Raw genomic sequence first — 54,913 nt, 5'->3', positions numbered from 1 at the left:
GAGGTCGTCCTCCCGCCGCGGGCCCGCGTCGGCGTGCCGCTGCTCTCGAAGGTGTCGCCGGGCGAGTCGACGACGAAGGTCCTCGAGGGCTCAGACCGGATGATCGTCCGCTGGGAGTCGGCCGAGCGCGGTCCGATCCTCGTCCGGTACTACCTCGCGCGGGACCTGCTCCTGTTCGGCGGCATCGGCGGGGTCCTGACGCTGGTCGGTATCGGCGGCGCGCTGTACTACCTGCGGCAGATCCGGGTGCTCGAACGCAGGCGCGAGGAGATCGGTCTGGACGTGGAGACCGAAACCGACGAGTTCGACGACGACGACCCGCCGCCGGGAATGCGGTAGGCCCGAACTCCGGAGCGTCGCGCCTCCGGGCGTCGCGGCGGGACGGTCCCCCCGACGCCGGCTCCGGCGTTCGGTCGCCGTGACGGGACGGCCCGAATCTGACCGGAAGCAGGCGACCTTTTACGGGTCGGGTCCCTACGGCGGGTATGCGCGTGGCTATCGTCACGGTGGGCGACGAACTGCTCGCCGGGGACACCGTGAACACGAACGCCGCCTGGCTGGGGGAGCGACTGACCGAGCGGGGCGTCGACGTGGAGCGCGTGGTCACGCTCCCGGACCGGGTCGCCGACATCGCCCGCGTGGTCAACGAGTACCGCGCCGAGTACGACGCCGTGCTCGTCACCGGGGGGCTCGGCCCCACGCACGACGACCTGACGATGGACGGCGTCGCCGCCGCGTTCGGCCGCGAGGTGGTCGAGAGCCGGGAAGCGCTCGACTGGCTCGCCGAGGAGGGCGGCTACACCGCGGACGACCTCGCCGAGGGCACCGCGGACATCCCGCGGGGTGCCCGGATGCTGAAAAATCCCGAGGGCGTCGCCCCGGGCTGTGTCATCGGGAGCGTCTACGTCCTGCCGGGCGTCCCGGCGGAGATGAAGGCGATGTTCGAGACGGTCGCCGACGAGTTCTCCGGCGAGGTCGAACACGTCGCGTCGGTGGTCGCGGACGAACCGGAGAGCGCGCTGCTGGACCGGATCGACGGGCTACGCGACCGCTTCGACGTGACGGTCGGGAGCTACCCGGGCGACTCGGTGCGGGTGAAGATCCAGGGGAGCGAGGCGGAGGTCGAGGCGGCGGCCGAGTGGCTACGCGAGCGGGTCGACCTGAAGGAGACCGGCGAGTGACTATCGGTAGAGGACCTTCCACCACAGCGCGGTCAACACCAACCCGCCCAGCAGCAACACGAACCCCGCGACGTTGATGAGCCCGCCCTGCACGGCCTCGGCGCTCTCTTGCAGCGGTATGAACATACCCGGTTCTTCCGCGTCGTCCGATGTAAAACCGCCCGATCCCCGCCGCGCTCGCGGATGAACGACGGGTCGAGTCGTCGGGGACCGCGGCATCGCGGCGGGTCCGGTACCCAGTCGCTTTTGTCGGGTCCTCTCCTACGGTCTCCGATGCGACGGATCGGCGTGGTCGTCAACCCGATCGCCGGCATGGGCGGGCGGGTCGGCCTGAAGGGGACCGACGGGAAGGTCGAGGAGGCGCGCGAACGGGGCGCCGAACAGCGGGCGCCCGAGCGGGCGCGGGCGGCGCTGGACGCGCTGGCGGAGACGGACGCGAGCGTCGAAATCTACGCCTTCGGCGGGCCGATGGGCGAGGACGCCGCGCGGGCGGCGGGCTTCGACCCCGCGGTCGTCGGGGAGCCCGACTCGGATGCCGACGCGAACGGGGAGATCGAGACGACGGCGGCCGACACCCGCGAGGCGGTCCGGGCGTTCGTCGAGCGCGGCGTCGACCTGATCCTCTTCGTCGGCGGCGACGGGACAGCCGTGGACGTGGCCGAGACGCTCGACGACCTCGACAGCGAGACGCCGATCCTCGGGGTGCCGGCGGGCGTGAAGATTTACTCGTCCGTGTTCGCGGTGCGACCCCGCGAGGCCGGGATCGTCGCCGCGTCGTTCGACGAGGTGGAGACGGGCGAAGTCAACGACGTGGACGAGGACGAGTACCGCGCTCAGGAGGTGTCGACGGAGTTGCGGGCCATCGCGAAGACGCCGGTCGCCGAACAGCGGCAGGCGAGCAAGCAGACCGGGGGCGGCTCCGTCGCGACGCTGGCCGAGGGGGTCGCCGAGGAGGTCGAGCCCGGCGTGACCTACGTCCTCGGCCCCGGCGGAACCGTCGGCGCGATCAAGGCGGAACTCGGCTTCGAGGGGACGCCGCTCGGCGTCGACGTGTGGCGGGCGAGCGCTGACGGCGAGGGCGGTGATGACACAACTTCAAGGGGCGAGGTCGTCGTCCGCGACGGCGGCGCCGCCGAGATCGAGGCGGCGCTGGGCGAGCGCAACGTCGTCGTCGTCTCGCCGATCGGCGGCCAGGGGTTCGTCTTCGGCCGCGGCAACCAGCAGATATCCCCCCAAGTGATCCGCCGCTCGACGGTCGAGATCGTCGCGACCCGCGCGAAACTCGACGGGCTGGACGCGCTCCGGGTCGATACGGGTGACCCCGAACTCGACGAGTCGCTGCGCGGCTGGCACCGTGTCAGGGTCGGCCGCTACGAGCGCCGTCTCGTCAGAATCGAGTGACTGCGGCCGCCCGTCCGGCGGCGTTCCCCTCGTCCTCTCTGCCCTAGTATGTGAACCGTTCAGAACATCCGGGTCGAATTTTGGACGCGCGTCCACATTATGTAATAGTATTCGACGGCATATTATACCGTGTATGAATACGTTTAAGGTCAACAGCGGATAAGCAAGGGTATGGAAACGCGGAAAGTCCAGCGGTTGGGTCCGTCGACGCTGGCGATGACCCTGCCTGCGAAGTGGGCAAAGGAGCACAACGTCGAGAAGGGCGACGAGGTGTCGCTGCGGATGGGCGGCAAGGGGACGCTGACGGTGATGCCCGAGTCCGTCCAGGGCGAGGAGTCCGAGGCGATCATCCACACGGAGGACCTCGACGCCGACGCCCTGGAGCGGGCGATCCTCTCGCAGTACGTCCTCGGCCGGCGCATCATCCACGTCGACGCCGGCGAGAGCGGGACCCTCGAGAGCGCCCACATCAACGCCGTCTACAACGCCGAGACCCAGCTGATGGGCCTCGGCGTCGTCGAGGAGACCCCCGAGCGGATCGCCATCCGCTGTTCGGTCGACCCGGAGGACTTCACCCTCGACAACCTCCTCGAACGCCTCGAAAGTACCGGCTCGACGATGCGAAACGAGGCGGTCAAGGCGCTGGCCCACGGCAACCCCGACCTCGCCCAGCGCGCCCTCAACCGGGAGCGGCAGGCCAACAAGATCTTCGTCCTGCTACTGCGACTGATCTTCACCTCCTACCAGAACCCCAACCTCGCGCGGGCGGTGGGACTGAACGACGGCTTCCCGCTGATCGGCTACCGCTCGATCGCCAAGAACCTCGAACTGACCGCGGACAACGCCGAGGACATCGCGGAGATCGCCCTGGAGACGGAGGGCCACTCGCTGAACGTCGACTCCTCGACGATGCGCCGCATCCGGGAGTTCACCGACCAGGTCAACGAGATCACCGAACTCGCCGTCGAGGCGGCGGTCGAACGGGACTACGACATCGCCATCGAGGTCCGCGAGCTGTTCGCCGAGATCGGCGACCGCGAGGCGGAGATCCTGGACGACCTCGACGAGATGTCCAACGACGACGTGCTCCGCGTGCGCGAGGTGCTCGTGAGCCTTCAGCAGACCGCCCAGTACGCGGTCCGAAACGCGGAGATCGCGACGAACCTCGCGCTCAACGAGGAGTCGGAACACACGACCATCCAGTCGACCTCCGAGGAGTGAGCGCGCCCTTCGGGGGCGAGCGCGGCCGTTTCGCCGCGCCGACCCCGAATGAATTAAGTGCGGAGTGACGGAACCGGAGGGTATGAGCGAGGTCACCGCGGGCTCGGACATGAGCATCGGACTGGGACTGGCGTTCGGCGTGCTCGCGGTCGCGGGCGCCGTCGGAATGCTCGTCGCGTACGACAACCAGGTCGTCGCGGGCTGGAGCTTCGCGCTGGCGGTGGTCGCGGGGATCTGCTCGATCGCCGGCATCCACCTCTACGGCGCCCGAGACGCGTAAGGAATTCTTAAGGGTATTCGCGACCAATCGCGGGTATGAGCGAACTCGGCGAGGAGGACAGGGAGATCCTGGAGTACCTGCGCGACAGCGTCTCGCGCGGGCAGAGCTACTTCAGAGCGAAGAACATCGCGGAGCAGATCGGCCTCTCCTCGAAGCAGGTCGGCGCGCGCCTGCCGAAACTCGACGAGGAGTCAGAGGACGTGGACATCGAGAAGTGGGGCCGCGCCCGCTCGACGACCTGGCGCGTCACGCTCAGTTAACGGGCTCTTTTAGGGGACGCGGTTCGAAGCACCGCCATGACTGTTCGGGTGGAGCGGTCGTTCGAACTGCCGGTCGACCGCGAGCGCGTCTGGGAGTTCATCGCCGACCCGGGCCGACGTGCGGGTGCGATCAGCGTCGTCAAAGACTACGAGGTCCACGACGACGGGAGCGCCACGTGGCACATCGCGCTCCCGATCCCCGTCGTCGACCGGACCGTCGCCGTCGAGACCGAGGACGAGGAACGCAGAGAACCGGAGTACGTCCGGTTCGTCGGCCGCTCGAAGGTGATGAAGGTCGTCGGCGAGCACGAGCTCGCCGAGACCGACGAGGGCACGCGCGTCACCAACCGGTTCGTCGTCGACGGCTCGCTGCCCGGCGTCGAGCGGTTCTTCAAGCGCAACCTCGACGAGGAGCTGAAAAATCTGGAGGAGACCCTCGCCGAGGACTTCGGGGTCGAGGTGTGAAGCTCGCGCTCGCCCAGACCCGGATCGAGAGCGGGGACGTGGACGGCAACGTCGATCGCGCACGGACGGCCGTCGCCGAGGCCGCCGCCGACGGCGCCGACCTCGTCGCGCTGCCGGAGATCTTCAACGTCGGCTACTTCGCGTTCGAGAGCTACGGGCGGGCGGCCGAGAGCGTCGCCGGCCCGACCGTCTCGGCGCTCGCCGAGAGCGCGCGCGAACACGACGTAGGGGTCCTCGCCGGCAGCATCGTCGAGGACCTGGCGGAATCGCGATCCGACGGGATCGACACCCCCGCCGCGGAGGGGCTGGCCAACGCCGCGGTGTTCCTCGACCGGGCGGGCGAGCGGCGGGCGGTGTACCGCAAACACCACCTGTTCGGCTACGGCTCCGCCGAGCAGGAGCTACTGACGCCCGGGGAGGCCGTGCCGACCGTCGAGTTCGGGGACCACACCGTCGGCGTGACGACCTGCTACGACCTGCGGTTCCCGTCGCTGTACCGCGAGCTGGTCGACGCCGGGGCGACGATGGTACTGGTCCCGAGCGCCTGGCCGTACCCGCGCGTCGAGCACTGGCGGCTGTTCCCGCGGACGCGCGCCGTCGAGAACCTGCTGTACGTCGGCGCGGTCAACGGCGTCGGGACCTTCGAGGACGCCGAGTTGCTGGGCCGCTCCGCGATATACGACCCCTGGGGAACGACCCTGGCGAGCGCCGGCGACGAGGCCGCCCTCGTGACCGCCGAGGTGGACGCCGACCGCGTCGCCGCGGTCCGCTCGGAGTTCCCCGCGCTCGAAGACCGCCGTCGATAGCTCAAGCGCCCGTTTGATGCCACGGTACCCCTTTTGTGACGCGGACGGATCCCCTGGGTATGGTTCGCAAAGCGACGCTGCTGGTGGCGGTCCTGGTGGTCCTCGCGGGCTGTGCGGGCATGGGGGGCGACTCGGCGGACGGTGCCGCGCCGGAACGGCAGGCAGCTGGCGGCGACGGGGGAGACGGCGGCGACGGAAGCGGTGGCGCCGCCGGCGGTGATGGCGGTGACGGAGGGAGTGGCGGCGACGCGGCGGACGCCGAGTTCAGCGCGAGCGACGGGGGCGGCGACGGACAGGCGAGCGCGGCCCGGGTGGATCGGGCGCTGATCAAGACCGGCGAGGTGACCCTCGAAGTGGAGAACTACTCGGTCGCCGAACGCGCGGTGCGGTCGCGTGCGGCGGAACTCGACGGCTACGTCTCCGGGTCGAACGTGGAACTCCACCACCGGGCGAACGAGACCTGGCGGACCGGCTACGTCGAGGTGCGGGTCCCCTCGGGGAACTTCACGGCGCTGTACGAGGCCACCCAGGGCCAGGGGACCGTGCTGTCGGCCGACTCGAACACGAAGGACGTGACCGACCAGCTGGTCGACCTGACGGCTCGGCTGGAGAACCTCCGGGCACAGCGGGATCGGTTGCGCTCGCTGTACGACTCGGCCAACACGACCGAGGACCTGCTCGAAGTCGGCGAACAGCTCTCCGAGGTCCAGGGGGAGATCGAGCGCCTCGAAGCCCAGGAGCGGTCGCTGCGCGACAGGGTCGCGTTCTCGACGGTGCGCGTCGAACTCCGCGAGCCCGAACCCGACCCGGTCGCGCCCGCGGAGCCGACGCCGTTCCACGAGCAGTCGGCCGTCGCGGTGTTCACGTCGTCGGTCCAGGGATTCGTGACGTTCGCTCGCACCGTCTTCGTCGCCGGCGTCGCCGCGGTCCCGTGGGTCGTCGGCCTCGGCGTGCCCGCCCTCCTCGTCGTCGGCGCGGGTCGACGAATCGGTGTCCCCTCGTGGGTGCCGTTCGTCGGGACCCGATCGCGTTCGGGGGATCCGTTCGGCGACAACGGCGACGCGGGTGAGGGGCTGACCGGATTCGGGGGCGACTCCGGGGACGGTCCTGACTCGGGGAGCGGTTCCGGCGGATCGGCCGGAGCCTCGGAGACCGACGACGGCGCCTCGAAGGACGAGCCGACCGACGAGTGACCGCGGGGGCGGACTCGATCCCTCCGAGCGTGACGACCGCACGGGACTGCCGTCGGGTGTCGGTCACAGACACGAGATTTATAACGGAGGGCGCGTTATCGACTGGTGCCGGCGAGACGCTTTTCACGTCGTAACCGGCAATCCGACCGCGCTCGGCCAGGCCCACGTCGACCACACGCCGCGGCACCTGTCCGGACAGGCCGCCGCGGCCCGCCTCCTCGTCCACGGCCCGCCTCTCACCTTTCGACGCGTCGATACTACCAGCGGCGGGTGCCGCGACCGATCACGGCTCCAGCGACGCCGCGACCGACTCGAGGTCGGCCGGGTCGCTCGCTCGGACGAGGACGACGACCGGCTCCGCTTCGCGGACGGCAGAAGCGCCCGCGACGGGGCCGACGGCGGACTCACCGCCCGCGAACCTGACCGTCTCGCCGTCGACGGACGCCCGAAACTCGACGTCCGTCCCGAGGCCGAGCGTCCCGTCGAGCATGGCCGCGAACCGCTCGGCGCCGTCCCTTGACGCGGCCTCGAACAGGAACGCGTCGCCGCTTGCGCTCGGCTCCACGTCGACCGCCGAGAGAACGTCGTCGTCGACGGTGACGGACCGAGCGGTCGTGGCGAACGAAACGTCGCCGTACGAGGGGTCGTCGAGTTCGGACTGGAGCCGCCGACCCCAGTCGCTCGGACCCTCGGCGGGCGCGTCTTCGGGACCTGTCCCGCCCCCGACGAGCGACTCGGTCCGCTCCGGATAGAGCACCGCCGCGCCGCCCGCAGACCCCGCGCCGAGGAGCGCGAGGAGCGTGCGTCGCTTCATCGCGAAACCCCCACCTGCGTCGGGCTCCCGTGAACCGACCGATTGAGTGACTCGCGGGTCCACTCGAGGGCGGTCCCCAGCCTGTCGCCGTAGTCGTGGTGGGCGGCAGCACCGCCCCACTGGTAGCTGTCGGCCCGATCGGCGAGGACGGATGCGACCTCGTCGACGTTGACCAGCGTGTCCCACACACCGCCGAGCGCGCTCTGTTCGATGGCGTGTGCGTGTCTGTACATTCCGTGGTTGGCGAACGCGCCCATGTAGTGGTGATTCATGGTGAGATAGGCCAGTTCCCACGCCTCACAGGGTGAGAGCGTGTTATCCGTCCGCTTCGCTTCGAGGTCGATGATCCGCCGGATGACCGGGATCCGGGTCGTGCTGTACGCGTGACCGATCGCGGAGAGCTTCGCGTTCTGCTCCATCCCCGTCGTGACGCTGTCGACCGCGCGCGAGACGAGTTCCCCCAGTGCCATGTAGAAGACGACGCCGGAGGCCGCGCTCGCGGCGCTCGAGAGCGACGTGGTCACCGACCCGGACGCGCTGTACGCCGCGCGTGCGGCCGCACCGATACTGTACCCGTCCCGAGCGTTGGACCTGATGTCGATGCCGGTCTGTGCCAGTTCGAACATGTAATCGTTCATCTCGACGAGGCTGTCGGCCGCTCGAACCTCGTCTCTGATCTCGTCGTACGTGTACGTCCACTGGGTCTGTTTGCTCATCGCCTCCATGTACGGGTCCGTGATCTCCTGGACCGCCCACGCCGCCGAGTCCTGCAGTGCTTCCATCACCGGCCCGACGGCCGCGGCGGGGTTCACCTGCGCCATCGCGTAGGCGGCGAGCGCTTCCCACCCGATGGAGGCCGCCCGGTTCAACACCTCCGAAACGTTGTGTTTGCCGCGGATCCGCCGTGCGTACTCCAGTTCCTCGCGCCAGTCGAACCCCGTGGTCGCCCGCCCGAACGCGTGCGTGACGAAGGCGTCCCTCGCCGTGTCCGGGTCGACCAGCCGGTAGTCGGTCGTCGCGACCGCCAGGCTGCCGCCGCTCCCGGGGACCCCGGAGAGGACCAAAAGCGGCGTATCGAGCGGCCGAACCCTGGCACGGACGTTCGCGTCCCGGAGGTCGTACCCCGGGGCCGCAGCCGTCGTGGCGGGAGCCGGCGTCTCGACCGAAGTCTCCCGGTCGGTCGGCGTCCTGGTGTCGGTCGGCGTCCTGGTGTCCGTCGCCGTGTCCGTCCCGGGCGGCGTCGGGATCGGCTGCGGTATCACGGTGACTCTGTCCCAGTACCCCGTGAAGTCGCCGCTCCTGAACGCGACGTGGGAGAGTGCCGTCTCGTCGTCCATCGCGTCGACGCTCGCCACGCCGCGTCGCTCCCCGTCGATCCAGTAGCTGACGGTCACCGTCGACTCCTCCGAGTCGTATCGGTAGCCGATGTCGTAGAAGAGCCACTCGCCGCGGTCGAACGACCCGAGGTCGAGACCGGAACCGCGAATCCCGTCGGTTCGGAACCGGAGGAGATGGCGCGTGTTACCGGCGTCCCAGCTCCCGACCTCCGTCCGGAGCGTGATGCTACCGTACGGGGCGAACCCGTCGTGGCACCCGATCTCCCCTTCGACCGCCGGTTTGATCGCCCCGGCGACCCGGATCGGCTCCCCGCCGGGGTGGTCGTCGAACGGCGCGTTCGCGAGCGCCTGCCAGCACCCGCCGTGTGAGCCGACCAGTTCGAGACTCCGCGACCCGCGCGCGCTCGTCGACTCGACGACCTGCTGGTCCGTCGACCCGTCCTTCACCCAGCCCGACGGGTACGAACCCGGTTCGATGTCCTCGAAGCCCTCTCTGATAGGTTCGAACCCCATACCCATTCATGTCAATACCGTTTAAAATAGACTTCGGTCGCGTGGACCGCCGCCCGCTCAGTCCCCCTCGGTCTTGATGTCCGCCGAGAGACCCTGGGCCATCTCGATGTCCTTCGAGTTGTTGAGCGTCCAGGCGGTGCGCTCGGTGACGGCCTCGATGACCTCGCGGGCGCTCGGGGCGCCCTTGCCCGACTTCTTGACGCCGCCGAACGGCAGTTGCACTTCCGCGCCGATGGAGGGGAGGTTGCCGTACGCGAGGCCGACCTCGGCGTGGTCGCGGTAGTAGTTGATCTGACGGTAGTCCTCGGAGACGATGGCCCCGGCGAGGCCGTACTCGGTGTCGTTGTGGATCTCGACGGCCCGCTCGATACCGCCCTCGTACTCCAGCAGGGCGACGTGCGGGCCGAACACCTCCTCGTGGATGCATCGCAGGTCCGGGTCGTAGTCGATCTCGTAGACGAACGGGCCGACCCAGTAGCCCTCTTCGTGCCCGTCGGGGATCTCAGAGTCGTCCAGCTCCGCCCGGTCGACGAGGACGTTCGCGCCCTCCTCGCGGGCCAGGTCGTTGTACTCCCCGAACTTCTCGACCTGGCTCCCGTCGACGACCGGGCCCATGAACGTGTCCTCGTCGAGCGGGTCGCCGACGGCCACGTCCTCCGCCAGGTCGACGAACCGCTCTTTGAACTCGTCGTACACGTCCGTGTGGACGATGAGCCGTTCGCTGGAGACGCAGCGCTGGCCCGTCGTCTTGAACGAGGACATCACCGCCGAGTGCAGGGCGATGTCGAGGTCGGCCGCCTCGGTGATCACGATGGCGTTCTTGCCGCCCATCTCCAGGGCGGCGTCGCGACCGGGGACGCCGCCGAGTTTCTCGTCGATCTTGTGGCCGACCTCCGCGGAGCCGGTGAACAGGACCGTCGAGACCCGCTCGTCCTCGACGATGGCGTTGCCGGCGTCGCCGAAGCCCTGGACGACGTTGAACACGCCCGGCGGGACGCCCGCGTCGACCATCATCTCCGCGACGATCTGACCGCAGTAGGGGGTCTGCTCGGCGGGTTTCCAGACGACGGTGTTGCCCTCGACCAGCGCGACGGCCATGTGCCAGAACGGGATCGCGACCGGGAAGTTCCAGGGGGTGATACAGCCGACGACGCCCCGCGGTTTGCGCCGCATGTAGGCGTCCTTGCTGGCGATCTCGGAGGGGACCACGTCGCCGTGGGGGTGGCGGGCGTTGCCGGCGGCCCACTCGACCATGTGGGCGGCCTCGACCACGTCGGCGCGACCCTCGCTGATCTCCTTGCCGCACTCGCGGGTGACGATCTCACCGAGTTCGTCCGTGCGGTCCCGCAGTTCGTGGTAGACCTCCCACAGCACCTCCGCCCGGTCGATGTACGACAGCGAGCGCCACTCCTCGAACGCGTCGGCGGCGGCCGCGACCGCACGCTCCACGTCCGCCGGCGTCCCGCGGTAGAACTTCCCGACCGTCTCGCCCGTCGCCGGGTTCCCGCTCTCGAAGGTCTCCTCGCTCGATCCGGTCGTCCACTCCCCGTCGACGTAGTGTTCGAACGGATCCGTCTGGTCCCGACTCATACGGTACCGTTCGACGGCGACGGTGAAAAAGCCCCTGCGCCCCCCGCGCCGACCCCACCGCTCCCCGACAGCACGGACCCCTCCGCTCCGCCCGGTTCGGGACCCGCGGTATCATCGCCGATAGCTCGCGAGAAACATTAATTATAGTTCATTATATACTTGCAAACGGGCGAGTGAACCGATGGCTACTGCAACGGGTCCCCCGGACGGGACCGAAGCGGACGGCGTGGCCGACGCGGGGCGAACGCGCGAGGACGGAGGGCCGACCGTCGCGGTGTTCGACGACTCAACGCGGTCGGCGCTGTACCGTCGATGGCTCCCGGACACCTTCGAGGTGGTCGCCGTCCGGTCCGTCGTGGAGGGGCGCCGAGTCGTCGACGCGTCGACGGTAGTCGCGCTGGTGCGCCACGAGCTGTCGGACTCCAAGCGGGAGGCCATAGCCGACCTGCTCGACGAACGGTCGCCGCTCGTACGGACGGTACTTACCACGAGTCGCCACGAACCGGTCGCCGACCAGGTCCTCGACGAGGACGCCACGCTGTGCGAGCCGATCGACAGGGACTCGCTCCGGCAGGTCGTCAGTCAGCAGGTCGCGATGGCCTCCTACGGGCGCCTGCTCGTCCAGTACTACGAGTGTACGGCCCGCCTGTCGGCCAGGGAGGTCAAACTCCGCGGTGACGACTGCGACGACGAGCGGTACCAGCGCCTGGAGTCGCGCCGCGAGGACCTGGCCGCGGGGATCAAGACCCTCCAGAAGCGGCTCTCCGCGGAGGACCTCCGCTCGGTTCTCTACGAGATCGCGCCCCCGGAGCACGAGCGAGCGGCCCGCGAGCGCGAACCGTCAACCAGCGGCAAGTACCGACCGGACGGCTGTCGGAGCTGCGGGCGCGACTGGAACGTCAACCCCGACGGCTCGCCGGCCGGGTACCGGCGGCTCGGGGCGTTCGTCTGGGAGTGTACCGACTGCGGGACCCTCCACGACAGATCCGACCCCGCGAACCAGCGGGTCGCGCGCCGCCGGTGACCGAACCGGACTCGCCGCTCCGCGGTCGCACCCGTCGGTGAGTCAGCCCGACGGCTCGATCCGCCCGATCGCGTGCTCGAAGTCGTCGCGGCCGATCACCACGTCGTCGGCCCGCTCGTTGGCCTCGTCGGGGTCGACGCCGGCGGCGACCTCGCTGATCGCTCGCATGGAGGCCGCGCGCACCAGCGACTCGATCTGGGCGCCGGACAGCCCCTCCGTCTCGCTCGCCAGGTCGTCCAGGTCCACGTCGTCGCCGAGCGGCTTGCCCTCGACGTGTACGTCCAGGATCGCCCTGCGACCGGCCTCGTCGGGGTTCGGCACCTCGACGTGCTGTTCGAGGCGGCCGGGTCGCAGGAGCGCGTCGTCGAGCATGTCCCGGCGGTTCGTCGCTGCGAGGACGACGAGGTTGGGGTTCTCGGCGGCGCTGTCCATCTCGGTGAGCAGTTGCGAGACGACCCGTTCGGTCACCTCGTTGCCCTCCATGCGACCGCCGGCGATGCCGTCGATCTCGTCGAAGAAGACGATGGCGGGGGCGGTCTGTCGGGCGCGGTCGAACACCTCCCGCACCGCCTTCTCGCTCTCGCCGACGTAGCGGTCCATCAGTTCCGGCCCGGCGACGCGGATGAAGTTGACGCCGCTCTCGCCCGCCACAGCCCGGGCGAGCAGGGTCTTCCCCGTCCCCGGCGGGCCGTACAGCAGGACGCCGGAGGGCGGGTCGGTGTTCGTCGCGGTGAAGAGGGGGCCGTACTCCAGGGGCCACTCGACGGCCTGTTCGAGCGTCGACTTGGCCTCGTCGAGCCCGCCCACGTCGTCGAACGTGACCGTCGGCGACTCGGCCACGTACTCCCGCATTGCCGACGGTTCGACTGTCCGGAGCGCCGCCTCCATGTCCTCCCGCGTCACCTCCGGCTCGTCGCGCGTCCGCCGGAGCGCGTGCATGGCGGCCTCCGTCGTGAGGGTGTGCAAGTCCGCGCCGACGAACCCGTGGGTGCGGCCGGCCACGCGGTCCAGATCCACGTCGTCGGCCAGCGGCATCCCGCGGGTGTGGACGTCGAGGATCTCGCGGCGCCCGGTCTCGTCGGGGACGCCGATCTCGATCTCGCGGTCGAAGCGGCCGCCCCGGCGGAGCGCGGGGTCGATGCTGTCGACGCGGTTGGTCGCGCCGATGACGATTACCTGTCCGCGGTCCTCCAGCCCGTCGAGCAGCGTGAGCAGCTGTGCGACGACGCGGTTCTCCATGTCCGAGTCCTCGTCGCGCTCGCCCGCGATGGCGTCGATCTCGTCGACGAAGATGATCGCCGGGGCGTTGTCCTCAGCGTGGTCGAACGCCTCGCGCAGCCGCTCCTCGCTCTCGCCCTTGTACTTCGAGACGACCTCCGGCCCGGAGATCACGTCGAAGTAGGCGTCGACCTCGTTGGCGACCGCGCGGGCGATGAGCGTCTTCCCCGTCCCGGGCGGCCCGTGCAGGAGGACGCCCCGCGGCGGGGAGATGCCCAGCCGGGTGAAGAGATCGGGGTTCGACAGCGGCAGCTCGATCATCTCCCGCACCTGGTCGAGTTCGTCGTCCAGCCCGCCGATGTCCTCGTAGGAGACGCCCGTGCGCGAGGCGGACTCGTCGGGCGTCGCCTCGGCACCCGTCCCGCCGGCTCCCGTCCCGGACGACCCGCTGGACCCGCTCGATGCGCCGCTTGCTCCCGTTCCGCCGCCGGCAGTGCCGGACCCGCCGGTCGCGCCGCCGGTCGACCCCCCGTCTATCGGCGGGAGGACGGTGATGTCGGTCCCGTCGGTGACCCGGACCGCGCCGCCGGGGTCGGTCCCGGAGACGGCGAAGGCGCCGACGCCGTCGATGTGGACCTGTTCGCCCTCGCGGAGCGGGCGGTCCAGCAGGGCGCGCCGGACCGCCGACTCCTGCTGGGCCTCGTCGAGGCCGACCGACTGGGCCAGCCGGACGGTCAGGCTGTCGGCCTCGCGGACGGAGGTCTGCTCGACGGTGACCGTGTCGCCGATGTTCACGCCGGCGTTGGCGCGGGTGTCGGCGTCGATGCGGACGTAGGCGCCGTCGCCGCTCTCGGGCCAGGCCTTCGCGACGGTCGCCCGCTCGCCGTGGATGACCAGCGGGTCGCCGCTCAGCACTCCGAGTTCGGACCGGACTCGCTCGGGGACCCGCGCGATGCCGCGGCCGGCGTCGCGCTTGTTCGCTCCTTCGACGGAGACCTCGATGGCGTCGCCGCTTCCCATACCCCCGCTATCGGGCCGACGCTCATTATGCTTCCCCACCACCGTTTTCGCTGAGGGGTAGGCAAACCGCGGCCCGCGGCGCGCGGATGCTCAAGTAGGAAACGAGGTCACGTCAGGTGCCCTCGAAGTGAACTCGAAACATATCTGGTTACCCCGATACTTGACCTCCCCAGGACCTAATCGTCTTCCGAGTAGATCTTCCTCGCAGTCTTTGTCGATTCAGTAATTTCCGTGCCTTTCGCGACGCCGTCCGCGATCACTTTGTACATAGTTCCGACGAACCCTGCGTATGAAGCTATGATACCCACCAATATGAGGAGAACACCGACCAATAATGATCCCTGAACGATCACGGCGATACCGATAATACAGAATAGTAGCCCGAAAGTAGTTACACCGAGGACGTATCCGAAGTGCTCTATCCCGTACATTATCCCCTCCTCTGAACTAACGCGCGCCATAGGTATATCATGAATAAATGGCATAAAGTCATTTTTGGCCACATATTCACATTTTCCGTATGGCAGTGAGATGCAGTAACTGCGGGACCCAAGTACGCTCCTCGGCGAGCGAGTGCCCCAGCTGCGGCGCGGTGTTCGAAGAGGCGAAGGGAAACATCCCAGAGAGAATACCTGCCAGTTGGATCGGGGGTGCAATCGGTCTGTTAGTGTATGGATTACTGCAGACGTTCGTGCCGACCTATTTTACGATCGCTGCAGCGGCAGCGGTGACGTTAATAACGTGGGTATCCGTTAGCCGAGCCCGGTAATATCCGCAGTAGGCCGTGTTGGATTGAGGGTCTCTGTAACCGGTATTTACGCGGCCGGTGCTCAGTTCGCAGACGAAACGAGCGGTCCGCCGGACCGGAGTAACGCCTTTACCCCGTGACGACGCACACTCTACCATGGTCGTGACTACCGAGCGCGACGAGATGACCTGGTACAAGTGCGAGGCCTGTGGGCTGATGTTCGACGAGCAGTCAGACGCGCGCCAGCACGAGGAGAACTGCGACGCCGAAGAGCCGTCGTACATCCAGTAGGCCGGTCGACCGGCCAGCAACACGGTCGATCCGGCGGGGGACCGGGTCGCCGGGGAGCCGCCACGCCGAACGAGCGTTCAACGGGGCCTACGCGTTCTCGACGATCTCGAAGCTCTGTTCGCCCATCTCGTCCTCGACGAAGACGAACACGCGGCCGTCGACGACCGACAGGTCCGCCTCGATTTCGACCCGGTGCGAGTCGGAACGGGCCACCACGCCCTGGAACAGCGGCTCCTCGTCGCCGTCGTCGACCATGACCCGGCCGACGCCGGTCGTCTCCAGGATGTCGTCGTGGGTGTTCAGGTCGTTGACGTACAGCATGATCCCCTGGGTCTCGGTCTCGTCGGTGACCAGCACGTGCACGTCCTTGCCGGGGCCGGCGCGGACCGACTCCTCGACGGCCGTCGGGACGCCGCGGTAGAAGACCTCGCGGCCGTCGAGGTACTCGACGGCGACCCCGTCCTCGGTGAGTTCGACCCCCAGCGTGTCCGGCGGCACGTCGTTTCGCGCGCTCATGGTCGGGGATTCCCGCGGGCGACCCAAAAGCGTCGCGTTCCCGTCGTGCGGGCGCCGCCTCGCGACCACCGGCCGCTCCGCTTGCCGGATTCCCACAGAGGTAAATACCGCCCGGGAAGACAGGGGGACGATGGAAGGACAGGCAGTCGCCCCCGCGGCGGGGACGGTGCTGAACGCGCTCGCGACCGGCGTCGGTTCGGCGTTCGCCATCGACGAGTACACGACCGCGACGGTGGAACTCGACGCCGACGCCGACGGCGTGACCGGCTGTGTCGCCGAGGACCCCGAGGCGGACACCGAACTGATCGAGCGGTGCGTCGCCGCGGTCACCGACCGGTTCGGCGACGGGGAAGGCGGGCGCGTCCGCACCGAGAGCGACGTGCCGATGGCCTCGGGCCTGAAGAGCTCCAGCGCCGCCGCCAACGCGACCGTGCTCGCGACGCTCGACGCGCTGGGCGCCGCCGACGATATCTCCCGCGAGGACGCCTGCCGCATCGGCGTGGGGGCGGCCCGCGACGCGGGCGTCACCGTCACCGGCGCGTTCGACGACGCCAGCGCGAGTATGCTCGGCGGCGTCACGGTCACCGACAACGACAGCGACGAACTGCTGGCCCGGGAGGAACGCGACTGGGCGGTCCTGGTGTGGACGCCGCCCGAGCGGTCGTTCTCCGCGGACGCCGACGCGGACCGCTGCCGGCGGGTCGCGCCGATGGCCGATCTGGTCGCGGATCTGGCCCTCGACGGGGAGTTCGGCCGCGCGATGACGGTCAACGGGCTGGCCTTCTGCGCCGCACTCGACTTTCCGACCGACCCCGTCGTCGAGGCGATGCCGGTCGTCCACGGGGTCTCGCTGTCGGGAACGGGGCCGAGTTTCACCGCTGTCGGGGACCGCGAGGACCTCGAAGCCCTGCGCGACCGCTGGGGCGAGCGCGAGGGTCGAACCTGGCTGACCACGACACAGACGGAGGGGACACGCATCCAATGAGCCAAGACGAATCCGACTACGCCGAGGAGATGAACCTGGACGAACTGCGCGACGAGATACAGTCGATCGACCGGGAGATCGTCGAGTTGATCGCCCAGCGGACCTACGTCGCCGACACGATAGCGGAGGTCAAAGACGAGCGGGGCCTCCCCACCACCGACGAGGAACAGGAGCAGGCCGTCATGGACCGGGCCGGCGGGAACGCCGAGCAGTTCGACGTCGACTCCAACCTCGTCAAGGCCATCTTCCGGCTGCTCATCGAGCTGAACAAGGTCGAGCAGCGGGAGTCCAGGTAACTTCTAACACACGACTCTTTGACTCTCGTTCTATAGTTGCTGGTATGCATTGGTTCGACAGACCTGGAATCCCCAGTACGGGAGAGGTCTAATTTGGGCGACCAAGATCCCGAGGTAGAGATCACGGGAGAACAGGCCACGGCACCGGAGATACTCGAATCGGTAATCGAATCTGCCCAGAACGAGATGGAGCGGGGAACTGTGGGGCTCTTACTGTCAGGGTTTTCAGCCGGCCTCGATATCGGATTCGGGCCGCTACTGATGGCAGCCCTGCTCACGTTTACCGACGGTGGCTTCGGCGATATCGGGACGGAACTACTGCTGGCGAGTGCTTACTCCGTCGGGTTTATCTTCGTCATCATCGCACGTTCGGAACTGTTCACCGAACACACGACTCTCGCAGTGATGCCAGTACTTGACGATCGGGAGTCGCTCGGAAAGTTAGGTCGGCTCTGGACGCTTATCTGGGTCAGTAACGTCGTGGGTGGCGCAGTATTCGCTCTGTTCGTGGTCACGTTGATGCCTAATCTCGGGGTCGCAAACCCGGAGGCGTTCGTCACCATTGCGCGAAAGATGGTCTCCCACGAGCCCAGATGGCTGTTCGTTGCGGGCATCCTCGCGGGATGGCTCATGGGCCTGTTAGCGTGGTTGGTAACCGCCGCAAAAGAGACCACCAGTCGCCTGTTCATCATCTGGCTCGTCACCGCCTCGATCGGTATTCTCCACCTCCCGCACTCGATCGCAGGCAACGTCGAGGTGCTGTTCGGGGTGTTTATCTCCTCCGAGATAACGGCGCTCGACTACGTAACTTTCCTCGGACTGGCGACTGTCGGGAACGTGGTCGGTGGCGGCGTGTTCGTGAGTCTGTTAAAATACGGTCACGTCGTTCGCGGTGGGGGCTGAAGACACCGTACCCCGAAACTCACTCTCGTCAGTGTACGAGTCGTACGGAGCCCAATACAACGAAGGAAGTGGCGATAGGAAATCGAATGTGTTACGTCAGCTGTAGAATGAGCAAGGTCGAACGGCGCGAGAACCGATAGCCGAACGCGACGTGCCGATGCCGTTTCGATGGTCGCGGCGGGCGCCGGCGACAGCCGAAGTTCCTTATGCGTTCCGCGAGAAGCCGGCGGGTATGGCGGAGTACGAACTCGACGAGGTCGACCGGGAGATCCTCGCCGCGCTACAGGAGGACGCGCGCAACCTCTCCTCGGGCGAGATCGCCGAGCGGACCGACGCCTCGTCGAGCACGGTGCGCAAGCGCATCCAGCGGCTCGAATCGGAGGGCGTCGTCAAGGGGTACAGCGCCGACGTCGACTACCAGAAGTCCGGCTACCCGCTCCGGATGTTGCTGTTCTGTACCGCCCCGATCCCCGAACGGGGCGCGCTCATCGACGACATCCTCGACATCCCGGGCGTCGTCTCGGTCCAGGAGCTCGTGACGGGCGAGCAGAATCTCCTCGTGACGGCCGTGGGCGAGTCCGACGACGACATCACGCCGGTGGCGCAGGAACTGCTCGACATGGGGCTGACCGTCGCCGACGAGGTGCTCGTCCGCAGCCACGAGACGACGCCGTTCGACGACTTCTCGGAGGGGTGACCCCCGCCGGGCGGGGTCTGCAGTCGATCCCCGCCAGTGACCGGAACCGGCCCGCGCCCGCCGGCCGACCTCCGGTTGTTCCGCTCTTGATCCCGCGAAGAGTACCATCCCGTTCGCATATCCGCCCCTGAATACCGATCTGTTCGTTCGGGTCGCCGTTCGCGCTCGTACCTGACTCCTCCCCCGGGGCTGTCCCACGCCGGGCCGAACCGCGCACGTCGGCCGAACCGGCGCCCGCTGTCTCTCCCGATCCCTCGCGCTCGGTCACTGTTCCCCGATATTCTCCGTGTAGCGGCACCGTTCGGCCGCTCCCCGTGGCCCTGGGGGTGAGCTGTCGGGACCGCCCCGGTGTGCGATCCCGTACCAATGACCATAACGTTCTTTCATCCACGTTTCTCGAACAGATTGTGCGAACCAAAGACTATAATAACCGTATTGTTCTACAGTGCTGTAACGACGACCAGTTCGTGTGAGTGCCGCCGCGGACTCGGCGGCCGGACGGGCTGGTCGGGGACACAACGATGACCGGCCAAACGGGACGGAACGACGCCGCAACGCTCTCGGAGACAGTCTCGCCGCCGACCTCGTTCCTCCCGCGAGCGGCCACGGTCGCGGTCTGGACCCTCTTCGCTCTTAGTGCGGGCGTCCTGGCCCTCGTCGTGGCGGGCGGCGAGTGGGCGGTCGCGGACCTGGTGGTCGTCGACGGGCTGACCGCCGTGATGTGGGTCGTGGTCACCTTCTTCAGCGGCATCGTCCACAGCTACTCCCGGCGGTACATGGCGGGCGACGCCCGCGTCGAGGCCTTCTTCGCCCGGATCTTCGCGTTCACGCTCGTCGTGATGACGATGACCGCGGCGAACCACGTCGCGCTGTTCGCGGGGACCTGGCTGGCGATGGGGCTCGTCATGGCGTCGCTGGTCGGCCACGTCCGCGGCTGGGAGCAGGCCCAGGCCGCCGCCGCCAGCGCCCGGCGGCACTTCCTCGCCAGTAGCGGGCTGCTCGCCGGCGGCCTGGCGATCCTCGTCTGGGCGACGGGCGCGACCTCGATCTCGGGCATCCTCGGTCAGGTCGAGACTCTCTCGCAGCCGGTCGCGCTGGTCGCCGTCGGCGCTATCTTCCTCGCGGCGATGCTCCAGTCGGCGCTCGTCCCGTTCCACACCTGGCTGCTGTCGTCGATGACGGCGCCGACGCCGGCCTCGGCGCTGATGCACGCCGGCTTCGTCAACGCGGGCGGCATCCTGCTGACGCGGTTCGCGCCGCTGCTCGCGGACACGCCCGCCGTCATGTCCGCCATCGTCGTCGTCGGCGCCGTCAGCGCCCTGCTCGGGCAGGCACTCCTGCTCGTGCAGACGGACATCAAGCGCAAGCTCGGCGCCTCGACGATCGCGCAGATGGGCTTCATGATACTCCAGTGCGGCCTGGGCTTCTTCGCGGCCGCCGTCGCCCACCTCGTCCTGCACGGCTTCTACAAGGCGTACCTGTTCCTCTCCTCGGGCGAGGCGGTCGAGCAGACCGCCCCGAAAGAATCGAAGCGCGACCGGCTGACGCTCCCCGGCGTCGCCGTCGGCCTGCTCACGGCGGTCGGCGGCGGCGCTCTGTTCGCCGTCCTCACCGGGAAGGGGACGGCACCGAACAGCGGGCTCGTCCTGGCGCTGGTGGTCGTCCTGACGACCATGCACGCGACGCGGGACGTGCTCCGTCGGTCGACCCTCTCGCCGGCCGCCCGGCTCCTGAGCGTCCCGGTCGTCGTCCTGACGGCCATCGGCGCCTACGGCGTGCTGTTCAACGCCATCTCGACGGTGATCGCCGGCGCGCCGATGGCGAAGGCGCCGACCGAGCTGACGGCCGTCCACGTCGGCGTCGCCGCCCTGTTCGTCCTGTCGTACCTGGCGACGGAGCTCGGCTGGCACCGCGCCAGCGACCGCCTCTACGTCGCGCTGCTGAATCGCTCGCAGCCCCACCCGGACACCATCCTCACCGCCACGGAGGACTACGATGACGCTTGAACGCACTACCCTGGAAGACAGCATCGACCGCGCGGCCGAGACCGTCGGCTCGGTCTGGCCGCTGCATTCGTTCGTCACGGCCAACCCCCTCGCGGGGTTCGAGGACCGGCCGTTCCACCGCGCGGTGAGCGAGGCCGAGCAGCTGTTCGGCGGCCGCGGCTACCCCCACCCCTCGGTGTTCCGGCGGGCCTGGGAGGACGGCCGGATCGACCTGAACGTGTTGCGCGAGGAACTCGACGCCCACGGCGTCGCCGGCGAGCCCGAAGCACTGCTCGACGAGATGGCCGCGGCCGAGGCGGAGCGCGAACGCCAGCGCGCGACCGACTCCGACGACGCCACCGAGACGGTCGACCGGATACTCTCGAAGTGGCTCGCCGCGTTCCTCGACCAGGGGCAGGCCCAGTGGTCGATGCCCAACCGCGAGCAGGGGTTCTACGACGCCTGGCGGGGCCTGGCTCCCCACGACGAGGAGATCCCGGGCTGTGACGACCCGTCGGACATCCCGGAGTCGCCGGTCGAGGCGGTCGAGTCGGTGCTCTCGGAGTATCCGGAGGGCCGCTGGGAGGAGCTCTTCGAGCACCACCTCGCTGCCACGCCGGGCTGGACCGGGTTCGTCAAGCAGCGCGCCGACGGCCGCGCGGGGCCGTGGCAGTCGAAGTATCCCATCTCCCTGCTCGACTACCTCGCCGTCCGGCTGACGCTGGTCGACCTCCTCGACGCGCCGGTCGAACCCGACGACTGCGAGGCGGCCGACGGCCGTGGCTACTTCGAATCGGCCGACGAGTCCGACGACCGCGGGGCGACCGACGAGGACGAGGTCCCGCTGGCCGAGATCTGGCTGCGCGCCTGGGAGAAGAGCTACCGCGCCCGCCTGCTTGACGGGATCGACCAGTCGGTCACGGTCGACCGGTCGGCCACGGATCCGTCGACCGACGGCGACGACGACCGCCCGGCCGCCCAGCTCGTCTTCTGCATCGACACCCGGTCGGAGGTCATCCGCCGTCACATCGAGAAAGCCGGTCCGTACGAGACCCACGGCTACGCCGGCTTCTTCGGCGTCCCGATGCGCTACGAGGGCTACGACTCGGCGGTCGAGATCGACGCCTGTCCGCCCATCGTCGACCCCGAGCACCGGGTCACCGAGCGCCCGGAACACGACCACGGCGAGGCGGCCCACGACCGCTGGACCGGGCTGGCGACGGCCGCCCGGAAGCACCTCAAGTCGCTGAAGACCAACGTGGCCGCCGCCTTCACCTTCGTCGAGGGCGGCGGGAGCGCCTACGGCGCGGCGATGGCTGCGCGGACGCTTGTCCCCTCTGCCGTAGCCGACCTCTCGGACGCCGTCGACGACCGCGTCCCCTCGCCCGCGGAGTTCTGCGAGCCCGCACTCGACCGCCGCGACGAGGGAGGCGGCGAGGGCGACGGCCTCGCCCGGGGGATGACTCTGGAAGAGAAGGTCTCCTGCGCCGAGACCGCCTTCGAGCTGATGGGCTGGGAGGAGTTCGCCCGGCTGGTCGTCTTCGCGGGCCACGCGAGCGAGACGACGAACAACCCGTTCGATTCGAGCCTCGACTGCGGCGCCTGCGCCGGCAACCCCGGCGGCCCGAACGCCCGCGCCCTCGCCGCCGTCTGCAACGACGAGGAAGTCAGGGCACAACTCCGCGAGCGCGGCCACGACATCCCCGAAGACACCGTCTTCCTCGCCGGCGAGCACAACACGGCCACCGACGAGATCACGCTGTTCGACGGGGACGTGCCCGAGAGCCACAGCGAGGACCTCGAACGCCTCCGCGCGGACCTCGACGAAGCGCGGGCCGGTGCCGCCGCCGAGCGCGCGGAGTCGATGGCGGGCGCCGACCCCGACGAGGGCGTCCGCGAGACGAAGCGCCGGACGGCCGACTGGGCGGAGACCCGCCCGGAGTGGGGGCTGGCCGGCAACGGGTCGTTCGTCATCGGCCCGCGCGAGCTGACCGAGGGGCAGGACCTCGACGGGCGGGCGTTCCTCCACTCCTACGACTGGTCGACCGACCCCGACGGGGACGCGCTGGAGGCCATCATGACGGGGCCGCTCGTGGTCACCCAGTGGATCAACAGCCAGTACTACTTCGCGACGGTCGACAACGCCGTCTACGGGAGCGGCTCGAAGGTCACGCAGAACCCCCGCGGCAACATCGGCGTCGTGCAGGGCAACGGCGGCGACCTGATGACCGGGCTCCCGCTCCAGTCGCTGAAGGTCGACAGCGAGCGTCTCTACCACCAGCCGCTCCGGCTCACGGCGGTCATCCACGCCCCCGTCGAGCGCGTGGCCGACATCCTCGCGCGCCACGAGGAGGTCGCGAAGCTGTTCGACAACGGCTGGATCTCGCTGACGGTCGTCGACCCCCAGCAGGACAACGCCGCCGTCCACTACCAGGGCGACCTGGAGTGGGAGCGGGCGACAGCCGCCAAGCCGCTCGCCCGCTGAGCGCCTCGTCCGCGCTCGCGCACGGCGGGCCGGAGTCCGGTCCGATCCGGTCCGGGTCAGTACTCCCAGATTCTGTCGATCCGGTCTCCGACCTCGGGGTGGTCCTCGCGGAGCGCGTCGACGCGCCGTTCGCCGTCGACGTTGACGACGTGGATCTCGCCGCGCTGGCCGCCGTACACGTCCTGGAAGTCGTAAACCGCGCCGACCACGTCGACGGAGTCGGGCACGCGCTCGCTGTCGACGAGGGATTCGACCTGCTGGTCGACGTTGTACTCGACGAGGCGGTTGACCGCCTCGGCCGTGTCGAACCCATCGGGCAGCGCCGCGACGCCGGCTTCGAGGTGCGGCGCCAGCAGGCGGAGGGAGTGCTCGATCCCCTCGGGTTCGGTCCGGTCGTCGGCCAGCGCCTGGTAGGCCCCGGTCACGGCGCCGCAGCCGGTGTGGCCGACGACGACGGCGGTCTCGGTGCCCGCGTGGGTGATCGGGTAGAGCACGTCGTCGGAGACTTCCTCGCCGCCCTCCCCCAGCTGGACGACGCGGTTGCCGATATTGCCGACGGTGAACAGCTGACCCGGCTGTTCGTTGCCCCACATCTCGTCCTGGAGCACCCGCGAGTCCGAGCAGCAGACGGTGACCGCGGCGGGGTGTTGGGCGTCCTGTACCTCGTCGAAGCGGTCGGCGAACCGCTCGGCGTGGCGCGCGTTCCCCGTCAGCAGGTCGACGACCGTCCCGTTCATACGACGACCCACTCGCGCGACACGGATAGCTCTTTGAGATGGTGTAACAAACCCGCTACCGGATCGCAGGACCGCGGCGATCGGGGAGCGGCGACGGCGCCGATCGTCACGCCGCGCCTTCGTCGACGGCCGCGGGGATCCGCTCGATAACGTCGGTCGCGACGAGGCCAGTGCCGTACTCGTCGGCCGCGAGTTCGCCGGCGCGGCCGACGACCCTCGGACCGAGTCGCGCGGCCTCAACCGGGTCGAGGCCGCCGCCGAGCAGCGACCCGACGACGCCGGCGAGCGTGTCGCCGGTGCCCGCGACCGTCATCGCGGGCGTCCCCTCCTCGACCGTGAACCGCTCGTCGCCGGCGAAGATCTCGTCCTCGGCGCCTTTCGAGACGACGGCCGCGCCGCTCGTCGCGGCGAACGATTCGAGCGAGCCGTGTTCGGCCTCGATCGCTTCGACCTCCGCGCCGTCCGGCGTGACGACGGTCCCGCTCAGGTCGCAGTCCAGCGCGTGTTCGATCGCCGTCGCGTCGACGACCGTCGGCACCTCGACCCGCTCGACGACCTCCCGGACGGCCTTCCGGGTGGGCGTCTCCAGCCCGGGCCCGACCACGAGCGCGTCGCTCCACTCGGCGACCGCCAGCACCTTCCCGACGGAGTCGGGCCTGAGCACGTCGCCGACGAACCGCTCGGTGAGGACGTTCGGCGAGAACCCCGCGACTACTTCGAGGGCGACCTCCGAAGTGAGGACCTTCGCCACGTCCGTCCCCGTGCGCAGCGCCGCGAGCCCGGACAGCGCCGGCGGTCCCGCGAACTCGATGCTCCCGCCGACGATGCCGACGCGGCCGCTGTCGCCTTTCTCCGCGTCGCCGCCGCCGGCCAGTTCCGCGAGGGGTTCCTCCATGCCTCCGGTCGCGTCCCCCGCCCCAACAGCCCCCTGCCGGCATACGACGGCCTGGCCGACCGCCGGGCGTGTGGATGGACACCCGCCTCTCAGGCGCGGTTCGCCTCGAACCACTCGACGGCGAAGTCGACGAGCGCGGGCTGGTCGACCAGCCGCGCCTCGGCGGCGCCGACGGTCCCCCGCTCGACGGCTTCCGGAACCTCGTCCTCGAACCCCGCACCGAGTTCCCCGAAGTCCGAGGTGTCGGTCTCGATGTCCTCGTACCCGACGCGGACCGCGTCGCCGTCTTCGAACACGGGGGCGTCGTTGGTCGTCCGCTCCTTCGGGAACCCGGCGCGGTACTCCGCGAGGTGGATCGAGGTGTTGGTGTCGTAGTCAGTACCGAGCATCAGCACCGTCCCGTCGCGGTCGTAGACCGCCGCCAGCGGCGACCCGTCGCCCAGCCCCTCATCGTAGGAGTGGTCGGCGACGATCGCCTCGGCGTCGGCGCCCCACGCGGCGAAGGAGACGGTCGGGTGGCGGCTCCTGACCGTGTCGGGGTAGCCGCGGAAACACTCCGCGACCGCGCCCATGCCGCGCGTCGGCGTGCTCTCGGGGCGGAACGGCGGTCGCTCCGCGCGGATCGTCTCCATCCACTCGTCGGGGACCGGCGGGTTCGACCAGGCCTCGGGGTCGGTGTACTGGCCGGTGTGGGCCGGCATCACGAGCGTCCCCGAGTCGGTGACGACCGCCCGGAGCGCGTCGACGACGGCCTGCGCGTCGCCACAGACCCAGCCGAGCGCCGAGAGCGACGAGTGGACGAGCACCGTCTCGCCCGGCTGGACGCCGAGTTCCCGGAGGTCGTCCACGAGCGTCGAGACGGTGACCGGCTCCTCGACCCGGTCGACGGCGGCGTGTTCGCCCATGAACCGGCTTCGGAAAGTGCCGGGTTGAGTGTTTCGGGACCGTGAGAGGGCGTGGCGAGCGGTGACGATCCCGCGCCGTCAGCCCGCGACGGAGACGGTGACGTTGCCGGACGTGCCCGAGGCGGTGGCGTTGCCGACGAACGGTTCGGGGCCGGCGAAGACGACGGTCGTCCCCTCGCCGACGCGGGCGAGTCGGTATACGGTGTCGTCGTCGGCCGGCTGGGCGGTCCGCCAGGACTCGAAGGCGGCAGCGAACTCGTCGGCCTCGGCGGGGTCGTCCCAGCGCAGCGCCCAGGCGAAGGCCGCCCGGCTGGAGTTGTCGGCGTCGTGGAACCGCGCGATCCTGTCGGTGCCCCACCCGGCCGCGGCACTGGCCGCGGTCGAGCGGTTCAGGTCGGCCCGCAGCATCGTCCGGACGACGATCTCCCCCTTCGTGTCGTAGTGGTCGTCGGGGAAGCGCCACTCGCCGGTCCGGTTCACCGAGAGCGTGAGGTTGCGCTCGGGCTCCTCGCTCGGCGTGTAGCCGTGGATCAGCTGTTCGCCCGTCACCGGCGTGGGCGTCGACGGATCGTACAGCCACGAGACGTTCCGGGGGCCGTCGACCTGCGAGTGGATGTACCGCGCGCCGTAGAGGTAGCGGGCGCGGAACAGCCGGCGGCCCTCGGCCCCGTGCTCGTACTGGGTGCGCAGTTCCTGGGTCTGGTTCCAGGAGGTGTCCAGGTACCGCTCGACGTACCGGTCGGTCACGTAGACCGCGGCGCCCTCGACGAGGCCGGCGGCGACCTGCTGTGAGTCGGTGTCGTCGACGAACCGACCGAACGTCCCGGTGTCGACGGCGTCGCTGTGGAACTGCATCCAGTGGACGTACTCGTGGGCCAGCAGCGTCTTCTGCTGGGTCGCGTTGGCGTCTTTCGGCATCACCACGATGCGCTCGGAGGTCGCGCTGCCGTGGTAGACGCTGGTGTTGATGAACTGGTCGCCGTATCCGAACGCGTCGTAGAACGGGTTCTGAGCGAGCCGGCGGTTGTACCGCTCCAGCGCCGGCATCCGCTCGCGAACGTAGACCGTCGGCGGCTCCACGTCCGTCCCGAGCAGCGCCTGCACGTCCGCGTAGACGGCGTCCTCGTCGACCGAGAGGTTGCCGCCGCGCAGTTCGACGTTCGGTTCGTCGCCGTCGTCAGGGCCCGGCGTCGGGGTAGCAGTGGGCGTCGCAGTCGGTGTGGCCGTCGGAGTCGGCGTCGGGGTCGCGGCGTCGGTCGGTGTTGCAGTCGGGCTCTCCGTCGGTGTCGCGGACGGCGTCGCCGTCGAAGTGGCAGTCGGCGTGGGAACGGCGGTCCGCGACGGTGTGGCGGTCGACCCCGGTGGCGCCGTCGCTGTCGGCGTGTCGGTCGGTTCGCCGGTCGATACGTCGGTCTCGGTGGGCGTTCCGGTCCCCTGGCCGCCGAGCAGGCTCCCGCAGCCCGCCAGCAGGAGGACGACGACGACGCCCGCGGTCGCGGCTGTCTGTCTCATCGCTGGGACCGCTGGAGGGCGGTGTGTTCGACGCGTCGACCGGGCCGAACGTAGTCCTTTCGGCTGGTAGACAGTATTCCGAACGGTCGGGGGACGGCGAACGAGGGAGGGACGGAACGCCCACGCGGCCGCGGGTTCGGCCGGCTACGCGCCCGGGTCGTACGTCTCGGCGAGCGCGTCGAGTTCCTCGTGGTGTTCGGTCGTATGGGGCGCGGTCAGCGGCGAGACGCTCACCTTCCCGTCGACGACCGCCCGGCGGTCGCTGCCCTCGGGGTCGGGGATGTCGCCGTCGGCCATCCGCTCCCAGATGCGGTCGTGGAGGTGGACGCCGTCTTCCTCCCGCGTCGCGGTCATCTGGTACACCTCCGAGGGGAAGGTGACCGCCATCTCCGCCGGTCCCCACTCGGCGACCGGCGCGTTGACGTTCAGGTAGTCGGCGCCCTCGAACACGCCCGTCTCGGGCGCCCGCTCGACGAGGTACTCCGTGGCGCGGGCCGCCTCGGCGTAGCTGTCGGGGTCGACCTGCACGTCGTTGAACGCCGCGTCGTCCCGAACGGGGATGTACATCGACACCGAGATCGCCGGCACGTCGAAGAAGGTCGCCTCGACGGCCGCGGAGACGGTGCCCGAGCGCCCGAGGACGTACGCCCCGAGGTTCGCGCCCTGGTTGCAGCCCGCGACGACGATGTCCGCGTCCGGGACCAGCGACCCCAGGCCGGCGACGGTGCAGTCGGCGGGCGTCCCCTCGATGGCGTGGCCCAGGTCGTGCTCGTGGACGGTCACCTCGTGGGACAGCGACCGCCCGACCGCGCTCTGGTCCTCCGCCGGAGCGACGACCGTCACGTCGCCCACGTCGGTCAGCGTGTCGTAGAGCGCCCGGAGCCCGGCGCTCTCGATCCCGTCGTCGTTCGTCAGGAGGATCGACGGCTCGTCCATACGACCCCTGTCGGCGGTACCGGGAAAAGTACACCGACCGCTACGAGTTGGGGTGTTTTCGTCAACGGGAACCGAGGTTCCGTGACTCGTTCGGTAGCTGGAATCGTGACCGCAGTCAACGGCGGGTGCTGAAAGCCCTCGGCGCGCTCGCTAGTAGCGAACTCTACCGCAGGAGACAGCAGGCGATGAAAGCCCTCGGTCCGCTCGCGGTCGCTGAGCGACATATCCGCGCTCTCGGCACCGCCCGCGCGGATAGGGGTCGCTCAGGCGACTGAACTGCACGCGAGCGCGCCTCGCCCTTTCAGTCCACCAGGGACCGCACCGCTCCGCGACAGCGACCGCCCCGCACAGCACCGCAGACGGCCACATACCTCCCCAGCCGATTCGCTCCTACCGTCGCTCATCCCTCGCGCGGCTACGGTCGCGCGCATGAACGCGCGCTCCAGCGCGCGCCGACCGCACCGCAACCGCACTCACTCGCCACCGCGGTGCGGGATCCGGACGCTGAAGCCCGGAAGGACTGCCGAACGAGCACGGTGGGCCGCCACTCAGTCGTCGCGCTCGCGGACGGTCCCGCCGCCGAGTCCTTCCCACTCCACCCGATACCCGAGCGCCGACAGCGCGGCGCTGGCGTCGTCGACCCCGTACTCGTCGAGGACCGCTTCGGCGTCGCTCAGGGCCATCCCGGCCTCGACGCGCTGGCCGAGTTCGTCCAGCACCGCGGGCCTGACGAGCGTCCGGCCGACGCGCTCGTGGTCGGGGAAGGCCTTGCCCTCGACGGCATCCTCGCTGACGCCGCGCTCGGCGGCCAGCGACTCGATGGTCACCACGTCGGCGTCGGGTCGGAGTTCGTCGGGGAGCGCGGCGGCGTGCTCGGCGACGAGGTCGTCCTCGTAGCGCCGGAGGGCGTCGCGCACGTCCTTGACGCGGACCGTCCCGGAGTAGGGGATCGCCCGGTGGTCGCGGGCCTCGATGTCCTCGCCGGCCCCGAGGCTCTCGTCGACAGCCACCAGAAGCTCGACGTCGTCGATGGCCGCCAGTTGCGAGAGCTTCTTCTCGACGTACTCGGGCGTCCAGAAGCCCATGATCTCGAAGAAGACGCGGAAGTCGGCGTGGCGGTAGTCGAAGGCGAAGTCGGGGATGGCGACGCTGGCGCCGGCTTCGAGCGGTTCGGGCTCGCGGACGAGGTCCCAGTCCAGGTCCAGCGACTCGAAGCGGGCCGCGAAGTCCGCCTCGACGCCGCTGTCGTAGCTCACCTCTGTCACCGGTTCGACGCCGGGGACGGACACGTCCGCGTCGGTCAGGGTCATCTCCCGCTCCGTGCCGCGGTCGTCGATCGTCGCCGTCAGCGTCCACTCGTCGGCTTTCGCGACGGTGCGCAACAGGCGGGCGAAGCGGGTGCCGTAGCGGCGGGTCGCCCGGAAGAGGGCGTCCGGGCCGGTGACGACCACCTCGCGGCCGGCGTCGGTCTTCCGGACCTCGTACATCAGTCGCAGGCGCTTGACGGCCGACACGAGCGCCTTCGGGTCGGACGAGCGCACGCGGACCTCCGTCGCGTCGAACAGCGCGGTCTGAGCCAGCGATAAGTTGTACTGATCCACCAGCTCCCCGGGGCCCCAGCGCGGGTCGACCGCCGCGAGGACCTGTCGGTCGTCCAGGTCGGCGTACAGTGAGTCGGCCACATCGTCGGGGTCCGCGTCGAGCCGGTCGGCCGCTCGTCGGAGCGCCCGCTCGCGCTCGTCGGCGGTGACGACTCCCACCGACTCGCTCGCGGCGAAGGCGGCCTCGCGAGCGCGGCGCGGTTCGACGGCGGCCCGGACCTCGAAGCGGGCCTCGCGGTCCAGGAGCTTGGCGAACCCGCGGACGAGCTTGAAGTCGTCGGCCTCGCGTTCGAGGTCGGTCAGCGCGTCGTCGAGCGCCGAGCGGGCGTGGTCGACGTGGCCCTGGTAGACGCCGAGGACGCGGGCCGCGAGGTCCCGCCGGTCGTCGCCGGCGAACTGCGGGTGGAAGCCGCCGCCGGCCCGCGAGACGCGCAGCAGGTCCTTCGTCAGCACACCCGCGACTCGGCCGGCGACCGGCATAAGCGCAGCGGGCCGCGGTGACCGCGGGTGGGCGGGCGGCGGGGGTCCGGACACCACCGTCCGGACGGGAAGATTCTTACCGGACCGCACCCGGGTGGGTCGTATGCAACGACGGACGGTCCTGCGCGGGCTGGCCGCCCTCGCGACGGGGGCGGGCGCGGGCTGTACGGCCAACCGGGAGGTGCCGGCGACGGCCCCCGAACCGCCGGAGGGGATCGCCACGCCCGAGGACGACGGGTTCGGTGACGGGTCGGGAAGCGACGGGGGCGACGGCAACGGGGGCGACGCGGAACCGACGCCGGACCGCCAGCGGTTCGTGGTCCCCGCGCGGGCGTTCCGGTCCGACGAGGACGGCGACCTGCTGGCCGAGGTGACCGTCCGGAACCGCGCCGAGGCGGCCCACGAGGCGGTGATGACCGTTCGCGTCGAGGCCGGCGACAGGACCTTCACGCCCTCCCGCCACGTCGCCCTCCAGCCCGGCGCCAGCCGACAGTTCACCTTCCGCTTCCCGGTCGCCGACGACCAGCTGACCGGCTTCGCCGTCTCGTTCGAGCCCGGCCCGCCCGAGACGCCGATCCCCGAGGGGACGGTGACGCCCTACCCCGGCGACGCGACGCCGACGGACAGCGGGACGCCGTTCGCGACCGACACCGGGTCGACCGCGGGCGGAGCCGCCTCCGGGTCGACGGCGACCGACTCGCCGACCGAGACGAACGAATAGCGACTGCAGGCGGCCGGTCGCCACTCACCGCCGCCGCCGTGCGACTCGTTCCTCGGCCGTCTCCTCGGTGACGATCTCGTAGAGCAGCGCCCGCTCGCCCTCCGCTTTCGGGCGGAGGATCCGGCCGAGGCGCTGGGTGAACTCCCGCTCGCTGCCGCTGCCCGAGAGGACGACCGCGACGTTGGCGTCGGGCACGTCGACCCCCTCGTCCAGGACGTTCGCCGTCACGACCCGGGAGTACTCCCCCGAGCGGAACCGCTCCAGGATCTCCCGTCGCTCGTCCGCGCCCGTCTCGTGGGTGATCGCGGGGATCAGGAACCGCTCGGAGAGGCGATACACGAGGTCCGTGTGGGCGGTGAAGACGATGACCCGATCCCCGCGGTGGCGGTCGAGCAGCGCTTCGAGCCGTTCGACCTTCGCGTCGGCGTTCATCATCACCTCGCGGGCGCGTTGCTTGGCCAAAAGCGCCTCACGCGCCCGGGGGTCCGACCCGGAGCGCTTGACGAGTTCCTGGTAGTCGCTGCCGCTGCGCATCTGGATGCCGGAACTCGCGAGGTAGTCGGTGAACGTCTCCTGGTGGCGCTCGTAGATGTCCCGTTCCTCGGGGGTCAGCTCGACTTCGAGGCGCTTGATGTCGTAGTCGGCGAGGTGGTCGCCGGCGAGTTCGTCGACGGCGACGCGGTGGACGAGCGGGCCGACCAGCTCCGCGACGACCTCGTGGGCGCCGTCCGGGCGCTCGAAGGTAGCCGTGAGGCCCATGCGGGCGGGCGCGGCGAGCAGGCGGGCGATGTCGCGGTAGCCCTCGCCGCCGAGGTGGTGGACCTCGTCGAAGACGACGAGGCCGAAGCGGTCGCCGAGTTCGTCCGCCCGGAGGTACGCCGAGTCGTAGGTGGAGACGGTCACGTCGGCGAGTCGCTGTTCGCCGCCGCCCAGCTGGCCGACCTCGCACGCGAACTCCCGTTCGAGCTCGCGGCGCCACTGTTCGAGCAGGTCGATGGTGGGCACGACGACGAGCGTCGGCGTCTCGACGGTTTCCATCGCGGCGATGCCGATGACGGTCTTGCCGCTCCCCGTGGGGAGTTCGAGCACGCCCCGCCGGTCGGCGGCCTCCCAGTCGTCGAGGGCGTCGCGCTGGTACCCGCGGAGTTCGTACGTCGAGGCCAGGTCGAGGTCCGGGAGGTCCAAGACGCGGTCGTCGTATTCGACGCCGCGGTCGTCCAGCGCGTCGCGGAGGTCGACGTAACGGTGGGCGGGCGCCCGGCGGGTCTTCGATCGGTCGTCCCGCTCGACGAATCCCAGGTCGTCGAGCGCGTCGCTGCCGGTGACTCTGATAGTGCCTTCCTCGAAGACGAGCCGGACGGTCACTGCCGAGGGGTATCCGTCCCCGGGAGTTAAGCGATGGGGCCGCGGTCGGCCGGCGGCTGTCCGGCGGGCAGTGGCGGACGCCGATTCCGGTCGCGACCCCCGTCGTCGGTCGGATTCTCAACCCTTTTGTCGCCGCGGCGACTTCCCACGGGTATGAGCGAGCAGGACGCGTCCGACCCCGCTGGGGCCGCAGCCGAGGAGACAGACGCGACCGACGACACCGGGCAGGAGGGGGACGCGAGCGACGACCCCGTCCAGCCGGACGAGGTCATCGACGCCGACGAGGGCGACGAGGGGGGTGCGACCGGCGACGGCGACGGGGCCGTCGGCGGTGAGGTCGACTTCGACGACGCGGTCGACGAGGAACTGGTCGACCGCGTCGCGGAGTCCGACCCCGAGTCGGTCGCTCGCGAACTGGCGGCGCTGCGGACGCGCGTCGACGGCCTGGAGGACCAGCTCGAGGCGCGCGAGGCGGAGGTCGACGAGCTGACCGAGAAGCTCAAGCGCAAGCAGGCGGAGTTCCAGAACTACAAGAAGCGCACGGAGAAGCGCCGCGAGGAGGAGAAACAGCGCGCGACCGAGGACCTGGTCACTCGCTTGCTCGACGTGCGCGACAACCTCCAGCGCGCGCTCGAACAGGACGAGGACGCCGACATCCGCGGCGGCGTCGAGTCGACGCTGCGGTCGTTCGACGACGTGCTCGACGCGGAGAACGTCGAAGTGGTCGAACCGGAACCGGGCGACGAGGTCGATCCGCACCGCCACGAGGTACTGGTACGCGTCGACTCCGACCAGCCCGAGGGCGCCATCGCGGAGGTCCACCGCCCCGGCTACGAGATGGCCGGCAAGGTGATCCGCGAGGCGCAGGTCACCGTCAGCGACGGGTCCGGCGAGTGACGCCACCGCCCGGCGCGGCGACGCCCGCTCACCTGTCTCTCGGCTGATTTTTCGGCAGTTTTTGGCTGGTATTGCGGTCGGATTTATAAGCAACGGTCGGAGTCGGCGGCGCGGCCACAGATCGGCCGTCTGCGGGCGTCTGGATGGAGTCGGCGTCGGTCGCGTCTAGCAACTTTTAACCGGCACAATCGGGTATAGACGCGTAAGATGGCTAGTAACAAGATTCTCGGAATCGACCTCGGGACCACGAACAGCGCGTTCGCGGTCATGGAGGGGGGCGACCCCGAGATCATCGTCAACTCGGAGGGCGAGCGGACGACACCCTCGGTCGTCGCGTTCGACGACGGCGAGCGACTCGTCGGCAAGCCCGCGAAGAACCAGGCGGTCAAGAACCCCGACGAGACCATCCAGTCCATCAAGCGCCACATGGGCGAGGACGACTACTCGGTGGAACTGGACGGGGAGGAGTACACCCCCGAGCAGGTCTCGGCGATGATCCTCCAGAAGATCAAGCGGGACGCCGAGGAGTACCTCGGCGACGACGTGGAGAAGGCGGTCATCACGGTGCCCGCCTACTTCAACGACCGCCAGCGCCAGGCCACGAAGGACGCCGGCGAGATCGCCGGCTTCGAGGTCGAGCGCATCGTCAACGAGCCGACCGCGGCCGCGATGGCCTACGGGCTCGACGACGAGTCCGACCAGACCGTCCTCGTCTACGACCTCGGCGGGGGCACCTTCGACGTCTCCATCCTCGATCTCGGCGGCGGCGTCTACGAGGTCGTCGCCACGAACGGCGACAACGATCTGGGCGGCGACGACTGGGACCACGCCATCATCGACTACCTGGCCGAGGAATTCGAGGACGAGCACGGCATCGACCTGCGCGACGACCGCCAGGCGCTCCAGCGCCTGACCGAGGCCGCCGAGGAGGCCAAGATCGAGCTCTCCAACCGCAAGGAGACGCGCATCGATCTACCCTTCATCACCACCACGGACGACGGCCCCCTCGACCTAGAGGAGAAGCTGACCCGCGCGAAGTTCGAGTCGCTGACCGAGGACCTCATCGAGCGGACCGTCGGCCCGACGGAGCAGGCACTGGAGGACGCCGGCTACGACAAGGGCGACATCGACGAGGTCATCCTCGTCGGCGGCTCCACGCGGATGCCCCAGGTCCAGGAGCGCGTCGAGGAGCTGACCGGCCAGGAACCGAAGAAGAACGTCAACCCCGACGAGGCCGTCGCGCTCGGCGCAGCCATCCAGGGCGGCGTCCTCTCGGGCGACGTGGACGACATCGTCCTGCTCGACGTGACGCCGCTGTCGCTGGGCGTCGAGGTCAAGGGCGGCCTCTTCGAGCGGCTCATCGAGAAGAACACCACCATCCCGACCGAGGAGTCGAAGATCTTCACGACCGCGGCGGACAACCAGACGCAGGTCCAGATCCGCGTCTTCCAGGGCGAACGCGAGATCGCCGAGGAGAACGAACTCCTCGGTGAGTTCGCCCTCACGGGGATCCCGCCGGCGCCCGCCGGGACGCCCCAGATCGAGGTGTCGTTCAACATCGACGAGAACGGCATCGTCAACGTCTCCGCCGAGGACAAGGGCTCGGGCAACGAGGAGAACATCACCATCGAGGGCGGCGCCGGTCTCTCCGACGAGCAGATCGAGGAGATGCAGCAGGAGGCCGAGGAGCACGCCGAGGAGGACGAGCAGCGCCGCGAGCGCATCGAGGCCCGCAACGAGGCCGAGAGCACGATCCAGCGCGCCGAGACCCTCCTGGAGGAGAACGAGGACGAGGTCGACGACGAACTCCGCGAGGAGATCGAGGCCGAGATCGAGGACGTGCAGGAAGTGCTCGAAGACGAGGACGCCGACACCGAGGACTACAAGGAGGCCACCGAGAGCCTCGCCGAGGCGCTCCAGGAGATCGGCAAGCAGATGTACCAGGAGCAGGCCGCTGAGGGCGCCGCAGGTGCCGGCGGCGCGGCCGGCGCGGCCGGCGCCGGCGGCATGGGCGGCATGGGCGGCGCCGGTCCGGGCGGCGCTGCCGGCGCCGGCGGCGCGGCCGGCGGCCAGGGCGAGGAGTACGTCGACGCCGACTTCGAGGACGTCGACGACGAAGACGAGGACGAGTCCGGCGAGTCGTCCGCCTGACGACGGCCGGATTCCGCGGGCCGCGGCGACGCGCGGGCGTTCGCCGGTCCCGGTTCACTCGGCGTGTTACACGTTACTCTTCCCGGGACAACGCTTACCTGTCGAACCGCCGAAACCGGGGCGTGAGTCGAAACGTCGAGCCACCGCAGGGGGAGTGGGGCGACGCGGCCGCGGCCAACGCGGTCGACGAATCGTTCACCGAGGTCGTCGGCCGGACGGGCTTCTCGGAGTCGCTCGTCGCGGCGGCGTCGGAGTGTTTCCTGGTCGTCGACGAGGCGGGGCGGATCGTGTTCGCTAACCCCGCGACCGAGCGGGTCTTCGGGTACCACCCGCAGGCGGTCGTGGACCGACAGCTCCGCGACCTGATCCCGGAGCGACTTCGCGACGCACACAGAGAGGGGTTCGAGGCGTACCAGCGGAGCGGCGAGCGGTCGTTCGACTGGGACGACGTGCGGCTCCCGGGTCGTCACCGCGACGGTCACGAGGTGACGCTCTCGGTGTGGTTCCGGGAGTTCACCCACGACAGCGACCGGTACTTCGTGGGCGTCGCCCGCGACATCTCGGCGCGGGTCGAACAGCGCGACCGACTGGAGACCGAGCGGGCGTTCGTCGAGAGCATCTTCGACGCGCTCCCGGACATCGTGTACGCGTTCGACCGCGACGGCCAGTTCCGCCGGTGGAACGAGCGCGCGAACGAGGTCACCGGCTACACCGACGAGGAGATCCGGTCGCTCGACCCGCTGGACGTGATCCCGGAGGAGGACCACGAGCGACTGGCGGCGTCGGTCGAGCGGGTCCTCACCGAGGGGGCCGTCGAGACGATCGAGTCGCGCCTCGTCTGCAAGGACGGGACCGAGATCCCCTACGAGTTCACCGGCGCACCGATCGTCGAGGAGGGGGAGATCGTCGGCGAGACCGGCGTCGGTCGCGATGTCTCCGACCGGAAGCGCCACGAGCGGACGCTGGAGCGGCTGGACGAACTCAACACGGTGATCCGCTCGGTCGACGGCGCGCTCGTCGAGGCGACGACTCGCGACGAGATCGCCCGCGAGGTCTGCTCGCGGCTGGTCGACGAGGGGGCGTACTGCGGTGCGGCGATCGGGTCCGTCGACACCGACACCGGCGCTATCGACGTGGACGCGGCGGCGGGAGAGGGGGAGCGGATGGTCGAGGCGACCGACGAGGCGTTCGTGGACGGGCCGCCGCCGTCGGTCGTCCGGGCAGTCGAGTCAGAGTCGGTCCGGGTCGTCGAGGGCGTGACGGACGACTTCGGCGGGACCGAGGGGGCCGACGGCGACCGGACGGTCGCGGTCGCCCCCCTCGTGACCGACGACCGGGGGTTCGGGCTGTTGGCCGTCTGCACCGACCGCGACCGCGGGATCCCGGACCGCGAGCGGACGGTACTGGGCGAACTCGGGGCGACGATCGGCAACGCCGTCCAGTCGGCGCTGACCCGCCAGTTGCTGCACGCCGACGCGGTCACGGAGGTCGAACTCCGGACGACCGACGACGCGGTGCCGTTCGTCGCCGTCTCCGACGCGGCGGACTGTCGGCTCGAACTCGACCGGGCGCTGACGTTCGGCGACGAGCACGTGTTCTACTTCTCGGTCGACGGCGCGTCGGTCGGGGCGGTCCGGGAGGCGGCGGCGGCCGTTTCGGCGGTCTCGGCCGTCGACGGGGTGGCCGACGACCGGGTCGAACTCCGTACGGACCGGGGAACGATCACGTCGGTACTGACCGACCTCGGGGCGCGGACGACGGGGGGAATCGCCGACCGGGGAACGGGACGGATCACGGCGGAACTCCCCTCGGACGCGGCGGTCCGCGAGGTCGTCGACGCCGTCACCTCGGCGTACCCGGACACCGAACTGGCCGCCCGCCGGGAGGTCGACCGCTCGCTCCGGACGCCCTCGGAGTTCCGGCGCGGGCTCGCTGCCGACCTGACGGACAAACAGCAGGCCGCGCTCGAAGCCGCCTACTTCTCGGGCTATTTCGAGTGGCCCGCGCGGACCAGCGACGCCGGCGAGGTCGCCGACACGCTCGACATCGCCCCGCAGACGCTCCACCAGCACCTCCGGGTCGCCGAGCGGAAGCTCCTGGCCGCGCTGTTCGACGACGCCGGGTCGGGTGGGGACCCCTGAGACACCAGAGCACTCAGGTACGCCGCTCAATGGCGTCCGGGGGCGATCGGAGGTATGGCAGGATTCGCACCGTCGAGTCGCGGCCGGGGTCGCCGGGCGCTCGGATCCGGCGGCGGCCGGTCGCGCGGCGGCCGAGCGCCGGTTCGCCGGCGGCGTCGGACGCGTCGACCGATCGGTGAGCGTCGGTGTCGCGGCGGACAACTGTGACGCGCGACTGGACGGTCAGGAACGCCTACGGCGACGACGCGCCCAGCCGCGCGGTCGTGCAGTCGGTCGCGGCCGCGACGAACCGCGCCGTCGACGACCTGGACCCGCTGTACGGGGCGGTCGACCCGGACGCGCTCGACGCTCTCTTCGACCGGGGCGGCCGCGCTACCGTGTCGTTTCGCTACGCGGGCTGCGACGTGACTGTCACGCAACTGCACGTCGTCGTCCGGTCCGACGGCGCCGCGGCGCCGTCGGACGGCGACCCGGCGGAGGACACCGAGCGCACGTCGGACTCGTGAGGGCGGGCCGGCCGGCCGACCGGATCTTCGCTATCCGGCGTGGCGTTTGGCCGTCGTGTAGGCCTCGCGGACGCGCTTGAACTCGTCCTCGTCGCCGCCCTGGTCGGGGTGGACCTCCTTGACCTTCCGGCGGTAGGCGGTTTTCACCTCGTCGAGGCTGGCCGAGGCCGACACGCCGAGTTCCTCGAACGCGGCCGTCGCGGGATCGCGGTGGTCGTCTCCGGCCTCCCCCGGCCCGAAGTCCACGTCGGGCACCTCGAAGGGGAGGCGGTCGCCCAGGTGGACGCCGGGCATCTCGTGTTCGACGAGGACCGGATGGGTCGGCGAGCGGTCGATGCGGTAGTAGGCGTGGGCGTCGAAGGTTATCGCCACGTCGCGCTCGGGCAGGTAGAAGGCGACCGGCTGCCCGTCGACGGGGTGGTCTTCGGCGTAGGCCTCGCCGATGGCCTCCAGGTAGTCCCGGAGTTCGGCGCGGCGACGGTGTTCGCCGTCGTCGCGTCGCCGGTGGGCCCGCGGCGAGGGGTAGAGCCGGTCGGCGGCGACGAACAGGACGGCGGCGAGGACGCTACTCGCGATACCGAGGCCGAGACCGACGACCAGCCAGTGGGGTAGCCCGAACACCGCGTCGTGTACCACGCGCGAGCGTTGGCGTCGCTCCACTATCAAAGTCTCGCCGGCGGGTCGGGCGTCGGCGATCGGGAGCGGAACTCGCGGTCGCCATCCGGTCGGGGCGGGAAACTGACGGCCGGTCAGCCGATGTAGCGCAGGTCCTCGTCGGAGGCCGCGGGCGTCCCCTGGTCCATCTCCTGGATCTTGCGGACGACCTCCTCCATCTCGTCGGCCCGCTCCTCCAGGGAGGCGTAGTCGACCTCGAAGTCGACGACCTCCTGGAGCACTTCGAGGACCGCCTGGGCGCTCTTGGGGTCGACGAGGTAGCCGCTGGTCTCGCCCATCAGACAGGCCGCCTCGAAGCCCCTGCGCTCGCCGAGACCGAGCAGGAGGCCGCTGACGCCGACGATGCCGCCCGCGGGTTCGTCCTCGCGGAACTCCACGCCCACGTCTTCGAGGTCCTCGACGACCTCGTCGGCCGTCGCGGCGCCGAGCACGGAGTACTCCTCGATGAGTTCGCCCGTCGGGACGCCCCCCAGCGCGAACACGCGGGAGACGCCGTGGTCGTCGGCCACGTCGAGGAAGGTGTCGGTCAGGCCGTAGTGGCCGGTGTTGTCCTGGGCCTGGTGGTCGCCGGTGAGCACGAGCATGTCCTGCCCGTCCTCGGGGCGGACGGCGTGGAACTCGGCGCCGGCGAGCTGCGTGCGGCCCTCGTCGACGCTGACCTGCGGCGGGAAGTGCGTCGAGTGGACCCGCTCGACGGGCTCGCTGTCAAGCTCTTCGAGGAGGTGCTCGGCGGCGAGCTTGCCGACGTGACCCACGCCGGGCAACCCCTCGACCAGTACGGGGTCGTCGAGGGCCGCGTCCCCCAGGGATTCGCGTTCGAATTCGTCCATGCGCGCTAGTCGCGGCGCCGCTCCTTAAGTGCGCGTCGATACTCGCCGTACTCGTCTTCCGGCGAGAAGGGCGCGGGCGCGGAGTTGACCGCCGCCGCGCCGCAGTCGGGACACGTCTCCGAGAGCGTGTAGCGCGGCCGCTCGTGCTCCGCCCGCCACGCCGAACAGACGAGGATGTCGGATTTCATGAGAAGTGGAGGCGGGCCGCCGGGACGGCGGGCCGCGAGGGGACAGTCACTCCGTCTCTTCTTCGCGCTCGCGGTGGTAGCGGCCGGAGCCGCCGCGGTCGCCGACGACGGCGACGGCGCGGTCGGCGCTCTCCTCGAGGTGGGACTCGGCGGTCTTGTAGTCGGGCGCCTGCACCTGGATGCGGTACTCCGGCGAGCCGACGTAGGTGACCTCGAGCTGGACCTCCTCTGGGATCTCCCCGTTGCCCTCGGCGGCCTGCAGGGCCTCCTTGATCACGTCGACGCCGTCGCCGCTGGGACACTCCAGCGTGACGTAGCCGGTGACGTTGACGTAGGGCACCGAGACGTTCTCCCGGGCGGTCTCGACGATGGCCTCGACCTCCTCGTCGTCCAGATCCGTCTCCTCGAGGGCCTCCTCGCCGTGGATGGCGGCCTGCTCGAAGCCCTCGTACATCGAGCCGAACTCGGCGAGCAGCTCGTTGGCGATGGCGGCGTAGGTCTCGTCGTCGATGTCCTCGCCGAACGCCAGGAGCATCCAGTTGTCGGCCTTCTGTTCGTTCTTCCACTCCTGGATCTTGTCCTTGCGCTGGTGGTCGTTGACGTCCTTGATCGAGAGGTCGATCTGCTGGGACCCCTCGTCGACGTCGAGCACCTTGGCGACGACGGTCTGCCCCTCGGAGACGTGGTCGCGGACGTTCTTGATCCACCCGGAGGCGACCTCGCTGATGTGACAGAGGCCGCGCTTGTCCTCGTACTCCTGGAGGTCGACGAAGACGCCGAAGTCCTCGATCTCGTCGACGCGTCCGACCACCAGTTCGCCGGGGTCGGGCCAGCCGCTGTATTTCATTATCGAGCCTCGACGGTCTCTAGGACCTCGCCCTCGATGGCCGCCTTGCCGCCGGTCGGTCGCGCGAGCGTGTGCCCGCAGACCTCGCAGGCGACTTCGGTCGCGGCCTTGCCGAACACGATCTGTTCGTTCTCACAGTCCGGACACGCGACGCTGAAGAAGTTTCCTGCCATCGTTAGTCCTGGAGGTCGAGTCGCCCGGCGCGCCATCCCTCGCGGAGGTGGGCCTTGCCGCAGTCGGAACAGCGGTACTTGAGGTTCGTCTTCTGGGTCGGCTTCCCGCCGGAGGGGACCTTCGAGAACTTGCCCGCGTTCCCGTAGCCCGAGCGGGTCCGCTCGGCCTGACGCCCGTTGACCTTGGTCATCCCCGAGGTGCGACCGCTCCGGACGCGCTCGACCTCGTGTTCGTTGTGCTCGTCGCAGTGCGGACAGTACGTGTTAAATCGGCGTGGCATCTCCATAGATATCGACCTTGCGGTCGACTTGGACAGCCCCGCTTAAAACCCGTTTGGTTCGCGTCGGCCGGTCGTCAGAAACCGCCGACTCGGCCCGGCTCCGTGTGGGATCGATGCGCACGATGGGGGTCGTGCCGGCTCGCACATTCGTCCCTACAGCGTGGTCGTCACCTGCTCGCCGCTGACGACCTCGGGAACGATCACCTCGTCGGCGCCCGCGCGGCGGGCGACCGGCTCGTACATCTCGTCGCCGGCCCGGACGACGACCCGCGCCTCGGGCGCGATCTCGCCGGCTGTGATAGCGACCTGGATGTTGACGTTCGCGTCGTCGACGGCGCCGACGACGGCGTCAGCCCGCTCGGCGCCGGCCTCGACGAGCAGCTCCTCGCGGCGAGCGTCGCCCTGGACCGCCAGCAAGCCGTCCTCCAGGGCGCGCTCGTACTGTCCGTCGCCCGTCTCGACCACGACGACCGGTCTGTCCCGGTCGCGCAATCGCCGTGCGATCGTCTTGCCGAAGGTACCGTACCCGCAGACGACGACGTGCTGTTCCGTCTCGTCGATGGTGCGTTCGACCTGCATCTGTCTGAGTTCCGTTCCGATCTGTCCGCCGAAGGCCGCCGAGACGACCGTCTCGCCGATCCACAGCCCAGAGAGGATCAACCCCGACTCGACGACGAGCGCGAACGCCCGCAGCGACCGCGCCGGCGCGTCGTGGGACGCGATGAATATCTCGATGCTCGTCGGGTCGAGCAGCCAGAACAGCGCCTCGACGGCGCCGACGCCCGCGAGCGCGCCGAACCCGGTCACGCCCGCGACCACCAGCGCCGCGAACGCGGCGACCGGGCGGCCGACGCGGCGCGCCAGCGGGCGACTCATCAGCGCTCGGACGTACTCGCTCGCCACGACTCCGTGGCTCTCCGCGGTGGCAATAAGCTTCGCCCCTTAACTCATTATGGTCCCTTGGACGCCCCCCATGGCCTTGGAGGGGACGGGCCGACGGCGGATCGGCCACGTCCGGGCCGCTGGCGCGGCGGGCTTCGAAGTCACTAAGTACGCCTCCGTCGAATCGGCGGGCATGAAGAAGCTCATCGTCCACGGGGACCCCGGATTCCGGAAGGACGCCGTCATTTCCGTCGACGGCGAGGAGCTGGTCGTCTTCGGCGTCGCCCGCCAGGGCGAGTGGCACGGACCCGACGAGCCCCAGCTGTGGTGTACCGTCGGCACCGAGGACGAACGCGAGACCTACGAGCGCCGCGACTACATCCCCAACTTCCTCGACACCGAGGCCGTCGACGCCGAGGCGGTCGAGCTCGTCGAGAAAGCGAGCGCCTGAGCCGTCCCTTCTCTCATACGGATTTATTGCAAGACATTCCGGGATCGACCGCACGACTGCGTGCGGTCGACCCGATACACGCTTGCAATAATCCGTATCACACCAGGTCGACGTACGGCGGGGTCTCGTCGTAGGCTACCACCTTGTTCATTCCGGGCGAACCCGTCGGCGACTTGCGCAGCGTGAGCCACTCGATGCCGTCGTCGCCCCGCTCGATCCGGATCGTCTGGTTGCTCGTGTCGACGAGGAACTCGACCAGCGCCGTGTCCTGGACCGCCGGATTGATCGTGTAGACCACGACGTCGTCCTCGTCGGTGTAGCGGGCCGCGGCGCGGTAGCGGACCTCCCTGACGCGGTCGCGCGAGACCCGCTCCAGCAGCGGCTCGGTGTCGACGAGCGCGAACAGCGGGCGGTCGCCGCTGCGCTCGTAGGAGACCTCCATCAGTCGGTCCCAGTCGCGCTCCTCGGCGTCGTAGGCGAGGACGTTCCGGTGGTCGTACCCGTTGCTCTCGACGAGTTCGAGGACGAACAGCCGGTCGTCGTCGAGCAGGTCCGCGACGGTCCAGTCGGCGTCGGTCCAGTAGCGGTCCAGTTGCGCCAGCGAGACCTCGGCGGGGAGCGCGACGGCCACGGCCATCCCCGCCTCGACCGCCTCGGCGAGCATCCGGGTGTTGATCGTGTAGTAGCCGGTCGTGCCGTCGTGGGAGAAGACGGCGAAGCCGCCGCGGACGAGCCCGCCCCCGAGCAGGTCGTCGAGCGGGTCGACGCCGGTCGGGAGGTGGTCGTGGGCCAGGAGCGCGCTCGGCGGCGTGCGCTGGGTCGGCTGGACGGTCACGCCGGACTCGCCGAGCACGAGCCTGTGCCGGCGGTCGTCGTGGTCGCGGCCGCGGAGCTTCTCGACGCGCAGGAAGCGGTGGCGCTGGTTCGCCCGCTCGGCCCACGACAGCTCGACCACCCCGTGGGTCGCGTACCGCAGCAGTTCGCTGGCGACGCTGTCGCCGGTCCCGCTGTCCTCAGCGGTCAGCAGCGACGTGGCGTCGAAGGCGTCCGAGAACAGCCGGATCAGGTCGTACGTCGAGCGCCAGAAGGAGATCTCGTCGGCGGCGATCGGCCGCAGCCCCGAGAGGCTGTCCAGCAGGACCCGGTCGCGGGGACCGTACTCCGAGAGGTAGTGGACGACGTTCTCCCGGGTGAAGGGGAGGTCGAACCACTCGGTGACGGCCCGCTCGCCGCCCTCCAGCGTGCGGACGACCAGGTCGTCGTCGCCCTCCATCGTGTCCCCGGGCTCGCAGTGGACGGTGACCACGGTCAGCCCGTCGGCGTCCAGGTCGAACGGGTACGGCTCGAAGGTGTCCTCGAGTTCCCCGATCGTCTGCTCGGTGCTGACGAACAGGCAGTCCTCGCCGTCGTCGAGTCCCGTCTGGAGGAACTGCATCCCCAGCGTCGTCTTCCCGGTCCCCGGCGGCCCGGACACGAGCAGACTCCGGGTTTCAGGGACGCCGCCGCCGAGCAGTTCGTCCAGCCGTTCGCACCCGATCGAGAGGCCCATCGTCAATTGTTATCGTCTCTCAGTTAAATCAATTTGGCAGAATAACACGGTAGGGGGCGTCCGGAGTGACCGGCGTGACCGTCGGGGTCGCCGGGAAGAACGTATCGGGGCGGTGATAGCCCGTCACACCCGAAAGAAACGCTTTACTGTCGGCCGGGGCGACCACCCGGTATGGACACGGCCGAGCGACTCGAACTCGCGACCCGCAACACGGCGGAGGTCGTCGAGGAATCGGAGCTGGAGGCGCTGTTCGACGAGGGGCGGCCGTCGGTGTACATCGGCTACGCCCCCACCGGCGAGATGCACATCGGCCACTTCACCACGATGCGCAAGCTCGCCGACTTCCTCGGCGCCGGCATGGACGTGACCGTCCTGATCGCCGACCTGCACGCCCACCTCGACGACAACAAGAGCCCCTTCGACCTGCTCGACGCCCGCTCGGCCTACTACGAGGCGACCATCGAGGCGATGATCGACGCCGCCGGCGCCGACGCCGATCAGATCTCCTTCGTCCGCGGTAGCGACTTCGAACTCGACGAGGAGTACACCCTCGAACTGCTCCGCATGGCCGCCGAGACGACCATCTCCCGCGCCCAGCGGGCCGGCAGCGAGGTCGTCCGCGAGTCCGACTCGCCCAAGCTCGGCGGCCTGCTGTACCCGCTCATGCAGACGCTCGACGTGGACGCGCTCGACGCCGACGTGGCATACGGCGGCATCGACCAGCGCGGCATCTACATGCTCTCCCGGGAGGTCCTCCCCGACCACGGCGGCGAGGCGCCGGTCTGCGTCTTCGCGCCCCTCCTCTCGGGCCTCTCGGGCGGCAAGATGTCCGCCTCCGACGAGGCCTCGAAGGTCAACCTCAACGACACACGGGAGGACGTGGTCGAGAAGATCGGGGACGCCTACTGCCCGGCCGGCGAGCGCGAGGACAACGGCGTGCTGGAGTACCTCGAGTACCTCGTCTTCCCCGTCCTCGACGAGCGCGGCGAGAGCCTCGTCGTCGAGCGCCCCGAGGAGTACGGCGGCGACCTGACCTACGACGCCTACGAGCCGCTGGAGGCGGACTTCCTCTCGGGCGAGCTCCACCCGGCGGACCTCAAGCCCGCCGCCGGCGAGGCCATCTCGGAGGTCATCGCGCCCGTCCGCGAGCGGCTGAACGACCGGCCCGAACTGCTCCGCGACGCTTACCCCGAGAAGTACGACTGAGCGGCGTCGAGCGTTTTCATGCCCGGAGACCCGTCGCCGGCGTCGGTCCGCGCCACCTACGACCGCATCGCCGACCACTTCTCGAAGACCCGCGAGTACGCCTGGCCCGAGGTCGAGGACTTCCTCGAAGATCGGTCGGGCGCCGTGGGCCTGGACGTGGGATGTGGCAACGGGAGACACGCGGAGTTGCTCGCCGACAGGTGTGAGCGGACGCTCGGTGTTGACCTGAGCCGCGAGATGGTCGCGACCGCCGCCGAGCGGTCGGCCGAGCGCGGCTTCGACTACGCGCTCGCGCAGGCCGACGCGAGTTCGCTGCCGGTTCGGGACGGCGTCGCGGATCTGGTGGTGTTCGTCGCGACCCTGCCGCATCTCCCGTCCCGGGACCTGCGAGTGGCGAGCCTCGACGAGCTGGCGCGGGTACTGAGCGACGGGGGACGGGCGCTGGTCAGCGCCTGGTCGACCGAACACGACCGCTTCGATCGGGCCGAGGGGTTCGACACGACCGTCGAGTGGACGCTGCCGGGCGGGGAGGCCGTGGATCGGTTCTACCACATCTACGATCCCGACGAATTCCGGGCGGATGTGGGAGCGAGCGGGCTGTCGCTGGTCGAGTTCGAGGTGTCCAGCGGGAACTGCTACGGCGTGGTCCGGGCCGAAGGGAAACGGTCTTAATTCGCCGTCGGGAAGGTGGGAGTGCGCGCCGGTGGTCTAGTGGTAGGACCTGAGCCTTCCAAGCTCATGGCCCGGGTTCAAATCCCGGCCGGCGCAGTTCTGCGGTTCGCAAGCCGCAAGCAACAGCGGATCGATCGGTAACATAATTATCACGCTGAACGAGCGGTCCTGATATGGACGAGAGGCGCCTCGTCGTCGCACTGTTCGGAGCGGCCGTGGTCGCGGTCATCGGGTATCTCGTCTATCAGTTCATCGAGGCGTTCACCGTCTCCGTGTTCCTCTACTACTCCACCCGGCGGTTCCACAAGGCGCTCCGCCGGGCGCGGCTGACGGCGCGGGTCCGGGCGGTCGTCACCCTGTCGTCGCTGGTCGTCCCCCTCTTCCTCCTCATCAGCTACACGTTCGTGATCCTCGTCGTCGAGGCGCGGCAGTTCCTCAACGACTACCCGGTCGTCGACATCGTCTCGGAGAACCTCGGCTGGTTCGGCGGCGTCGAGACCATCCCCGAGTTCACCGCCCAGGGCGTCTACCGGGCCTACAAGAACGGGCACCTGGACGTGTTCGTCGAGTTCCTCCGCGAGAACGCGCCGTTCCTGGCGGGGCTGGTCTCGGATTTCTTCCTCAACCTCTTCATCGTCGTCGTCGTCACCTACTACCTCCTCGTCGACGGGGCGCGCATCCGCCGGTGGCTGTTGCGGTTCGACGACGACGCCATCGTCCGCGAGTACCTCGAAGCGGTCGACAGGGAGCTGGAGGCGGTCCTGTTCGGGAACCTCCTGAACGTCATCGTCACGTCGTTCATCGCGATCGCGGTGTTCCAGGGGTACAACGCCGCCGTGCCCGCGACGGTACGGGTCCCTTACCCCACGCTCGCCGGCGCGCTGACCGGCGTCGCGAGCCTGATCCCCGTCGTCGGCATGAAGGTCGTCTACGTCCCGCTCACCGGCGTGACCGCCGTCCCGGTCGCGCTCGCGTCCGACTCCTCGCTGGTGGTGTACATCGTCGGGCTGCTCCTGCTGGCGGTCGTCGTCGTCGACACGATCCCGGACCTGGTCCTCCGGCCGATACTCAGCGGCGAGACGACCCACGTCGGGCTGTTGATGCTCGCCTACACGCTCGGTCCCGTCGTGCTCGGGTTCTACGGGTTCTTCTTCGCGCCCATCCTCCTCGTCGTCGGGCTGACGTTCGCCAACACGGCGCTGCCTCGCCTGCTCGGCGCCGACGAGGACGACGGGCTCCACCGGGACCAGCTCCGCCTCGACGACTTCTGACCGCTCCGAACCGGGACCACTCGTCGCCGTCCCGGCGGTCGGACGGCCCGGTCGTCCCCGATCCAACTCGCGCCAGGCCCCGGAGAGTACGGCGAGTAAGGGCGCGTTATCCGGTCGGTAGGTGAGCCCAACGGCGGGAGTCGGGCTGGAACCGCGGACGGGCCGGAAGTCGGGCGTGTGACGCTGGGACACAAAGACGCGACTATCGACGGCGGCGGGGCGATTGGCCGGGCTTACGCGGCCGGGCGGATCCGTGGGCGGAGGATAACAAAGTGTATCTCGGCCTTGTCCTCGGTTGCATGACTCACGATAGATACACGAAAGCGATAGTCGGAGCCGTCGCTCTGACACTCGTCGTCAGCGTGCTGGCGGCGGGCGGGGCGGCGTCGTCGTTCGCGGCGCAGGAAGACGACGAGACGACCACACAGACGCAGGACACGTCGTACCTCCGGATCGGGCACTTCTCCCCGGACGCGCCCGCGGTGGACGTGACGGTCGACAACGAGACCGTCGTCGAGGGGGCGGAGTTCGGTGACGTGACCGGATACCTGGCGCTGGAGAGCGGCACCTACAACGCGACCATCGCGGTCGCCGACCAGCCGTCGAACGTGCTCTTCGAGGGGAACCTGACGCTCGAACCGCGGACCGTCGGGACGCTCGCCGCCAGCGGCGAGTTCTCCGCCGACGGGACCAGCGAGTTCCGGCCCGTCCTCTTCGAGGACGACGCCTGGGAGCCGGACAACGACTCCGCAGCGGTGAGCCTCGTCCACCTCTCGCCGGACGCGCCCGCGGTCGACGTCGTCGTCACCGAGGGCCCGACCGAGGAGACCGACGGCACCGCCACGCCCGGCGTCGGGACCGACACCGAGACGGAAACCGAGACCGGCACCGAGACGGAGACGGACACCGAAACGGGGACTGAAACCGAGACGGAAACGGCGACCGACGCGGGGACCGCGACGGCCACCGAAACCGCCGGCGGCTCGCCGACGGCGACGCCCACGTCGACGGTCGCGGGCGAGACTGACACGGCGACCGAGGCCGGGGCGACCGGGACGGCGACCGACACCGTCGGCGTCGACAACCTGATGCCGGCCCAGCAGGAGGAGGAAAACGAGACCTACCTCGCGCAGAACCTCACGTTCCAGAACGCGACCGACTACATGAACGTCCCGGCCGGTAACTACACGGTCGAGATCCGCGACAACGAGACCGGCGACGTGCTCGCCACGGTCGACCTCTCGGTCGACGGCGGCACCGCCTACTCCGTGTTCGCTGCGGGGTACGCGAACCCCGACGAGGGTCCCGCCGGCGCCTCGTTCACTACCATCCCGGTGGAGGACGCGACGATGACCGTCTCGCTACCCGAGACGGCGGCGCCGGTCAACGAGACCGCCACCGAGATGCCCGGGACCGAGACGGGCACCGAGACCGCGACCGACACCGAGACGGAGACGGAAACCGAGACGGACGGCGTCGGAACTGAGACCGCGACGGACACCGACGAGACCGATACGCCGACTGACGGCACGGCCACCGAGACGCCGACTGACGGCACGGCTACCGAAACGCCGACTGACGACGGCACGGCCACCGAAACGCCGACCGACGGCACGGCTACCGAGACGCCGACCGACGACGGCGCAGGTACTGACACTGCCACGGCGACCGAAGCGGGCGCCTGACTCGCGCGATCACTTTTTTCGCGGCAGTGCCGACGGATGTGACGAGATTCAAGACGCCGGCGTGCGAACGCCGGGGTGTGAGCGACGACACGCGGACGGACAGCGGTGACAGCCGTGCCGACGCGGACGGGGGGGCGGCCAGCGACACCGCCTGCGGCGGTCGGAACGGGTCGGGGCCGTCGGCCGGCGGCTCGAACCCGCGGTACGACCGGGTCCGCCGTCACCCGACGGCCGGGCCGCACAACTCGATCTTCCACTGGACCGACGCCCGCCACCCGCTCCGGGTGATGGTCAACTACGTCGTCGTCCTAATCTGTCGGGTCTGTCCGAGTATGCGGCTGAAGAACTGGCTGTTGCGCCGCATCGGCGTCACGGTCGGGACGGGCGTCGCGTGGGGGTTAGAGTCGACGCCGGACGTGTTCTGGCCGGACCTCATCACCGTCGAGGACCACGCGATCATCGGGTACGACGCGACGGTCCTCTGCCACGAGTTCCTCCAGGACGAGTACCGGACCGGGAAGGTCGTGATCGGGGAGCGCGCGATGGTCGGCGCCGGCGCGGTCGTCCTCCCGGGCGTCGAGATCGGGGCCGGCGCGCAGGTCGCGGCCAACTCGCTGGTCGCCGAGGACGTGCCGCCGGGCGCGACCGTCGCCGGCGTTCCGGCGACCGTGCAGGACGAGGAGTGACCGCACCACCGGCGACCCGCGGGCTGTTCGGCGAGGCGCCGTTCAGTCCCGGATGCGCACGATGCCGCTGGAGAAGACCTTCCCGTTGGGGACGATGTACTCCTCGCCGTCGCTCTCGATGCGCGTGGTGAACATGTCGACCTCCTGGACGATCCCCTCGTTGTCGTCGATACGGACGCGGTCGCCGATGCTGTACGGCTCGCGGAGCAGGAGGTAGGTGCCCGCTGCGCCCGACCGGAGCAGGTCCCAGAAGGCCACGAGGGCGACGACGACGATGGCGAACGCGTAGACGCCCAGCAGGACGACCAGCGCCATCGTCTCGACGCCGAGCTGGCCCAGCGCGATGAGGATCGCGACGTAGAAGATGCTGTACTTGACGAGCTCCGGGATGACGTTGACCTCGGGGAGCTTGACGCTCCGGAGGCGCTCACTGACGTGGAGTTTGGCCTTGTCGCCGACGATGAGGCCGATTATCAGCGCGAACGCGGCGACGAACAGGCTCGGGAGGAACCCGACCAGCCGCGTCCAGAACAGGTCCGGGTTGCCCAGCTGGGCGATGTTGACGGCGAGGACGATGGCGAGGACGTAGACGAAGACCGCCGCGATCGTCGAGACGATGCCGACCGTCGACGTGCCGAAGCTCCTGGCGGTGCGCTCGAAGGGCGTCCCCTCGACGGCGTCGGAGACGCCGGCGCCCCGCAGGAACTTCCTGGTCCACCGCCAGACGAGGTAGCTACCGATGACGCCCAGGAACAGCACGCCGATCGAGGCGGCGAAGGCACCCCGCTCCGAGAATATCGACCGGATGACCTCGGGCCACTCGATCTGCATCAGTACGCCTCCGGATCCAGCTCCAGGATGAGTTCGCCCGCCTTGAACGCACGGACCAGCCCGTCGCTCTCCGAGAGGACGATCGCGATGGCGTTCGTGTCCCGCGTGATCGCGCCGGCGGCCATGTGGCGGGCGCCCAGGCCCTTCGGGATGTCGACGCCCTCGGCGGACGGCTCCAGATAGCGGTAGGCCGAGACGATCTTCCCGGAGTCGGAGATGACGAAGGCGCCGTCGAGCCGGGAGAACTCCTTGAGCATCACGTTCACGATGGGGTCGCCGACGTGGACGTGGGACTTCTCGAAGGGGTTGTACGAGAGCGGCCGGGACTTGTTCATCACCTTCCCGGCGTCGCCGACGACGAAGAGGGCGCCGACGGGCTTGCCCTTCTGGCCCTTCTTGCCGAGTTCGACCGCCACCTCCAGCACGTCCCGGATGACCGACGGTTCCGCCCGGGAGTTGGCGAACAGGTCGTAGACCCCCGACTTCTCGAACTCGTCGGCGCGGACCCGCGCGACCGTGTCGGCGTCCTCGCCGAAGACCCTCGCGAGACAGACCAGCTCGGCCTCGTCGTCGATGTACCCGTGTTCGACGGCCCCCTCGACGCCGAACCGGATCCGGTCGCGCAGGTCCTCGAACTCCAGCGGCAGCTCCACGAACGCGTCGGCCTCCACGTCGTTGTCCGGCCCGACGACGACCAGGTCGTCGCCCGCCAGCGCCTCGTAGTGGGACCTCCCCGGCGAGAACAGACAGACCGCGTCCGCGTCGGCGACCAACTCCTGTAGAAACTCGTCCAGCCCGGTCATTGTCGTATCAACTCATCCGACAGGAAAAAGGGTTTCGGCACGTCTGACTCGCGTCGCGCGCTCGTCATGCGTGGCGGCCGAACCGACGGGTCACCCACCCCGTCACACCCTCGAAATGATTCCGATGTTATAGGTCCGGGAGCGACCGGTAGCGCGCCAGCACGCGGTCGCGAACGTCGGTCATCGGGACGCCGGCGACCCGGGCGAGCGCGAGCGCTCCGCCCATCGCGACCCCCTCCTTGGCCTCGCCGGCGACGTAGCCGTCGAACGCCGGGTGGTCGCCCTCGTCGAACCCGGGGTCGGTGACCGTCACCGACAGGTCCAGCGCGTCGGCCAGCCCGTCGAGGTCGACCGACGGGTCGTCGGCCACGAACGCCGTCGTCGCGAGTTCCAGCGACTGTTCGACGCCCGCGTGGCGCAACAGCGCCGCGACCGTCGCGAGCTGGGTCCCGCCGGCCAGCGTCACGGCGGTGTCGGTCTCCAGACAGCCCAGCGCGGTCCCCGCCGCGACGGCGAGGACGGGGTCGCCCATCCGGCGGAGCGCGACCTTCGGGTCGCCCGCCGCCGCGCCCTCGTCGAGCCCGCTCGCGGACAGCCCTTCGGCGACGACCTCGCGTTTCCGCTCGACCGGGTTCTCCGGGAGCGAGGAGGAGACGCCGACCCCCGAGCCCGCGCTCGCCCGCTCGCCCAGCGCAGCCTGGACGCCCAGCGCCGTCGTCGTCCCGCCCGGGATCGACTCACCCAGGTATATCGCATCGTCGGGGAGCGCCCGCCCGAACTGCCGCGCGGCCTCGAAGGCGCCGTGGGCCGTCGCCACCGGGTCCTCCTCGCGAACGTCCCCGCCGGGCCGCGCGCCCACGGTCACCGTCGGCGCGCCCGTCGGCTCCGCCAGCCCGGCGTCGACGACGGTCACGTCGAACCCCACGAGGTCACGCACCGCCCGCGTCACCAGCGCCGGCGTCGGCGTCCCCGTCGGGCTCACGGGCACGACCGGCGCCCGGATCGGCTCGCCGTAACAGACGATCTCCGCGTCCGCGCTCGGCGTGTGGACCATCACGTCCGAGTCGGCGCCCGCGGCGCTGATCCCGTCGATCGCCGCCGTCCGCGTCGTCCCGACGGCCAGCACTACGCGCACCGCTCGGTCCTCCGCACCGACCAGCCCCTGCGTGCGGGCCGCTCTCTCAGCGCGGTCTCGCGCTCGCTCATACCGACGGGTTCGCAGGCGACGGGTTAACTCCGTCGCCACGCCGTCCCCGTTCGGTGGGCCGACGCCGGGTCAGATGAAGTCGTCGACGCTCGGGCCGCCCGCGTCGTCGTCGTCCTCGTGTGCCGTCCCGCCGGCCATCAGCGTCAGCGGGTTGCGCGTCTGGAGCCACACGTGTCCCTCGCCGGTGAACTCCGTCACGTAGCCCTCCCCGCCCAGCATCGTCGACTTGATGCTGCCGTCGCGCTGGCGGCTCATCGACAGGCCCTCGGTCCAGGCGACGAGGTGGTCCTCGTCGACGGTCAGCGGCTCGCCCGGCGTCACGTCCACCTCGTACATCGACCCGTACGAGGAGACGAAGGCCATCCCCTGCCCGGAGATGCCCAGCACCGTCAGCTCCCCCGACGAGAAGAGGTTCGAGGTGTTGTTCAGCTCCGTCGAGCGCTCGACCAGCGGCTCCCACGCCAAAAGCGACCCCGACTGCGAGCGGATCGGCCCCTGCTCGCTGACGTTTATCGCCGTGATGTCGCCCGGGTGGTCGGGCACCAGCGTCACCGTCGAGTCGTCGTCCGTCGCGTAGTACGTGTTCTCGATCAGCCCGCGTTCGTCGCTCATCGCCCGCTTTGCCATCCCCATCACGCCGTCGTCGCCGCCGATGTTCGTCTCGTTGTCGATGCCCGCCGACTGGGTCATCATCGCACCCGGCTTCGTCTCGATCTCCTCACCCTCCGCCAGCGTCACCTCCAGCACCGCGTAGCTGGGACGCTTGTCGATCGTGTAACGCATCTCACCCGGAGTGTCGCTCACCGATTATTTATAACTTTCCTACATCTATCGGGGGTCGAGCCCCCGGCAGTTCTGTTCCTTGCGTACTGTTCGCGGTGAAAATGCGCGGGACCGGATTTGAACCGGCGGATCCCTACGGAACAGCGTCCTAAGCGCTGCGCCGTTTCCTGGCTTGGCTACCCGCGCGCATACGACGGTAATCCCCGAGGGCGTCAAGAAGGTGTCGTTACTCGGCGGACTCGACGCCGCGGAACTCGAAGCGGGCGCCGCCCTCGGCGCTCTCGGTCACCGCGGCCTCCCAGTCGTGGGCGCGGGCGACCTGCCGGACGATCGCCAGGCCGTAGCCGGTCCCGTCGACGGCCGTCGAGAACCCCGAGTCGAAGACGTTCGCGCGCTCGCTCGCGGGGATACCGCAACCGTCGTCCGCGACGTAGACGGTCCCGTCCCCGTCGGTGCCGACCGTCACCTCGACGGACTCCCCGTCGCCGTCGACCCCGTGTTTCACCGCGTTGATGAACAGGTTCTCCAGCAGCTGGGTGAGCCGTCCCCGATCGGCGACGACGGTGGGGTCGTCGTCGACGACCAGCGAGCTCTCGCCGGTGGCGATGTGGTCCCAGGCGGTGCGGGCGACCTCGGCGAGCGACACCGGTTCGGTCTCGCCGAGCTCCTCGCCCTGGCGGGCCATCCGGAGCAGGTCCCCCAGCAGTTCGTCCATCCGGTCGAGCGCGTCGAGGGCGTCGTCGAGGTAGCGGTCTTCGCCCGTCTGCCGGGCCATCTCCATGCGGTGTCTGACCGCCCCCATCGGGTTGCGCAGGTCGTGGCCGATGACGCTCGCGAACTCGTTGAGCCGGTCGTTCTGCTCCCGGAGGCGCCGCTCGCGCTCCTTCTGGTCGGTGATGTCGACGTAGACCGCGTAGCCGACCGCGCGGTCGTCCGCCTCGACGGGGACGTTCCGGAAGAGGAACTCCCGGGTACCGTCGGTCGTCTCCCGTTCGATCTCGACGTGGAGGCGGTCGCCGGCCCGCACCCGCTCGTCGAGCGACGCCGCCTCGTCCTCCTTGCCCTCTGGGACGACCAGGTCGTTCAGCGGCTCGCCGACGGCGACGGCGGGGTCGTAGCCGAACGTCTCGACGAACGCGGGGTTGACCGACTCGACGACCGGCTCGCCGTCGGCGAACTCGTATTCGATCACCGGGTCCGGCGTGTCCGCGAACAGCGCCTCCAGCCGCCGCCGGGCCCGTCGGTCGCCATCCGACTCCGGTCCCGTCCCGGACTCGGTCCCGGGCCCGAGCCCCCGCCCGCAGTCGAGTACGCGCTCGACCGCGTCGACGAGTCGGTCCGCCGACCCGGGGACGTACTCGGCGGCCCCCGCGGCGACCGTCCGGTGGGCCAGTGACTCGTCGCCGTCGGGGGCGAAAACGACGACCGGCGGCCCGCGCGCGCTCCCCTCCACCGTCTCGACCGGCTCGACCGCGTCCGAGAGCGCCGCAGCGTCGCAGACCACGCAGTCCGGCCGCTCCGTGTCGAGCACGTCGGCGACCGCCTCGGCGCCCGACCGCACGACGGCGTACCCCGCTCGTTCGAGGCTGTCGGGGCCGTCCGCGTCGGATCCTCCGGCTGCTGACGCGTCGCCGACCCACAGAACCGTCGCTCGATCGCTCATTGTCCAGTGGTGTGTCGTCCCTTCGTTTACAAGTATCGACCTGATTCCCGGCGGCGATACCGTCCGGTCGCGACCGCGTTCAGTCGGTCGCGCCGACGTTCTCGGTGCTCTCCGGGCAGGGCGGGTCCGGCTCGATGTCCGCGTACTCGACGAC

The 54,913-nt window shown here is 69.8% G+C and carries 57 protein-coding genes and 2 tRNA genes (2 of these 59 cut by a window edge); 30 read left to right on the top strand and 29 right to left on the bottom strand.

The features are described 5' to 3' along the window. A protein-coding gene (locus ACMGFI_RS14710; RefSeq protein WP_436910569.1) for a DUF5803 family protein crosses the window boundary here: on the top strand, nt 1-339 show its end. It extends 456 nt beyond the left edge of the window; only the last 339 of its 795 coding nucleotides appear in the window; the start codon falls outside the window, past its left edge; it ends in the stop codon at nt 337-339. 146 nt (nt 340-485) lie between these two features. Then, the gene (locus ACMGFI_RS14705; protein ID WP_436910568.1) at nt 486-1,181 is read left to right on the top strand and encodes a competence/damage-inducible protein A; all 696 of its coding nucleotides are present in this window, start codon (nt 486-488) and stop codon (nt 1,179-1,181) included. Here the strand turns inward: ACMGFI_RS14705 and ACMGFI_RS14700 are convergent, their stop codons facing one another. Beyond that, the gene (locus ACMGFI_RS14700; protein ID WP_436910567.1) at nt 1,182-1,307 is read right to left on the bottom strand and encodes a hypothetical protein; all 126 of its coding nucleotides are present in this window, start codon (nt 1,305-1,307) and stop codon (nt 1,182-1,184) included. A 147-nt stretch (nt 1,308-1,454) separates the two neighbouring features. On the opposite strand from ACMGFI_RS14700, the gene ACMGFI_RS14695 reads away from it, so the two are divergent. The 7 genes from ACMGFI_RS14695 (at nt 1,455) to ACMGFI_RS14665 (ending at nt 6,807) form a co-directional block, all read left to right on the top strand. Next, nucleotides 1,455-2,582 (top strand): ATP-NAD kinase family protein, encoded by a 1,128-nt coding sequence (locus ACMGFI_RS14695; protein ID WP_436910566.1) that lies wholly within the window; start codon nt 1,455-1,457, stop codon nt 2,580-2,582. A gap of 171 nt (nt 2,583-2,753) precedes the next feature. After that, the gene (locus ACMGFI_RS14690) at nt 2,754-3,803 is read left to right on the top strand and encodes a PhoU domain-containing protein (protein ID WP_436910565.1); all 1,050 of its coding nucleotides are present in this window, start codon (nt 2,754-2,756) and stop codon (nt 3,801-3,803) included. Between the two features lie 82 nt (nt 3,804-3,885). After that, complete coding sequence (locus tag ACMGFI_RS14685) at nt 3,886-4,083, top strand: DUF7525 family protein (RefSeq protein WP_436910564.1); 198 nt, start codon at nt 3,886-3,888, stop codon at nt 4,081-4,083. A gap of 35 nt (nt 4,084-4,118) precedes the next feature. After that, on the top strand, nt 4,119-4,343 hold the full coding sequence (locus ACMGFI_RS14680; protein WP_436910563.1) for a DUF7123 family protein: 225 nt from the start codon (nt 4,119-4,121) through the stop codon (nt 4,341-4,343). A 36-nt stretch (nt 4,344-4,379) separates the two neighbouring features. Next, nucleotides 4,380-4,808 (top strand): SRPBCC family protein, encoded by a 429-nt coding sequence (locus ACMGFI_RS14675; RefSeq protein ID WP_436910562.1) that lies wholly within the window; start codon nt 4,380-4,382, stop codon nt 4,806-4,808. After that, nucleotides 4,805-5,614, top strand: coding sequence for a nitrilase-related carbon-nitrogen hydrolase (locus ACMGFI_RS14670; RefSeq protein WP_436910561.1), 810 nt, complete (start codon nt 4,805-4,807; stop codon nt 5,612-5,614). The genes ACMGFI_RS14675 and ACMGFI_RS14670 overlap by 4 nt, the downstream gene beginning before the upstream one ends. A gap of 59 nt (nt 5,615-5,673) precedes the next feature. Further along, a complete protein-coding gene (locus tag ACMGFI_RS14665; protein WP_436910560.1) occupies nt 5,674-6,807 on the top strand; it encodes a DUF4349 domain-containing protein in 1,134 nt (377 codons plus the stop codon). Between the two features lie 283 nt (nt 6,808-7,090). Here ACMGFI_RS14665 and ACMGFI_RS14660 read toward each other — a convergent pair whose 3' ends face one another. The 3 genes from ACMGFI_RS14660 to ACMGFI_RS14650 are packed head-to-tail and all read right to left on the bottom strand — an operon-like array spanning nt 7,091 to nt 11,061. Then, complete coding sequence (locus ACMGFI_RS14660; RefSeq protein ID WP_436910559.1) at nt 7,091-7,621, bottom strand: hypothetical protein; 531 nt, start codon at nt 7,619-7,621, stop codon at nt 7,091-7,093. Further along, nucleotides 7,618-9,471: a hypothetical protein gene (locus tag ACMGFI_RS14655; RefSeq protein ID WP_436910558.1), complete on the bottom strand. Its 1,854-nt coding sequence runs from the start codon at nt 9,469-9,471 to the stop codon at nt 7,618-7,620. The genes ACMGFI_RS14660 and ACMGFI_RS14655 overlap by 4 nt, the downstream gene beginning before the upstream one ends. 57 nt (nt 9,472-9,528) lie before the next feature. Next, on the bottom strand, nt 9,529-11,061 hold the full coding sequence (locus ACMGFI_RS14650; protein WP_436910557.1) for an aldehyde dehydrogenase family protein: 1,533 nt from the start codon (nt 11,059-11,061) through the stop codon (nt 9,529-9,531). Nucleotides 11,062-11,242: 181 nt separating this feature from the next. On the opposite strand from ACMGFI_RS14650, the gene ACMGFI_RS14645 reads away from it, so the two are divergent. Beyond that, nucleotides 11,243-12,085 carry a hypothetical protein gene (locus ACMGFI_RS14645; protein ID WP_436910556.1) on the top strand — a complete coding sequence of 281 codons (843 nt, stop codon included), beginning with the start codon at nt 11,243-11,245 and terminating at the stop codon, nt 12,083-12,085. Between the two features lie 42 nt (nt 12,086-12,127). Here the strand turns inward: ACMGFI_RS14645 and ACMGFI_RS14640 are convergent, their stop codons facing one another. Together ACMGFI_RS14640 and ACMGFI_RS14635 are read right to left on the bottom strand one after the other, a co-directional pair. Next, complete coding sequence (locus tag ACMGFI_RS14640) at nt 12,128-14,323, bottom strand: AAA family ATPase (protein WP_436910555.1); 2,196 nt, start codon at nt 14,321-14,323, stop codon at nt 12,128-12,130. A 176-nt stretch (nt 14,324-14,499) separates the two neighbouring features. Further along, nucleotides 14,500-14,784: a hypothetical protein gene (locus ACMGFI_RS14635; RefSeq protein ID WP_436910554.1), complete on the bottom strand. Its 285-nt coding sequence runs from the start codon at nt 14,782-14,784 to the stop codon at nt 14,500-14,502. A 59-nt stretch (nt 14,785-14,843) separates the two neighbouring features. On the opposite strand from ACMGFI_RS14635, the gene ACMGFI_RS14630 reads away from it, so the two are divergent. Both ACMGFI_RS14630 and ACMGFI_RS14625 read left to right on the top strand, forming a co-directional pair. Next, complete coding sequence (locus ACMGFI_RS14630) at nt 14,844-15,092, top strand: zinc ribbon domain-containing protein (RefSeq protein WP_436910553.1); 249 nt, start codon at nt 14,844-14,846, stop codon at nt 15,090-15,092. 135 nt (nt 15,093-15,227) lie between these two features. Then, nucleotides 15,228-15,362 carry a DUF7128 family protein gene (locus tag ACMGFI_RS14625; RefSeq protein ID WP_281275762.1) on the top strand — a complete coding sequence of 45 codons (135 nt, stop codon included), beginning with the start codon at nt 15,228-15,230 and terminating at the stop codon, nt 15,360-15,362. An 87-nt stretch (nt 15,363-15,449) separates the two neighbouring features. Here the strand turns inward: ACMGFI_RS14625 and ACMGFI_RS14620 are convergent, their stop codons facing one another. Further along, nucleotides 15,450-15,878: a DUF5796 family protein gene (locus ACMGFI_RS14620; protein ID WP_436910552.1), complete on the bottom strand. Its 429-nt coding sequence runs from the start codon at nt 15,876-15,878 to the stop codon at nt 15,450-15,452. A gap of 130 nt (nt 15,879-16,008) precedes the next feature. Here ACMGFI_RS14620 and ACMGFI_RS14615 point away from each other — a divergent pair, with 130 nt between their 5' ends. The 6 genes from ACMGFI_RS14615 (at nt 16,009) to ACMGFI_RS14590 (ending at nt 23,229) form a co-directional block, all read left to right on the top strand. After that, nucleotides 16,009-16,863, top strand: coding sequence for a shikimate kinase (locus ACMGFI_RS14615; RefSeq protein WP_436910551.1), 855 nt, complete (start codon nt 16,009-16,011; stop codon nt 16,861-16,863). Next, nucleotides 16,860-17,159, top strand: coding sequence for a chorismate mutase (locus ACMGFI_RS14610; protein ID WP_436910550.1), 300 nt, complete (start codon nt 16,860-16,862; stop codon nt 17,157-17,159). Before ACMGFI_RS14615 ends, ACMGFI_RS14610 begins: the two co-directional genes overlap by 4 nt. A 93-nt stretch (nt 17,160-17,252) precedes the next feature. Then, the gene (locus ACMGFI_RS14605) at nt 17,253-18,062 is read left to right on the top strand and encodes a formate/nitrite transporter family protein (protein ID WP_436910549.1); all 810 of its coding nucleotides are present in this window, start codon (nt 17,253-17,255) and stop codon (nt 18,060-18,062) included. A 232-nt stretch (nt 18,063-18,294) separates the two neighbouring features. Next, on the top strand, nt 18,295-18,759 hold the full coding sequence (locus tag ACMGFI_RS14600) for an Lrp/AsnC family transcriptional regulator (RefSeq protein ID WP_436910548.1): 465 nt from the start codon (nt 18,295-18,297) through the stop codon (nt 18,757-18,759). Nucleotides 18,760-19,280: 521 nt separating this feature from the next. Beyond that, complete coding sequence (locus tag ACMGFI_RS14595; RefSeq protein ID WP_436910547.1) at nt 19,281-20,765, top strand: proton-conducting transporter transmembrane domain-containing protein; 1,485 nt, start codon at nt 19,281-19,283, stop codon at nt 20,763-20,765. Then, on the top strand, nt 20,755-23,229 hold the full coding sequence (locus ACMGFI_RS14590) for a DUF2309 domain-containing protein (RefSeq protein WP_436910546.1): 2,475 nt from the start codon (nt 20,755-20,757) through the stop codon (nt 23,227-23,229). Before ACMGFI_RS14595 ends, ACMGFI_RS14590 begins: the two co-directional genes overlap by 11 nt. 56 nt (nt 23,230-23,285) lie before the next feature. Here ACMGFI_RS14590 and ACMGFI_RS14585 read toward each other — a convergent pair whose 3' ends face one another. The 6 genes from ACMGFI_RS14585 to ACMGFI_RS14560 all read right to left on the bottom strand — a co-directional run bounded on the left by ACMGFI_RS14585 (nt 23,286) and on the right by ACMGFI_RS14560 (nt 30,268). Beyond that, a complete protein-coding gene (locus ACMGFI_RS14585) occupies nt 23,286-23,966 on the bottom strand; it encodes a carbonic anhydrase (RefSeq protein ID WP_436910545.1) in 681 nt (226 codons plus the stop codon). A gap of 106 nt (nt 23,967-24,072) precedes the next feature. Continuing rightward, entirely contained in the window at nt 24,073-24,861 is a 789-nt protein-coding gene (locus ACMGFI_RS14580) for an NAD(P)H-hydrate dehydratase (RefSeq protein WP_436910544.1), read from the bottom strand. Nucleotides 24,862-24,950: 89 nt separating this feature from the next. After that, nucleotides 24,951-25,766 (bottom strand): AAC(3) family N-acetyltransferase, encoded by an 816-nt coding sequence (locus ACMGFI_RS14575; protein WP_436910543.1) that lies wholly within the window; start codon nt 25,764-25,766, stop codon nt 24,951-24,953. 78 nt (nt 25,767-25,844) lie between these two features. Further along, nucleotides 25,845-27,278 (bottom strand): hypothetical protein, encoded by a 1,434-nt coding sequence (locus ACMGFI_RS14570; RefSeq protein WP_436910542.1) that lies wholly within the window; start codon nt 27,276-27,278, stop codon nt 25,845-25,847. Between the two features lie 144 nt (nt 27,279-27,422). Beyond that, entirely contained in the window at nt 27,423-28,214 is a 792-nt protein-coding gene (surE, locus tag ACMGFI_RS14565; protein WP_436910541.1) for a 5'/3'-nucleotidase SurE, read from the bottom strand. A 548-nt stretch (nt 28,215-28,762) separates the two neighbouring features. Continuing rightward, entirely contained in the window at nt 28,763-30,268 is a 1,506-nt protein-coding gene (locus ACMGFI_RS14560; protein ID WP_436910540.1) for a DUF790 family protein, read from the bottom strand. A 130-nt stretch (nt 30,269-30,398) separates the two neighbouring features. Between ACMGFI_RS14560 and ACMGFI_RS14555 the strand changes: the two genes are divergently transcribed. Then, entirely contained in the window at nt 30,399-31,016 is a 618-nt protein-coding gene (locus tag ACMGFI_RS14555; protein ID WP_436910539.1) for a hypothetical protein, read from the top strand. Between the two features lie 24 nt (nt 31,017-31,040). Here the strand turns inward: ACMGFI_RS14555 and ACMGFI_RS14550 are convergent, their stop codons facing one another. After that, nucleotides 31,041-32,381, bottom strand: coding sequence for a DEAD/DEAH box helicase family protein (locus tag ACMGFI_RS14550; RefSeq protein ID WP_436910538.1), 1,341 nt, complete (start codon nt 32,379-32,381; stop codon nt 31,041-31,043). Nucleotides 32,382-32,534: 153 nt separating this feature from the next. Here ACMGFI_RS14550 and ACMGFI_RS14545 point away from each other — a divergent pair, with 153 nt between their 5' ends. The 4 genes from ACMGFI_RS14545 to ddfA all read left to right on the top strand — a co-directional run bounded on the left by ACMGFI_RS14545 (nt 32,535) and on the right by ddfA (nt 38,076). After that, nucleotides 32,535-33,278, top strand: a complete 744-nt coding sequence (locus ACMGFI_RS14545; RefSeq protein ID WP_436910537.1) for a nucleotide exchange factor GrpE — start codon at nt 32,535-32,537, stop codon at nt 33,276-33,278. 207 nt (nt 33,279-33,485) lie between these two features. Next, on the top strand, nt 33,486-35,429 hold the full coding sequence (dnaK, locus tag ACMGFI_RS14540) for a molecular chaperone DnaK (protein ID WP_436910536.1): 1,944 nt from the start codon (nt 33,486-33,488) through the stop codon (nt 35,427-35,429). A gap of 122 nt (nt 35,430-35,551) precedes the next feature. Beyond that, entirely contained in the window at nt 35,552-37,570 is a 2,019-nt protein-coding gene (locus ACMGFI_RS14535) for a PAS domain S-box protein (RefSeq protein ID WP_436910535.1), read from the top strand. Between the two features lie 203 nt (nt 37,571-37,773). Next, entirely contained in the window at nt 37,774-38,076 is a 303-nt protein-coding gene (ddfA, locus tag ACMGFI_RS14530; RefSeq protein ID WP_436910534.1) for a DdfA family disk-determining factor, read from the top strand. Between the two features lie 30 nt (nt 38,077-38,106). On the opposite strand, the gene ACMGFI_RS14525 is transcribed toward ddfA, so the two are convergent. From ACMGFI_RS14525 to ACMGFI_RS14495, 7 genes are all read right to left on the bottom strand, one after another. After that, nucleotides 38,107-38,712: a J domain-containing protein gene (locus ACMGFI_RS14525; protein WP_436910533.1), complete on the bottom strand. Its 606-nt coding sequence runs from the start codon at nt 38,710-38,712 to the stop codon at nt 38,107-38,109. A 113-nt stretch (nt 38,713-38,825) separates the two neighbouring features. Then, nucleotides 38,826-39,581, bottom strand: a complete 756-nt coding sequence (locus tag ACMGFI_RS14520) for a proteasome assembly chaperone family protein (protein ID WP_436910532.1) — start codon at nt 39,579-39,581, stop codon at nt 38,826-38,828. A 5-nt stretch (nt 39,582-39,586) separates the two neighbouring features. Next, complete coding sequence (locus ACMGFI_RS14515) at nt 39,587-39,769, bottom strand: RNA-protein complex protein Nop10 (RefSeq protein ID WP_436910531.1); 183 nt, start codon at nt 39,767-39,769, stop codon at nt 39,587-39,589. 46 nt (nt 39,770-39,815) lie between these two features. After that, entirely contained in the window at nt 39,816-40,616 is an 801-nt protein-coding gene (locus ACMGFI_RS14510) for a translation initiation factor IF-2 subunit alpha (protein ID WP_436910530.1), read from the bottom strand. Then, on the bottom strand, nt 40,616-40,789 hold the full coding sequence (locus ACMGFI_RS14505) for a 30S ribosomal protein S27e (protein ID WP_436910529.1): 174 nt from the start codon (nt 40,787-40,789) through the stop codon (nt 40,616-40,618). Before ACMGFI_RS14505 ends, ACMGFI_RS14510 begins: the two co-directional genes overlap by 1 nt. A 2-nt stretch (nt 40,790-40,791) precedes the next feature. Continuing rightward, nucleotides 40,792-41,076 carry a 50S ribosomal protein L44e gene (locus ACMGFI_RS14500; protein ID WP_436910528.1) on the bottom strand — a complete coding sequence of 95 codons (285 nt, stop codon included), beginning with the start codon at nt 41,074-41,076 and terminating at the stop codon, nt 40,792-40,794. Nucleotides 41,077-41,223: 147 nt separating this feature from the next. Continuing rightward, nucleotides 41,224-41,946 (bottom strand): potassium channel family protein, encoded by a 723-nt coding sequence (locus ACMGFI_RS14495; protein WP_436910918.1) that lies wholly within the window; start codon nt 41,944-41,946, stop codon nt 41,224-41,226. A 199-nt stretch (nt 41,947-42,145) separates the two neighbouring features. On the opposite strand from ACMGFI_RS14495, the gene ACMGFI_RS14490 reads away from it, so the two are divergent. Continuing rightward, a complete protein-coding gene (locus tag ACMGFI_RS14490; RefSeq protein WP_135363004.1) occupies nt 42,146-42,403 on the top strand; it encodes an HAH_0734 family protein in 258 nt (85 codons plus the stop codon). Nucleotides 42,404-42,500: 97 nt separating this feature from the next. Here ACMGFI_RS14490 and ACMGFI_RS14485 read toward each other — a convergent pair whose 3' ends face one another. After that, nucleotides 42,501-43,952 (bottom strand): RAD55 family ATPase, encoded by a 1,452-nt coding sequence (locus ACMGFI_RS14485; protein ID WP_436910527.1) that lies wholly within the window; start codon nt 43,950-43,952, stop codon nt 42,501-42,503. A gap of 171 nt (nt 43,953-44,123) precedes the next feature. Between ACMGFI_RS14485 and ACMGFI_RS14480 the strand changes: the two genes are divergently transcribed. The 6 genes from ACMGFI_RS14480 (at nt 44,124) to ACMGFI_RS14455 (ending at nt 49,472) form a co-directional block, all read left to right on the top strand. Continuing rightward, nucleotides 44,124-45,158 carry a tyrosine--tRNA ligase gene (locus ACMGFI_RS14480; protein WP_436910526.1) on the top strand — a complete coding sequence of 345 codons (1,035 nt, stop codon included), beginning with the start codon at nt 44,124-44,126 and terminating at the stop codon, nt 45,156-45,158. 18 nt (nt 45,159-45,176) lie between these two features. Then, entirely contained in the window at nt 45,177-45,830 is a 654-nt protein-coding gene (locus tag ACMGFI_RS14475; protein WP_436910525.1) for a class I SAM-dependent methyltransferase, read from the top strand. Nucleotides 45,831-45,855: 25 nt separating this feature from the next. Then, nucleotides 45,856-45,926, top strand: a tRNA-Gly gene (locus ACMGFI_RS14470). A gap of 77 nt (nt 45,927-46,003) precedes the next feature. Then, on the top strand, nt 46,004-47,101 hold the full coding sequence (locus ACMGFI_RS14465) for an AI-2E family transporter (protein ID WP_436910524.1): 1,098 nt from the start codon (nt 46,004-46,006) through the stop codon (nt 47,099-47,101). 299 nt (nt 47,102-47,400) lie between these two features. Continuing rightward, nucleotides 47,401-48,786 (top strand): DUF4397 domain-containing protein, encoded by a 1,386-nt coding sequence (locus tag ACMGFI_RS14460; protein ID WP_436910523.1) that lies wholly within the window; start codon nt 47,401-47,403, stop codon nt 48,784-48,786. 77 nt (nt 48,787-48,863) lie between these two features. Continuing rightward, complete coding sequence (locus ACMGFI_RS14455) at nt 48,864-49,472, top strand: acyltransferase (RefSeq protein WP_436910522.1); 609 nt, start codon at nt 48,864-48,866, stop codon at nt 49,470-49,472. A 42-nt stretch (nt 49,473-49,514) separates the two neighbouring features. Here ACMGFI_RS14455 and ACMGFI_RS14450 read toward each other — a convergent pair whose 3' ends face one another. The 7 genes from ACMGFI_RS14450 to ACMGFI_RS14420 all read right to left on the bottom strand — a co-directional run. After that, on the bottom strand, nt 49,515-50,303 hold the full coding sequence (locus tag ACMGFI_RS14450) for a mechanosensitive ion channel family protein (protein WP_436910521.1): 789 nt from the start codon (nt 50,301-50,303) through the stop codon (nt 49,515-49,517). Beyond that, the gene (gene dacZ / locus ACMGFI_RS14445; RefSeq protein ID WP_436910520.1) at nt 50,303-51,106 is read right to left on the bottom strand and encodes a diadenylate cyclase DacZ; all 804 of its coding nucleotides are present in this window, start codon (nt 51,104-51,106) and stop codon (nt 50,303-50,305) included. The genes ACMGFI_RS14450 and dacZ overlap by 1 nt, the downstream gene beginning before the upstream one ends. A gap of 127 nt (nt 51,107-51,233) precedes the next feature. Beyond that, on the bottom strand, nt 51,234-52,241 hold the full coding sequence (locus ACMGFI_RS14440) for a nicotinate-nucleotide--dimethylbenzimidazole phosphoribosyltransferase (RefSeq protein WP_436910519.1): 1,008 nt from the start codon (nt 52,239-52,241) through the stop codon (nt 51,234-51,236). A gap of 141 nt (nt 52,242-52,382) precedes the next feature. Further along, nucleotides 52,383-53,096 carry a TIGR00266 family protein gene (locus tag ACMGFI_RS14435; RefSeq protein WP_436910518.1) on the bottom strand — a complete coding sequence of 238 codons (714 nt, stop codon included), beginning with the start codon at nt 53,094-53,096 and terminating at the stop codon, nt 52,383-52,385. A gap of 102 nt (nt 53,097-53,198) precedes the next feature. After that, nucleotides 53,199-53,282 (bottom strand) — tRNA-Leu (locus ACMGFI_RS14430). Between the two features lie 40 nt (nt 53,283-53,322). Further along, nucleotides 53,323-54,759, bottom strand: coding sequence for a receiver/sensor box histidine kinase (locus ACMGFI_RS14425; protein WP_436910517.1), 1,437 nt, complete (start codon nt 54,757-54,759; stop codon nt 53,323-53,325). Nucleotides 54,760-54,838: 79 nt separating this feature from the next. Beyond that, a protein-coding gene (locus ACMGFI_RS14420; protein WP_436910516.1) for an NADPH-dependent FMN reductase crosses the window boundary here: on the bottom strand, nt 54,839-54,913 show its end. Its footprint extends 507 nt past the window's final position; the window shows 75 of its 582 coding nt (coding positions 508-582); its start codon lies beyond the right edge, outside the window; its stop codon occupies nt 54,839-54,841.

The sequence above is a fragment of the Halosimplex marinum genome, assembly GCF_051414075.1.
GTDB lineage: Archaea > Halobacteriota > Halobacteria > Halobacteriales > Haloarculaceae > Halosimplex > Halosimplex marinum.
The sequence above is the reverse complement of the archived record's forward strand: the minus strand, read 5'-3'. Positions and strand labels throughout refer to the sequence as shown.

Bases quoted from the DNA above. Each gene is read 5' to 3' on its own strand.
- ACMGFI_RS14595 (WP_436910547.1), top strand. From the start codon at position 19,281: ATGACCGGCCAAACGGGACGGAACGACGCCGCAACGCTCTCGGAGACA.
- ACMGFI_RS14510 (WP_436910530.1), bottom strand. From the start codon at position 40,616: ATGAAATACAGCGGCTGGCCCGACCCCGGCGAACTGGTGGTCGGACGC.
- dnaK (WP_436910536.1), top strand. From the start codon at position 33,486: ATGGCTAGTAACAAGATTCTCGGAATCGACCTCGGGACCACGAACAGC.
- ACMGFI_RS14585 (WP_436910545.1), bottom strand. From the start codon at position 23,966: ATGAACGGGACGGTCGTCGACCTGCTGACGGGGAACGCGCGCCACGCC.
- ACMGFI_RS14475 (WP_436910525.1), top strand. From the start codon at position 45,177: ATGCCCGGAGACCCGTCGCCGGCGTCGGTCCGCGCCACCTACGACCGC.
- ACMGFI_RS14545 (WP_436910537.1), top strand. From the start codon at position 32,535: ATGAGCGAGCAGGACGCGTCCGACCCCGCTGGGGCCGCAGCCGAGGAG.
- ACMGFI_RS14630 (WP_436910553.1), top strand. From the start codon at position 14,844: ATGGCAGTGAGATGCAGTAACTGCGGGACCCAAGTACGCTCCTCGGCG.
- ACMGFI_RS14695 (WP_436910566.1), top strand. From the start codon at position 1,455: ATGCGACGGATCGGCGTGGTCGTCAACCCGATCGCCGGCATGGGCGGG.
- ACMGFI_RS14580 (WP_436910544.1), bottom strand. From the start codon at position 24,861: ATGGAGGAACCCCTCGCGGAACTGGCCGGCGGCGGCGACGCGGAGAAA.
- ACMGFI_RS14575 (WP_436910543.1), bottom strand. From the start codon at position 25,766: ATGGGCGAACACGCCGCCGTCGACCGGGTCGAGGAGCCGGTCACCGTC.
- ACMGFI_RS14625 (WP_281275762.1), top strand. From the start codon at position 15,228: ATGGTCGTGACTACCGAGCGCGACGAGATGACCTGGTACAAGTGCGAG.
- ACMGFI_RS14495 (WP_436910918.1), bottom strand. From the start codon at position 41,946: ATGAGTCGCCCGCTGGCGCGCCGCGTCGGCCGCCCGGTCGCCGCGTTC.
- surE (WP_436910541.1), bottom strand. From the start codon at position 28,214: ATGGACGAGCCGTCGATCCTCCTGACGAACGACGACGGGATCGAGAGC.
- ACMGFI_RS14465 (WP_436910524.1), top strand. From the start codon at position 46,004: ATGGACGAGAGGCGCCTCGTCGTCGCACTGTTCGGAGCGGCCGTGGTC.
- ACMGFI_RS14590 (WP_436910546.1), top strand. From the start codon at position 20,755: ATGACGCTTGAACGCACTACCCTGGAAGACAGCATCGACCGCGCGGCC.
- ACMGFI_RS14655 (WP_436910558.1), bottom strand. From the start codon at position 9,471: ATGGGGTTCGAACCTATCAGAGAGGGCTTCGAGGACATCGAACCGGGT.
- ACMGFI_RS14490 (WP_135363004.1), top strand. From the start codon at position 42,146: ATGAAGAAGCTCATCGTCCACGGGGACCCCGGATTCCGGAAGGACGCC.
- ACMGFI_RS14485 (WP_436910527.1), bottom strand. From the start codon at position 43,952: ATGGGCCTCTCGATCGGGTGCGAACGGCTGGACGAACTGCTCGGCGGC.
- ACMGFI_RS14555 (WP_436910539.1), top strand. From the start codon at position 30,399: ATGCAACGACGGACGGTCCTGCGCGGGCTGGCCGCCCTCGCGACGGGG.
- ACMGFI_RS14460 (WP_436910523.1), top strand. From the start codon at position 47,401: ATGACTCACGATAGATACACGAAAGCGATAGTCGGAGCCGTCGCTCTG.
- ACMGFI_RS14615 (WP_436910551.1), top strand. From the start codon at position 16,009: ATGGAAGGACAGGCAGTCGCCCCCGCGGCGGGGACGGTGCTGAACGCG.
- ACMGFI_RS14680 (WP_436910563.1), top strand. From the start codon at position 4,119: ATGAGCGAACTCGGCGAGGAGGACAGGGAGATCCTGGAGTACCTGCGC.
- ACMGFI_RS14435 (WP_436910518.1), bottom strand. From the start codon at position 53,096: ATGCGTTACACGATCGACAAGCGTCCCAGCTACGCGGTGCTGGAGGTG.
- ACMGFI_RS14620 (WP_436910552.1), bottom strand. From the start codon at position 15,878: ATGAGCGCGCGAAACGACGTGCCGCCGGACACGCTGGGGGTCGAACTC.
- dacZ (WP_436910520.1), bottom strand. From the start codon at position 51,106: ATGACCGGGCTGGACGAGTTTCTACAGGAGTTGGTCGCCGACGCGGAC.
- ACMGFI_RS14690 (WP_436910565.1), top strand. From the start codon at position 2,754: ATGGAAACGCGGAAAGTCCAGCGGTTGGGTCCGTCGACGCTGGCGATG.
- ACMGFI_RS14425 (WP_436910517.1), bottom strand. From the start codon at position 54,759: ATGAGCGATCGAGCGACGGTTCTGTGGGTCGGCGACGCGTCAGCAGCC.
- ACMGFI_RS14665 (WP_436910560.1), top strand. From the start codon at position 5,674: ATGGTTCGCAAAGCGACGCTGCTGGTGGCGGTCCTGGTGGTCCTCGCG.
- ACMGFI_RS14650 (WP_436910557.1), bottom strand. From the start codon at position 11,061: ATGAGTCGGGACCAGACGGATCCGTTCGAACACTACGTCGACGGGGAG.
- ACMGFI_RS14645 (WP_436910556.1), top strand. From the start codon at position 11,243: ATGGCTACTGCAACGGGTCCCCCGGACGGGACCGAAGCGGACGGCGTG.
- ACMGFI_RS14515 (WP_436910531.1), bottom strand. From the start codon at position 39,769: ATGAAATCCGACATCCTCGTCTGTTCGGCGTGGCGGGCGGAGCACGAG.
- ACMGFI_RS14640 (WP_436910555.1), bottom strand. From the start codon at position 14,323: ATGGGAAGCGGCGACGCCATCGAGGTCTCCGTCGAAGGAGCGAACAAG.
- ACMGFI_RS14500 (WP_436910528.1), bottom strand. From the start codon at position 41,076: ATGGAGATGCCACGCCGATTTAACACGTACTGTCCGCACTGCGACGAG.
- ACMGFI_RS14700 (WP_436910567.1), bottom strand. From the start codon at position 1,307: ATGTTCATACCGCTGCAAGAGAGCGCCGAGGCCGTGCAGGGCGGGCTC.
- ACMGFI_RS14600 (WP_436910548.1), top strand. From the start codon at position 18,295: ATGGCGGAGTACGAACTCGACGAGGTCGACCGGGAGATCCTCGCCGCG.
- ACMGFI_RS14570 (WP_436910542.1), bottom strand. From the start codon at position 27,278: ATGAGACAGACAGCCGCGACCGCGGGCGTCGTCGTCGTCCTCCTGCTG.
- ACMGFI_RS14675 (WP_436910562.1), top strand. From the start codon at position 4,380: ATGACTGTTCGGGTGGAGCGGTCGTTCGAACTGCCGGTCGACCGCGAG.
- ACMGFI_RS14660 (WP_436910559.1), bottom strand. From the start codon at position 7,621: ATGAAGCGACGCACGCTCCTCGCGCTCCTCGGCGCGGGGTCTGCGGGC.
- ACMGFI_RS14450 (WP_436910521.1), bottom strand. From the start codon at position 50,303: ATGCAGATCGAGTGGCCCGAGGTCATCCGGTCGATATTCTCGGAGCGG.
- ACMGFI_RS14685 (WP_436910564.1), top strand. From the start codon at position 3,886: ATGAGCGAGGTCACCGCGGGCTCGGACATGAGCATCGGACTGGGACTG.
- ACMGFI_RS14520 (WP_436910532.1), bottom strand. From the start codon at position 39,581: ATGGACGAATTCGAACGCGAATCCCTGGGGGACGCGGCCCTCGACGAC.
- ACMGFI_RS14480 (WP_436910526.1), top strand. From the start codon at position 44,124: ATGGACACGGCCGAGCGACTCGAACTCGCGACCCGCAACACGGCGGAG.
- ACMGFI_RS14505 (WP_436910529.1), bottom strand. From the start codon at position 40,789: ATGGCAGGAAACTTCTTCAGCGTCGCGTGTCCGGACTGTGAGAACGAA.
- ACMGFI_RS14610 (WP_436910550.1), top strand. From the start codon at position 16,860: ATGAGCCAAGACGAATCCGACTACGCCGAGGAGATGAACCTGGACGAA.
- ACMGFI_RS14705 (WP_436910568.1), top strand. From the start codon at position 486: ATGCGCGTGGCTATCGTCACGGTGGGCGACGAACTGCTCGCCGGGGAC.
- ACMGFI_RS14635 (WP_436910554.1), bottom strand. From the start codon at position 14,784: ATGGCGCGCGTTAGTTCAGAGGAGGGGATAATGTACGGGATAGAGCAC.